The sequence below is a fragment of the Serratia rhizosphaerae genome, assembly GCF_009817885.1.
GTDB lineage: Bacteria > Pseudomonadota > Gammaproteobacteria > Enterobacterales > Enterobacteriaceae > Serratia_B > Serratia_B rhizosphaerae.
In genome coordinates, this window is the sequence record NZ_CP041764.1 from 1,547,525 (window position 1) to 1,605,195 (window position 57,671).

General features: G+C 52.0%; 50 protein-coding genes, 1 tRNA gene and 2 pseudogenes (1 of these 53 cut by a window edge). 24 read left to right on the top strand and 29 right to left on the bottom strand.

The window, feature by feature from the left end:
* Positions 1–182: 182 nt before the first annotated feature.
* Complete coding sequence (locus FO014_RS07280; protein ID WP_160031374.1) at positions 183–1,529, bottom strand: OprD family outer membrane porin; 1,347 nt, start codon at positions 1,527–1,529, stop codon at positions 183–185.
* Between the two features lie 90 nt (positions 1,530–1,619).
* Complete coding sequence (locus tag FO014_RS07285; protein WP_160028619.1) at positions 1,620–2,411, bottom strand: histidine phosphatase family protein; 792 nt, start codon at positions 2,409–2,411, stop codon at positions 1,620–1,622.
* A gap of 570 nt (positions 2,412–2,981) precedes the next feature.
* Between FO014_RS07285 and surE the strand changes: the two genes are divergently transcribed.
* From surE to FO014_RS07300, 3 genes are all read left to right on the top strand, one after another.
* Positions 2,982–3,857: a 5'/3'-nucleotidase SurE gene (gene surE, locus FO014_RS07290; RefSeq protein WP_160028621.1), complete on the top strand. Its 876-nt coding sequence runs from the start codon at positions 2,982–2,984 to the stop codon at positions 3,855–3,857.
* A gap of 145 nt (positions 3,858–4,002) precedes the next feature.
* A complete protein-coding gene (gene bglF / locus FO014_RS07295) occupies positions 4,003–5,892 on the top strand; it encodes a PTS beta-glucoside transporter subunit IIABC (RefSeq protein ID WP_160028623.1) in 1,890 nt (629 codons plus the stop codon).
* Entirely contained in the window at positions 5,885–7,282 is a 1,398-nt protein-coding gene (locus FO014_RS07300) for a glycoside hydrolase family 1 protein (RefSeq protein ID WP_160028625.1), read from the top strand. The genes bglF and FO014_RS07300 overlap by 8 nt, the downstream gene beginning before the upstream one ends.
* Positions 7,283–7,459: 177 nt before the next feature.
* Here the strand turns inward: FO014_RS07300 and FO014_RS07305 are convergent, their stop codons facing one another.
* The 6 genes from FO014_RS07305 to FO014_RS07330 all read right to left on the bottom strand — a co-directional run bounded on the left by FO014_RS07305 (position 7,460) and on the right by FO014_RS07330 (position 12,409).
* Positions 7,460–8,482, bottom strand: coding sequence for a hypothetical protein (locus FO014_RS07305; RefSeq protein WP_160028627.1), 1,023 nt, complete (start codon positions 8,480–8,482; stop codon positions 7,460–7,462).
* A gap of 45 nt (positions 8,483–8,527) precedes the next feature.
* Positions 8,528–8,944: a putative T6SS immunity periplasmic lipoprotein gene (locus FO014_RS07310; protein ID WP_160028629.1), complete on the bottom strand. Its 417-nt coding sequence runs from the start codon at positions 8,942–8,944 to the stop codon at positions 8,528–8,530.
* A 66-nt stretch (positions 8,945–9,010) separates the two neighbouring features.
* Complete coding sequence (locus tag FO014_RS07315) at positions 9,011–9,400, bottom strand: putative T6SS immunity periplasmic lipoprotein (RefSeq protein WP_246168093.1); 390 nt, start codon at positions 9,398–9,400, stop codon at positions 9,011–9,013.
* A 5-nt stretch (positions 9,401–9,405) separates the two neighbouring features.
* Positions 9,406–9,951 carry a type IV secretion protein Rhs gene (locus FO014_RS07320; protein ID WP_160028631.1) on the bottom strand — a complete coding sequence of 182 codons (546 nt, stop codon included), beginning with the start codon at positions 9,949–9,951 and terminating at the stop codon, positions 9,406–9,408.
* A 252-nt stretch (positions 9,952–10,203) separates the two neighbouring features.
* Positions 10,204–11,262 (bottom strand): AraC-like transcriptional regulator QhpR, encoded by a 1,059-nt coding sequence (qhpR, locus tag FO014_RS07325; protein ID WP_160028633.1) that lies wholly within the window; start codon positions 11,260–11,262, stop codon positions 10,204–10,206.
* 142 nt (positions 11,263–11,404) lie between these two features.
* On the bottom strand, positions 11,405–12,409 hold the full coding sequence (locus FO014_RS07330) for a phosphotransferase enzyme family protein (protein WP_160028635.1): 1,005 nt from the start codon (positions 12,407–12,409) through the stop codon (positions 11,405–11,407).
* A 242-nt stretch (positions 12,410–12,651) separates the two neighbouring features.
* Here FO014_RS07330 and eat point away from each other — a divergent pair, with 242 nt between their 5' ends.
* Both eat and FO014_RS07340 read left to right on the top strand, forming a co-directional pair.
* Complete coding sequence (gene eat / locus FO014_RS07335; protein WP_160028637.1) at positions 12,652–14,016, top strand: ethanolamine permease; 1,365 nt, start codon at positions 12,652–12,654, stop codon at positions 14,014–14,016.
* A 32-nt stretch (positions 14,017–14,048) separates the two neighbouring features.
* Positions 14,049–15,389, top strand: coding sequence for an aspartate aminotransferase family protein (locus tag FO014_RS07340; RefSeq protein WP_160028639.1), 1,341 nt, complete (start codon positions 14,049–14,051; stop codon positions 15,387–15,389).
* Between the two features lie 126 nt (positions 15,390–15,515).
* Here FO014_RS07340 and FO014_RS07345 read toward each other — a convergent pair whose 3' ends face one another.
* A complete protein-coding gene (locus tag FO014_RS07345; protein ID WP_246168094.1) occupies positions 15,516–15,860 on the bottom strand; it encodes a putative T6SS immunity periplasmic lipoprotein in 345 nt (114 codons plus the stop codon).
* A gap of 300 nt (positions 15,861–16,160) precedes the next feature.
* On the opposite strand from FO014_RS07345, the gene FO014_RS07350 reads away from it, so the two are divergent.
* A complete protein-coding gene (locus FO014_RS07350) occupies positions 16,161–17,033 on the top strand; it encodes a phosphorothioated DNA-binding restriction endonuclease (protein WP_160028643.1) in 873 nt (290 codons plus the stop codon).
* Positions 17,034–17,073: 40 nt separating this feature from the next.
* On the opposite strand, the gene FO014_RS07355 is transcribed toward FO014_RS07350, so the two are convergent.
* The gene (locus tag FO014_RS07355; RefSeq protein ID WP_160028645.1) at positions 17,074–17,382 is read right to left on the bottom strand and encodes a contact-dependent growth inhibition system immunity protein; all 309 of its coding nucleotides are present in this window, start codon (positions 17,380–17,382) and stop codon (positions 17,074–17,076) included.
* 167 nt (positions 17,383–17,549) lie between these two features.
* Positions 17,550–17,690 (bottom strand): annotated as a pseudogene (locus tag FO014_RS24255) (hypothetical protein); the annotation flags it as partial.
* A gap of 324 nt (positions 17,691–18,014) precedes the next feature.
* Here FO014_RS24255 and FO014_RS07360 point away from each other — a divergent pair.
* From FO014_RS07360 to FO014_RS07370, 3 genes are read left to right on the top strand one after another with little or no spacing between them, the layout of a single operon-like run.
* Positions 18,015–18,503, top strand: a complete 489-nt coding sequence (locus tag FO014_RS07360) for an SLATT domain-containing protein (RefSeq protein ID WP_160028647.1) — start codon at positions 18,015–18,017, stop codon at positions 18,501–18,503.
* On the top strand, positions 18,500–19,591 hold the full coding sequence (locus FO014_RS07365) for a nucleoid-associated protein (protein WP_117103306.1): 1,092 nt from the start codon (positions 18,500–18,502) through the stop codon (positions 19,589–19,591). The genes FO014_RS07360 and FO014_RS07365 overlap by 4 nt, the downstream gene beginning before the upstream one ends.
* A gap of 4 nt (positions 19,592–19,595) precedes the next feature.
* Complete coding sequence (locus tag FO014_RS07370) at positions 19,596–20,585, top strand: GTP pyrophosphokinase (protein WP_160028649.1); 990 nt, start codon at positions 19,596–19,598, stop codon at positions 20,583–20,585.
* A gap of 279 nt (positions 20,586–20,864) precedes the next feature.
* Here FO014_RS07370 and FO014_RS24160 read toward each other — a convergent pair whose 3' ends face one another.
* The 9 genes and pseudogenes from FO014_RS24160 to FO014_RS07420 all read right to left on the bottom strand — a co-directional run bounded on the left by FO014_RS24160 (position 20,865) and on the right by FO014_RS07420 (position 36,369).
* Positions 20,865–21,119 carry an HNH endonuclease gene (locus FO014_RS24160; protein ID WP_281354968.1) on the bottom strand — a complete coding sequence of 85 codons (255 nt, stop codon included), beginning with the start codon at positions 21,117–21,119 and terminating at the stop codon, positions 20,865–20,867.
* A 908-nt stretch (positions 21,120–22,027) separates the two neighbouring features.
* Positions 22,028–22,195, bottom strand: coding sequence for a PDDEXK family nuclease (locus FO014_RS24260; RefSeq protein WP_201282921.1), 168 nt, complete (start codon positions 22,193–22,195; stop codon positions 22,028–22,030).
* Between the two features lie 108 nt (positions 22,196–22,303).
* Entirely contained in the window at positions 22,304–28,144 is a 5,841-nt protein-coding gene (locus tag FO014_RS07385; protein WP_160028651.1) for a DEAD/DEAH box helicase, read from the bottom strand.
* A 19-nt stretch (positions 28,145–28,163) separates the two neighbouring features.
* A complete protein-coding gene (locus FO014_RS07390) occupies positions 28,164–30,251 on the bottom strand; it encodes a hypothetical protein (RefSeq protein WP_160028653.1) in 2,088 nt (695 codons plus the stop codon).
* A gap of 14 nt (positions 30,252–30,265) precedes the next feature.
* Positions 30,266–32,824, bottom strand: a complete 2,559-nt coding sequence (locus tag FO014_RS07395) for a hypothetical protein (RefSeq protein WP_160028655.1) — start codon at positions 32,822–32,824, stop codon at positions 30,266–30,268.
* A complete protein-coding gene (locus FO014_RS07400) occupies positions 32,821–34,056 on the bottom strand; it encodes a DNA cytosine methyltransferase (protein WP_160028657.1) in 1,236 nt (411 codons plus the stop codon). Before FO014_RS07400 ends, FO014_RS07395 begins: the two co-directional genes overlap by 4 nt.
* 253 nt (positions 34,057–34,309) lie before the next feature.
* Positions 34,310–35,446, bottom strand: a pseudogene (locus FO014_RS07405) (IS3 family transposase).
* 130 nt (positions 35,447–35,576) lie between these two features.
* Positions 35,577–36,002 (bottom strand): hypothetical protein, encoded by a 426-nt coding sequence (locus FO014_RS07415; protein WP_160028689.1) that lies wholly within the window; start codon positions 36,000–36,002, stop codon positions 35,577–35,579.
* Entirely contained in the window at positions 35,980–36,369 is a 390-nt protein-coding gene (locus FO014_RS07420) for a polymorphic toxin type 44 domain-containing protein (RefSeq protein WP_201282922.1), read from the bottom strand. Before FO014_RS07420 ends, FO014_RS07415 begins: the two co-directional genes overlap by 23 nt.
* 902 nt (positions 36,370–37,271) lie before the next feature.
* Here FO014_RS07420 and FO014_RS07425 point away from each other — a divergent pair.
* A complete protein-coding gene (locus FO014_RS07425; RefSeq protein ID WP_160028691.1) occupies positions 37,272–37,874 on the top strand; it encodes a uracil-DNA glycosylase in 603 nt (200 codons plus the stop codon).
* A 268-nt stretch (positions 37,875–38,142) separates the two neighbouring features.
* On the opposite strand, the gene FO014_RS07430 is transcribed toward FO014_RS07425, so the two are convergent.
* From FO014_RS07430 to FO014_RS07455, 6 genes are read right to left on the bottom strand one after another with little or no spacing between them, the layout of a single operon-like run.
* Entirely contained in the window at positions 38,143–40,482 is a 2,340-nt protein-coding gene (locus FO014_RS07430) for a primase-helicase zinc-binding domain-containing protein (RefSeq protein WP_160028693.1), read from the bottom strand.
* Between the two features lie 10 nt (positions 40,483–40,492).
* Positions 40,493–40,828, bottom strand: a complete 336-nt coding sequence (locus tag FO014_RS07435) for a DUF5375 family protein (RefSeq protein ID WP_160028695.1) — start codon at positions 40,826–40,828, stop codon at positions 40,493–40,495.
* On the bottom strand, positions 40,825–41,088 hold the full coding sequence (locus FO014_RS07440; protein ID WP_128144152.1) for a hypothetical protein: 264 nt from the start codon (positions 41,086–41,088) through the stop codon (positions 40,825–40,827). The genes FO014_RS07435 and FO014_RS07440 overlap by 4 nt, the downstream gene beginning before the upstream one ends.
* Positions 41,085–41,627, bottom strand: a complete 543-nt coding sequence (locus FO014_RS07445; protein ID WP_160028697.1) for a host cell division inhibitor Icd-like protein — start codon at positions 41,625–41,627, stop codon at positions 41,085–41,087. Before FO014_RS07445 ends, FO014_RS07440 begins: the two co-directional genes overlap by 4 nt.
* A gap of 5 nt (positions 41,628–41,632) precedes the next feature.
* Entirely contained in the window at positions 41,633–41,878 is a 246-nt protein-coding gene (locus FO014_RS07450; protein WP_160028699.1) for a hypothetical protein, read from the bottom strand.
* Positions 41,875–42,138: a helix-turn-helix transcriptional regulator gene (locus FO014_RS07455; RefSeq protein WP_160028701.1), complete on the bottom strand. Its 264-nt coding sequence runs from the start codon at positions 42,136–42,138 to the stop codon at positions 41,875–41,877. Before FO014_RS07455 ends, FO014_RS07450 begins: the two co-directional genes overlap by 4 nt.
* A 531-nt stretch (positions 42,139–42,669) precedes the next feature.
* Here FO014_RS07455 and FO014_RS07460 point away from each other — a divergent pair.
* The 3 genes from FO014_RS07460 to FO014_RS07470 all read left to right on the top strand — a co-directional run bounded on the left by FO014_RS07460 (position 42,670) and on the right by FO014_RS07470 (position 45,030).
* Positions 42,670–43,395: an NAD-dependent aldehyde dehydrogenase gene (locus tag FO014_RS07460; protein ID WP_160028703.1), complete on the top strand. Its 726-nt coding sequence runs from the start codon at positions 42,670–42,672 to the stop codon at positions 43,393–43,395.
* A complete protein-coding gene (locus FO014_RS07465; RefSeq protein WP_160028705.1) occupies positions 43,392–43,634 on the top strand; it encodes an ogr/Delta-like zinc finger family protein in 243 nt (80 codons plus the stop codon). The genes FO014_RS07460 and FO014_RS07465 overlap by 4 nt, the downstream gene beginning before the upstream one ends.
* 532 nt (positions 43,635–44,166) lie before the next feature.
* Complete coding sequence (locus FO014_RS07470) at positions 44,167–45,030, top strand: HNH endonuclease (RefSeq protein WP_160028707.1); 864 nt, start codon at positions 44,167–44,169, stop codon at positions 45,028–45,030.
* 12 nt (positions 45,031–45,042) lie between these two features.
* Here FO014_RS07470 and FO014_RS07475 read toward each other — a convergent pair whose 3' ends face one another.
* From FO014_RS07475 to FO014_RS07485, 3 genes are all read right to left on the bottom strand, one after another.
* Entirely contained in the window at positions 45,043–46,506 is a 1,464-nt protein-coding gene (locus tag FO014_RS07475; RefSeq protein ID WP_160028709.1) for a hypothetical protein, read from the bottom strand.
* 150 nt (positions 46,507–46,656) lie between these two features.
* Positions 46,657–47,913: a tyrosine-type recombinase/integrase gene (locus FO014_RS07480; protein WP_160028711.1), complete on the bottom strand. Its 1,257-nt coding sequence runs from the start codon at positions 47,911–47,913 to the stop codon at positions 46,657–46,659.
* Between the two features lie 164 nt (positions 47,914–48,077).
* Positions 48,078–48,162: transfer RNA gene (locus FO014_RS07485), tRNA-Leu, on the bottom strand.
* A gap of 399 nt (positions 48,163–48,561) precedes the next feature.
* Here FO014_RS07485 and FO014_RS07490 point away from each other — a divergent pair.
* The 11 genes from FO014_RS07490 to FO014_RS07540 all read left to right on the top strand — a co-directional run.
* The gene (locus FO014_RS07490) at positions 48,562–49,329 is read left to right on the top strand and encodes a DeoR/GlpR family DNA-binding transcription regulator (protein WP_160028713.1); all 768 of its coding nucleotides are present in this window, start codon (positions 48,562–48,564) and stop codon (positions 49,327–49,329) included.
* Positions 49,330–49,383: 54 nt separating this feature from the next.
* Positions 49,384–50,346 carry a D-erythronate dehydrogenase gene (denD, locus tag FO014_RS07495; protein WP_160028715.1) on the top strand — a complete coding sequence of 321 codons (963 nt, stop codon included), beginning with the start codon at positions 49,384–49,386 and terminating at the stop codon, positions 50,344–50,346.
* A gap of 2 nt (positions 50,347–50,348) precedes the next feature.
* The gene (locus FO014_RS07500) at positions 50,349–51,734 is read left to right on the top strand and encodes a GntP family permease (protein ID WP_160028717.1); all 1,386 of its coding nucleotides are present in this window, start codon (positions 50,349–50,351) and stop codon (positions 51,732–51,734) included.
* A 289-nt stretch (positions 51,735–52,023) separates the two neighbouring features.
* Positions 52,024–52,818, top strand: coding sequence for a winged helix-turn-helix domain-containing protein (locus tag FO014_RS07505; RefSeq protein ID WP_160028719.1), 795 nt, complete (start codon positions 52,024–52,026; stop codon positions 52,816–52,818).
* Positions 52,815–53,333 (top strand): FidL-like protein, encoded by a 519-nt coding sequence (locus tag FO014_RS07510; protein ID WP_160028721.1) that lies wholly within the window; start codon positions 52,815–52,817, stop codon positions 53,331–53,333. Before FO014_RS07505 ends, FO014_RS07510 begins: the two co-directional genes overlap by 4 nt.
* 502 nt (positions 53,334–53,835) lie before the next feature.
* Positions 53,836–54,114 (top strand): BMC domain-containing protein, encoded by a 279-nt coding sequence (locus FO014_RS07515; protein WP_015670698.1) that lies wholly within the window; start codon positions 53,836–53,838, stop codon positions 54,112–54,114.
* A gap of 23 nt (positions 54,115–54,137) precedes the next feature.
* Complete coding sequence (locus FO014_RS07520; protein WP_015670697.1) at positions 54,138–54,422, top strand: BMC domain-containing protein; 285 nt, start codon at positions 54,138–54,140, stop codon at positions 54,420–54,422.
* 13 nt (positions 54,423–54,435) lie between these two features.
* Positions 54,436–54,714, top strand: a complete 279-nt coding sequence (locus tag FO014_RS07525) for a BMC domain-containing protein (RefSeq protein ID WP_160028723.1) — start codon at positions 54,436–54,438, stop codon at positions 54,712–54,714.
* Positions 54,715–54,804: 90 nt separating this feature from the next.
* Positions 54,805–56,394, top strand: a complete 1,590-nt coding sequence (locus FO014_RS07530; protein WP_160028725.1) for an acetaldehyde dehydrogenase (acetylating) — start codon at positions 54,805–54,807, stop codon at positions 56,392–56,394.
* A 23-nt stretch (positions 56,395–56,417) separates the two neighbouring features.
* Positions 56,418–56,675: a EutN/CcmL family microcompartment protein gene (locus tag FO014_RS07535; RefSeq protein WP_105229588.1), complete on the top strand. Its 258-nt coding sequence runs from the start codon at positions 56,418–56,420 to the stop codon at positions 56,673–56,675.
* Between the two features lie 12 nt (positions 56,676–56,687).
* Positions 56,688–57,671, top strand: partial view of a 1-propanol dehydrogenase PduQ gene (locus FO014_RS07540; protein WP_160028727.1) — the 5' portion only. It continues 228 nt past the right edge of the window; the window shows 984 of its 1,212 coding nt (coding positions 1–984); it begins with the start codon at positions 56,688–56,690; the stop codon falls past the right edge of the window.

The following is a 57,671-nucleotide window of genomic DNA, read 5'->3' on the forward strand; positions in this document are numbered from 1 at the left end:
ACCCCGGAAACAAAAAAACCTGACCCCGACGAAGGCCGGGAAATCAGGTTTTGCCTGCGTTTAGCAGTAACAATCCACGTCTGCAATCTACCATTTTCCCCCGCCCGGGGGCGTTTGCAGCGGGAGAAACGTGAGCGGGATCGCGAATAAAAACGACGCGGGACGGCGTCGCCATATCGGGATCAGAACAGTTTAAATTTGTATTCGATAATCACCTCGGAAGAGAGGGTGTGGGAGCGCATATAGCGGCCGTCATCATTCAGCACCGGCGTTTTACCACTGGCTTTATACGACCAGCCCGGCCCGAACATGGTCCAGACGGTCAGGTTCTTCAGCGGCATCTGAGAAGGCGTCCAGCGGGTAAAGGCGTTGATTTCCCCGGTGCGCACGTGGTTGCCTTTATAATTGAACTGGCCGATATTGCCCGCCAGGCCTACCGCAAAATCTGGCGTCAGCTTATAGTCCGAGATATTCGCCAGCATCACCTCGCCGTCACGCATGTAGTCATCGCCGGCATACGCCATCGAGCTGAAAGTACCGCGGGAGTTTTTACTCATGTGGCGCGGATAAAACCCCACCTGATGCTCTTTTTTGGCGTCGGTATAACCCAGCCCCCATTTGGTGCTCCAATTATCCGCCCGCCAGCCGGCTTCCAGCGTATAATGGCGCGCGTGATTATCAAAATCACGCTTGCCGGCCGGCATCGCTTTATACTCCTCCAGCGCATGGGTGTCATAGATTTGCGCACCGAACTTTAAGCGTTCTGCTGGCATAACATGCGCCTGCAGGATGTGGCGCTGCAGATAATTTTCGCTTTCACCGTAGCCGTATTTCAGATCCCACCGTTTGCTTTTCCATGACAGGTCGCCGCTGGCGATATGGTTAATGTATTTACCGGTGTTGGTCTGAAAGCGTTTTTTATCCGGCGAATTGCGGTCCATTGAGCTTTCGATATACGCGCCGCGCAGGGTTAACCCGTCATAGTCGACGGCCCCCAGCCAGCCTGAATAGGTGGTCGGCGACAGACGCGTGGAGGTAGAGATCACGCCGACATTTTTCATCACCTGCCAGCCCCAGCGGGCATGTAACCCTACGTCGCCGAGCGCGTACTTGAATTTGAGGTTGCGCTGGCCAAATTTGCTATACCCTTCGGCGTTGCCTTTATTATTACCACTGCCGTTGTTATACAGCACGCCGCGCGTATTAAAATAGTCGCTGGCGCCCAGTTTCACCGCACCGTAATACACCACATCCACGCCAATCACGTCGGCAAAATAGCCGGACTGATAGTCCACAGCCACGCCCTGCCCCCAGGCGTTATGCACTTTTTTCGGTTCGGTGTTGTCTTCCTTCAGATATTTCCAGTAATTTTTCAGCGACAGCGTCATCTGCGACTGAGTAAAAAAGGGGTCTGCCAGCACCTGGTCAATGACATCTTTTTCCTGAATACGCGTATCAGCTGAAGATGACCAGGCGCAGGCGGGAATAACCCACGTCGCTAACGCGATGGTTAATAAATTAATTTTCATCATCAATCCCCAAAGTATGATCGTAGCGATCCCGGCCAGGGTTATTTCCCCTGGCCTATTCGTCCTTGTAATGTTTAAGGGTTTTTATAATTATTTATTTTTATCGAGCGCCTGCTTGCCGGCTTCAACATATTTCATCGAGCCAATTTCCGGCACCGTATATTTGCCGTTCTGATAAACCACTTTGACCACCGCGGCGTTCGACAACGGTTTATTCTTAGCCGGATCCTCGGTCAAATCAGAAATCATAATCTGCATCGAGGTGCCGGAGGAAATCGCCAGTACATTTTTATCACCGTGCGCTTTGGCATTATCGACAATAGTGCGCAGCGCCGCCTGCGTTCTCTGTTTCACCTGCTGATAATTTTCCGCCATCCCTTTCGGGTCCGCCGCCGCCAGCGCGTTCTGACTCTTATCCTGCGTCAGCTCGCCTGCCTTCATTTTGCTGAACAGCTCGCCGCCGTCTTTCATCCCCAGCTGCCGCGCGCCGGCGTCCGCCATATCTTTATTCCAGCCGCCCTCAAAGCCCCCGAAGAAGGCCTCGCGCAGGCCGGGCAGCTCGGTTAGCTGGTAATCTTTTACCCCTGCCTGGCGTAAAATAACCGCCATGGTTTCACGCTGACGGCCGGCGTCGCTGGAGTAATAACTGTCGAATTTGATGCCTTTCAGCCCTTCGCCCAGATAGCGCGCCACGCGGATGCCGTCCTCGGTCAGCGGCGAGTCCGCCCATCCCTGTACGCGATCGAAGGTGTTAAACAGCGTTTTGCCATGGCGCGCAAAATAAATATTTATCGCCTCTTCTGACGGCGGCGGTGTAATATTCTCTGCTGCGCCTGCCGCCGTACTGGTACATAATATCAGTGCCGCTAACCATTTTTTCATTTTTAAGTTATCCTCTGTGCAAAACTTTCCCTGGTGGAGCAAGAAACAAAAAAACCTACGCCGGGTAACGAAACGCATTACGTCAATGACAGTCGCGTTGCGTGATACCCAGCGTAGGTTTTGCCTGTAATAAACAGTAACAATCCAACGTCCGAAAACGTTAACACCGCCCCAAATAAATCACACGATATTTTTATTTTATCCATGCTGAAATGTGATCTTTCTCATATCAAACGAGCGGATAAAATAATGTACATTCGCCGAGTTAAATAAAGGCGTTAATGGCCTGCGTTAAGGTAAACACGTCTCTCATTCCGGCTCAATATGGCTGATAAAATGCGGCGCCGCATTACATGGCACATTGCACCATATTTATTGATCCCCATCACAAAATAAAGCCACATGCTCTGGACTCCTGATGCCATGAGGGTTATTTTCCTGTCCACTCTATCGGGATTGTTACTGATTCAGGCAAAACCTAAGAGACCTGTCGCGGCCGTTGCGATCAGGTTTCTTAGGTTTTTTTTTGCTTTTTATTCAACCTAGGCCTCGGCTCATCAAGGAAACGTTATGAAAACAAAAATACTGACTGCCGTAATGCTGGGAGCACTGGCGACAACCGCACATGCCATTGAGAAGCCAATGAAAATTCTGCTGGTTAATGACGATGGCTGCGAATCCATCGGCACCACAACCCTGCAGGATAAGCTGACCGCCAAGGGATACGATGTCTGGCTGGTTGCGCCGGCCACCAACCAGAGCGGCATTGGTTCCGCCATCACCTTTAAGCCCGGCAAAATTTTCAACGTCAAAAAAATGGGCGATAAGCGCTACTGCTTCCCGGGCACCCCGGCTGACGCGCTGGACTTCGGCCTGTGGGGCGTACTGCAAAACGCAGCGCCCGATCTGGTGATCTCCGGCGTTAACGACGGCCCGAATACCGGTATGGCCCAGGTGAACTCCGGCACCGTCAGCGCCGCAGCGCGGGCTGTACGTTACGGTTTTCCGGCCATCGCCGCCAGTATCGGCTACCGCTTTACGCAACAGGAAATGGACAACAACTGGCCGAGCACACATCAATACTGGCCAGACGCCGTGGACTACGTGGTCGACATGGTGGACAAACTCAACAGCGCCCGTCAGGCCGGCGCCGCCGTACTGCCAAAAGGCTCCGGCCTGAGCATCAACTACCCGCCGCTGCCGGAGTCAGAAATAAAAGGGGTGCACTACATCGGCAACGAACAATACCCGACGCCGCAGATCGGTTACCAGCTACGGCCAGACGGCACGGCGCAGCAAACCATGAACCCTGCCGCGCTGGAACCGACAACCGCCGATAACGACAGCGGCTGGCTGAATAAGGGGTATATCACCTACACCCTCTTTAGCGGTTCCTGGAACGCACCGCAGTTCCAGCCGCAGTATGAGGCCTTGCTGGGCAAATAACGTGCGTCTATCGGTCAGCCGAAGCGTTAACTCTCTTTCTGGATAATGGATTGTCACTGCATGTGCAGGCAAAACCTGATGCGCCGCGCGCGATGCCGACGCCGCCAGCAGATTTTTGTGACTCAGTTAAGTAATGGGAATAACGATGAAATATCAGGAGTTGGCCGGCGACATTCTGCAAGGTGTCGGCGGGCGCGAAAATATTATCAGCCTCGTCCACTGTGCAACCCGGCTGCGGTTTAAACTTAATGACTCAACCCTGGCGGACGCCGCCGGGCTGAAGAACAACCCCGGCGTGATTATGGTGGTCGAAAGCGGCGGGCAATTTCAGGTGGTGATCGGCAACCATGTGCACGAGGTGTATCAGGCGGTCTGCCGCGCCGCGGGGCTGAACGACGAGTCGCCGGCAGCCGCGCCGCAGCAGGGGGAGAAATCCAGCCTGCTGGCGCGCTTTATCGATGTGGTTTCCGGCATTTTCACCCCGTTCCTCGGCGTGATGGCGGCATCGGGTATCTTAAAAGGCTTTCTTGCCCTCAGCCTGGTCGGCGGCTTGCTGAGCGAGAGCAGCGGCGCCTACCGCATGCTGTTTGCCGCCAGCGACGCGCTGTTCTACTTCCTGCCGATCGTGCTGGGCTACACCGCCGGTAAAAAATTCGGCGGCAACCCGTTCCTGACCATGGTGATCGGCGGCGCGCTGGTGCACCCGCTGATGCTGGAGGCGTTCCATGCCAGCAGCGCGGGCGAAACCATCACTTTTTTCGGCATCCCCGTGGTGCTGATTAATTACGTCTCCTCGGTGATCCCGATTATCGCCTCCGCCTGGTTCTGCTGCTGGCTGGAGCGTCAGAGCAACAAAGTGATGCCGTCGGCGGTGAAAAACTTCTTCACGCCGCTGCTTTGCCTGCTGGTCACCGTACCGCTGACTTTTCTGGTCATCGGGCCGCTGGCGACCGGACTGGGCGAACTGCTGGCCGCCGGTTTCCAGGTGGTTTATCAATTCGCGCCGTGGCTGGCGGGCGGCATTCTCGGCGCGCTGTGGCAGGTTTGCGTGATCTTCGGCCTGCACTGGGGGCTGGTGCCGCTGATGATGAACAACATGGCGGTGTTGGGTCATGACCCGATGATCCCGCTGCTGCTGCCGGCGGTATTTGGCCAGGTGGGCGCCGCGCTCGGCGTATTCCTGAAGACCCGTGACCCGCGTCTGAAAACGCTGGCCGGCTCCGGCGCCGTCGCCGGCGTGTTCGGCATTACCGAACCCGTGGTGTACGGCGTCACGCTGCCTAACCGCCGCCCGTTTATTTTTGGCTGCGTCGGCGGCGCGGTTGGCGGCGCAATCATCGCCCTTGCCCAAAGCAAAGTTTATTCCTTTGGTCTGGCCAGCATCTTTACACTGGCGCAGCTCATCCCCGCCAACGGCTTCGACACCACGGTATGGGGCGCAATTATCGGCGTCGTGGTGGCGTTGGTGCTGGCCGCGCTGCTGACTCTGATCGCCGGGCTGCCGAAACAGCCGGCAACGGCTGAAGACGCCGCCGCAGCGCCGGCCGCCGCCGGCGACGACGATATTCTGGCGCCGCTGACCGGCGTGGCCGTCGCGCTGGATGCGGTGCCGGACCCGACCTTCGCCAGCGGCCTAATGGGCCAGGGCGCGGCGATCATTCCCGCCGAAGGACGGGTGGTGGCGCCGTTTCACGGCGAGGTGGCGTCGCTGTTTTCCACCAAGCACGCCCTCGGCCTGCTGAGCGACAGCGGCATCGAGGTGCTGATCCACGTCGGCATCGATACGGTAAAACTGAACGGTGAGCACTTTACCGCCCATATCAAAGAGGGCGACAAAATCGCCCCCGGCGACCTGCTGGTGGAGTTCGATCGCGAGGCGATTCTGCGCGCCGGCTACGACCTCAGCACCCCGGTGATCATCAGCAACAGCGAGGATTACGCCGGCGTGGAGAACATCTATCCGACCCCTGATGTGCATGCAGGCGCGTCGTTCCTGCAGGTTAAGCGCAACAACAAAGGAGATAACCATGAATAAGACATTCCCGGACGGTTTTTTATGGGGCGGCGCGCTGGCGGCCAACCAGGTTGAAGGCGCCTATCTGACGGACGGCAAAGGGCTGTCGACCTCGGACGTGATGCCGGACGGCGTGTTCGGCCAGGTGCGTGAGCGCACGCCCGGCGACTTCAGCATTAAAGACGTCGCCATCGACTTTTACCACCGCTACCCGGAGGATATCGCCCTGTTCGCCGAAATGGGCTTCAGCTGCCTGCGGGTGTCCATCGCCTGGACGCGTATTTTCCCGCAGGGCGACGAGCAGGAGCCGAACGAAGCCGGGCTGGCCTGGTACGACAGGCTGTTCGATGAGCTGGCGCGCCACAATATTCAGCCGCTGGTGACGCTGTCGCACTACGAGATGCCCTGGGCGCTGGTGGAGAACTACGGCGGCTGGGGCAACCGTAAAGTCATCGCCTTCTTTGAGCGTTATGCCCGCACGGTGTTCAACCGCTACCGCGACAAGGTAAAACTGTGGCTGACCTTTAATGAGATTAATATGTCGCTGCACGCGCCGATGACCGGCGTCGGCCTGCCGGAGGGCAGCAGCCGCACGGCGGTGTATCAGGCAATACACCACCAGCTGGTGGCCAGCGGCCTGGCGGTGAAGGCCTGCCACGAACTGATCCCGGACGCGCGCATCGGCAATATGCTGTTGGGCGGCCTGACCTATCCGCTCTCCAGCAAGCCGGAGGACGTGTTCGCCACGCTGCAGGACAACCGCAGCTGGCAGTTCTTTGGCGATGTGCAGTGCCGCGGCGCCTATCCCGGCTATATGCAGCGTTACTTCCGCGAGCATGACATCAGCCTGCAGATTCTGCCGGAAGACCTGGCGACGCTGCGCCACACCGTCGATTTTATCTCCTTCAGCTACTATATGACCGGCTGCGTCACCGCCGACCCGGCGCTGGTGGAGAAGCTGCGCGGCAATATTCTGGATATGGTGCCCAACCCGCATCTGGCCAGCTCGGAGTGGGGCTGGCAGATTGACCCGCTCGGCCTGCGTACGCTGCTTAATACGCTGTGGGATCGCTACCAGAAGCCGCTGTTTATCGTGGAGAACGGCCTGGGCGCCAATGACCAGCCGGACGCCGACGGCCAGATTCACGATGACTACCGCATCAGCTACCTGAACGACCATCTGGTGCAGGTGCGCGAGGCGATCGACGACGGCGTGGAGCTGATGGGCTATACCTCATGGGGGCCGATAGATTTGATCAGCGCCTCCAAGGCGGAGGTCAGCAAGCGCTACGGCTTTATCTATGTCGACCTGAACCAGGACGGTTCCGGCACGCTGAACCGCAGCCGCAAGGACAGCTTCTGGTGGTATCAGCAGGTGATTAAAACCCACGGCGGAACGCTGAAGGGGTAACCTCATCATGATAAGCGCAGCCTGCGGGCTGCGCCTGATCGGCCTGCCAGGGCAGTGTGCTGTCAGAAGACACAGAAAACCCGGCGATGATCACATGCGATGCCGACTGATTTAAGACCGCTGCATAAAAGAACTCGCCCACGACAAACATATTGCTTCACGTGCTGAAGCCACCGCCTAATCGTCAACCCGGTTAAGAATATTATCCAGACAGGCGCCAAGTTGATGACGCCGCAGATAGGCGCTGACCTCCTGCTCCCATCGCTCACCATTACCGAGAACGGCGCGGCTGTGGGTGGCGGCATACAGATAACGGGTATCGTACAGATTGATTAATGAGTGGTTGACGCTGTCTATGCTGCATTTGGGATTTTTACGCAGTTGCTGCTCCAGCGCACCGGCAACCCGCGCCCGATGTTCCGGATCGGGGGTCAATGTCTGTTCCTTCAGCTCGCTGAGCACCAAAAACTGCGGCGGTATTCCCTCTTCTATCGCCGCCTGCAGGCGGTAGTGACCGTCCAGAACCACAAACGACGCCAGACCGGCGATGTACCAAACCAGTATCGGCGGCAACGTACCTTCACGGCACTTTTTGCGCCACCATTTCAGCCGCCCGGCCTCTGCCTGCACCGGATAACGCCCAAGCAGTAAATTACCGCCCCACCACCAATCGACCAGACGCACCTTCACCGGTTCAGCCAGATCGGGGAAATCTTCACCATACAGGCACCAGTCACACCCCATATCCATGCTGCTGGCCGGCGCATCAAAACGCCAGCTTGCCAAAGGCGTGCCCTGCTCCCGGGATGAGCTCATCGGCCTTAGCAGCCAACGGCCCGGGGCCAACAGCGGCGTGGACGCATCCAGCAGCTGGCGGGCAAAATAGCGGCACCATTCGCCCGTCCATTGCGCCTGCCCCTTGTTTTTGGCCGACTCCACGTCGTGCGAGGTTACCGGCGGCAAGAGTCCTTGCTGCCCAGGATGCTCAACGTTCATGACCAGCCAGACGCCGGAGTGATCTTTCAGCATCGAAGCCCAGAACAGGTTATCTCCCCGCACCTGCAGCGCCATGCGCCCATGGTGGCCGCTGAGCATCTCCATCGCCTGCCCGGCGCCCTCTGCGCTCCGGACCATCAGCTCCAGCCCTTGCCAGGTATTGTTACGATCCAGAAGATCTTTCCACCAGTATGTCGCCGCCATCTTCCCCTTTCCTGCACTCGACGTAATCGGTTTGCCCCGTGCCCGCTATTGCAGCACATTTGCCTCCAGCTTGCCGTTGTTTTCCCACAGGCTAAAGCTGACGCCGTAGATGCGCGCAGCGGGCTGAATGCCCCGTTTTCTTTTCGCCTGCGACTCAAGAATCACCGAGAAAGCATAGGCTTTCCCAGCCTTAAACGGGTAACCAAAAGTGGGCACGCACGCATCAGCCGGGATGGTCATCGCATCGTCATAGTAAACCTTGCTGAGCGGGTTTTTATCATTGCCGACCTCATTAATCGTTAGGCTAATCAGCTTTTCATCCCCTTGCGGCTGCACCATCATGCAAACCTGATTAGCAACGGTGGTGACAGATGCCCGGAAATGTTTTGGTCTGGGATCGTTCAGGTGCATACAACCGGTCAGGAAGATGCTGCATGTGCTAACAACCAGTAATTTTTTCATTATCGCAGCCATGATTTAAAAGTGGTTGCGCCCCATCAAGCACGTGATGACGATAATCATATGCAATCAATCGCCAACGCTAATCTTGCCGTTGAGATCGGAGGAAACAGAAAATTCAGCGACAATCAAATGCGACTCCGCCTGATTCAAGGCCGCCACGTCATAGGCGACGACGTAATTTTTCCCGGGAAGAAATGCATAGCCAAATAGTGGCAGACAGCCGTCTTGTGGGGCATAGACAGGGGCATCATCCAGCAGCTTAATCAACTTATCACCCGCATCGCTGTAGATTTGCAGCGCGGTTATCTGCTCGCCAGCCCGCATGGGCGACAGTGGGCAAATGCTGTTGTCCTTCACAACGACGGAAGCGGGGATACGGGGTACAGCTCTGTCCGCAGGGCCGGGACAGCCTGTAAGCAGAAAAACTAGAACCGCTAGCGCACAGTATTTCATCATTATTATTATCCTTTACCTGTAACAATTTTCTTATAAAGGGAAGGAATTTCCCGCAAATGATCTGTTCCCCTGTATTTAACAATTGGCTTTGTTTTCTGATAGTAACGCCATCTATCAATACCATAGACCAACAATAACCAATAATCAGCCAAGATAGAAGCTTGTTGCTCAAGCGGATAATCAGTGAGTTTTTTTCTGTCCAACCGATAATGATACTCTGCAGCCCAACTGAACAAACCTCTCATTCTTACCCATTGACCATGCTGGTGTTGCCATACATGCCCTAGTTCATGAATAAATAAATGTTTATCTTCAATAATGACAGTATTAACAGAAAAATCGTGTCGATATAGATCCTTTCTAAGCCAAAGCTCTCCATTCGGAGCCATTGCTACATTTTTATTCTGTAGTCCAAATGGAAGATAACTTTCACAATGTACCCATACGCGGCTATATATAATAGAATCACCAAATACACGGCGAGCCATCGCTATTTCACCTAAAGTCAAACGTCTCAGTGAACCTTCCTTGTTTACATGTCCATTTTCCATATAAAAATCCCTGTCGTCCTGAACAGGATTTAATAAGATCATTTTTAGCCAAGCCAGTCAATCGGTGAGTTCTTACGCACAACTCGTAATATTTTTAAGCAAAGAACTTTCTTATATAACAAGCTAGCCCTATTTTTAATTGCTCCCACAACGATTAGACTTCCCCGCTTTGCAAATATGAACGCTATAATCCACCACCTCTAACGTTTCTTTCCGGCCTCAGTGCTACACGTGTACACCGCATTAAAACCGCTAACCCGTCCTGGACTGGCGGTAGTAGCGGGGGCTACAGCCAAACCAGCGGCGAAATGCCCGCGAAAAGGCGCTCACCTCGGAATACCCCAGCAACAGCGCCATTTCCGAAACGGAAAGATGCTGCTGCCGCAGGTAGTGGATTGCCATCTCTTTACGCACCTGATCAACCTGCGCGCTGAAGCTGGTATTTTCCTCACGCAGGCGCCGCTGCAAAGACCAGGCGGAAAGCCCCTGCTTTTCAGCAACCGCCTCAAGCGACGGTTCGCCATTGACCAGCTGCAGCTGGATGCCGGTCCGGGTCAGGTGAACGCAGCACTGGCTAACCGGATCCGCGCTCAGACGCCGGATCGCATCCTGCATGACCAGCAGCAGCATCGGATCGTGGTCGGGCATTTTGCGCGCAACGTCGGCTTTATTAATGATCATGGAGTTAAACGGCTGCTCAAAATAAACCGGGGCGTCAAATACCTTACAGTGCTCGTGCCACTGCTCAGGGCGGGGATGTTCAAAATGCACTTCTCTGGGCGCCCAGTGCTTGCCTGCCGCGCGGCGGATAAGGTTCAGAAACATGCCCAGCGTAAGCTCAGCATCTTGGCGCCGGGAGAGGATCGCCCCGTGGCGTACCTGATAGTCCAACTGCCAGCTGTCATGACGTTCGGTCAGTTGAATCAGCGTGTTGTGCTGATGAAACGGAAAGGCGCTGACCAGATTGCGCAGCGCCTGCTCGAGAGTGGCCGAGCACAGGCCAATATAGCCGATAAGCCCTAATGACTGCGGCCGGAACTGCTGGCCGTAATAAAGCCCGAAATTATCACAAACGGCCAGATGGGCCGCCTCCTCCATCACCCGGCAATAGCTCACCAGATCCAGACTCAGGGTTGGGCAGGAGAGGTTCTCGGGATCAATACCGCTGATACCGAAAATTCGGTCAACGTCCCCTCCCTGGGAACCGATGAAATCACTAAGCCCCGTTGCGGCCGCCGACAACACACCGCGGTGCCCACCCACTGCGCCGGAGAGCGCAGACAACGCACTGTCTGATTGCATCATGGTCATGATTAATTCCACTGAAGGCTACGTATAGGCAGTTATCCAGCAAAAAATATACCAACCATAATTTTCTTATAATCAGTCAATTATGAAAGCGCCCACTGATGATTTGCACCATGGTTACCCCGGATGCGCCAGGAGTGTGCGTTCATACGCCGACCGGTAACGCCGCGCCGGCCAGATAGCGTTGACACAAACGCACGGTATGGCTGCTCCAGGCAGCTCCCAGGCTTTGCGCCATTTCCGTTTCCCGGTGTGAGGCAACCCATGCGGTAAGTTGGATACGCCGCTGGATCAACATCGCCGGAACGATCGCCAGTTCCCGATCGCTGATATGCGCAACCTGCTCATATCCGCGTAACCAGTTTTCGATCCACTGCGGCGCGCTGGCATGGTGCTCCACAAAACTGATGGCCGCAGCCAAATCATGCAGATACCAGCCCATACCGCAGTCATCAAAATCAATCACCCGGGTTTCCCCATGATGTAACAGCAGATTGGTTAAGCGCAGATCCGCATGAATCAGGCCATAGTGCTGCGGCGACTGACCAAACTCCGCCATCTGCCGGCCCACGTGCCGGATCGCCTCCTCGATCGGCTGATGTTCCCGTGGATCGAGGCCGGGCGCATCCCGCCAATCTCCCCAGTGGCTGGCCGCCGATACCATGCTCTGGTGATCCCAGATAATGCGGCGAAAACCCGCAGGCTTTTGCCAGCTGCGGCTGTGCTGGTGTAGCCGCGCGGTGATATTTCCCAACTGACGGAAGGCCGCCGGATCGATGCCGGTCGTCGGCATTTCCCCGTCGATCCAGTGAAACAATACGCTGTAGCGCTGGCCGCCGTCGGCCAGGGGTAACCGCTGAATCCGCTCTCCCCGGCCATCTCTGATCGCTTGCGGCACCGCAATACCGGCCTCGCGCAGGGCGTCCAGCCAGAGCAGCTCGCTTTCAATATCCTGGCGATCGTGATAATCGCCGCGATGAATGCGCAGCGCAAACCGGCTGCCGGCATGGGTCACCTGCAGGGTGGCATTTTCCGAACGGCACAGCAGCCGGACCGTGGCACCCGCGTATTGCGGATAATTGGCCAGCGCCTGATGGGCCAGCCGGAGGATCATCTCGTTACTCAGGGTGTCGTACTGTTTCGCGCTCATGTCCAGCTCCGTTGTTTCTGAAGGTGGCTTCAGAATGGCGCTGAACCTTTTGGGCTGGCTTGACGCGGCGACAGAGAAAGTTGACCACAGCCCGCATTTCCCCCGTTCACCTCCTGAATTGACATGAGCCGGCGGCCATCTGTCTTCTGCGGTCAAGTTTTTCCCCGTTCGGCGGGCCATTATCAACAGGCCAGCGTTAATGGCATCACATTTCTTCTATGACACCGACGGGGAATGCAGTGATGAAAAATACACTTAAACCTACTCTCGGCACCCTGCAGCTGTGGGGAATTGCCGTCGGGCTGGTGATTTCCGGTGAGTATTTCGGCTGGAGTTATGGCTGGGGAACGGCAGGCACGCTGGGCTTTCTGGTCACCACCTTATTTATTGCCCTGATGTATACCTGCTTTATTTTTAGCTTTACCGAACTGACCACCGCGATCCCGCAAGCCGGCGGCCCCTTTGCCTATAGCCGCCGTGCATTTGGTGATACCGGCGGCCTGATTGCCGGTATCGCCACGCTGGTTGAGTTTGTCTTCGCCCCGCCGGCCATCGCCATGGCGATTGGCGCTTACCTGAATGTCCAGTACCCGGAGCTGAACCCCAAACTGGTCGCGGTCTGCGCCTACCTGATCTTTATGGGGCTGAATATTGTCGGCGTCAGCATCGCCGCCACCTTCGAACTGCTGGTTACGTTGCTGGCCGTCATCGAACTCTTTGTCTTTATGAGGGTTGTCGCGCCGGGCTTCAGCCTGGCTAACTTTGTCGCCCACGGCTGGGCAGGCAGCGACAGTTTCTCTGCCGCGTCAGTATCCGGTATTTTTGCCGCGATCCCTTACGCTATCTGGTTTTTCCTCGCGATCGAGGGGGCGGCAATGGCCGCCGAAGAGGCCAAGGACCCGCGCCGGACCATCCCCAGAGCCTATATCAGCGGCATCATCACGCTGGTTGTTCTGGCGGTGGGCGTGATGGTGCTGGCCGGCGGCGCCGGCGACTGGCGCACCCTGTCTGATATTAATGACCCGCTGCCGCAGGCGATGAAAATGCTGGTCGGCAACGATTCCCGCTGGATGCACATGCTGGTGTGGATCGGCCTGTTTGGCCTGATCGCCAGCTTCCACGGCATTATCATGGGCTATTCCCGCCAGTTCTATGCGCTGGCCCGCTCCGGTTATCTGCCCCCTGCGCTGGCTAAACTGTCGCGCTTTCAGACCCCTCACCGGGCGATACTTGCCGGCGGCGTCATTGGCATTGCGGCCATCTTCTCCGATGGCATCAGCCTGCAGGGCATGAGCCTGACCGCCGCGATGATCACCATGGCGGTGTTCGGCGCCATCGTGATGTACATCATGAGCATGCTGAGCCTGTTCAAGCTACGCCGCAGTGAACCCGGCTTACTCCGCAGCTACACGGCGCCGGGCTACCCGTTCATCCCCGCTATTGCCCTGTGCTGCGCCGTCGTTTGTCTGGCCGCCATGCTGTGGTTTAACCCGCAGATTGGCGCGCTATTCCTGGCGTTTATGGTCGCGGGTTATCTCTATTTTCTGACCACGCATGCCCGGAGAAACGCGCTTGCCCGCACTCCGGCTGCCGCAACCAACGAATAAGTCCGCCTCTGCGCCTGAATCAAGGAGTCATTATGACCGTACAATCCACCATCATGGACACCAACAGCTTTCGTGCCGAGCATTCCGACAGTCTGGCCCCGGAGATCCGCCGCTTAACCGATAAACGCAGCAAAATCCTCGGCGAGTCCTACCGGCTGTTTTACCGTAATCCGGTGCATCTGGTGCGCGGCCAAGGCCAGTATCTGTGGGATAAACAGGGGAATAAATACCTGGATGTTTACAACAACGTCGCCAGTATCGGCCACTGCCATCCGGCGGTGATCGACGCCGTTCACCAGCAGATGATGCAATTAAATACCCATACCCGCTATCTGCATGAACATATTCTTGATTACAGCGAGTCGCTGCTTGCCACCCTGCCCGCAGAAATCAACCGGGCGATGTATATGTGCACCGGCTCGGAGGCCAATGACCTGGCGATTCGCATTGCCCACGCCTGGAGCGGCGGCACCGGGATTATTGTCTCCCGCGAGGCCTACCACGGCACCAGTTCGCTCACCTCCGGCGTATCACCGGCGCTGGGCAGCGGCCAGCCTCTGGCCGCCGCAACCCGCTTAGTGGCCGCGCCGGATTTTTACCGCAACCAGAACGCCGACCCCGGAGCCTGGTTTGCGGCGGAGATACAAAAGCAGATTGATGATATGGCGGCCCACGGCATTAAGTTTGCCGGCTTCCTGGCCGACTCGATTTTCTCTTCCGACGGCGTATTGCCCGGCCCGCGCGGCTTTCTGCAGCCGGCGATCGACGTGGTCCATAAAAACGGCGGGATTTTTATTGCCGATGAAGTCCAGCCCGGCTTTGCCCGCACCGGCGAAGCATTCTGGGGATTTGCCCGCCACGATGTGGTGCCGGATGTCGTGACCACCGGCAAGCCAATGGGCAACGGTTTCCCGGTCTCGGGACTGATGGCTAAGGCGGAGGTGCTGGCGTCGTTCAGCGATGCGCTTCCCTATTTTAATACCTTTGGCGGCAACCCCGTTGCCATGGCGGCGGCTCAGGCGGTATTGAACGTGATTCAGCAGGAAGAGCTGCAGGCCCACAGCCTGCATACCGGCCAGCGGCTGCTGGCGGCGCTGCGCACCTTGCAGGATAAGCATGAATGCGTCGGCGACGTGCGCGGCGCAGGGCTGTTTATTGGCTTCGAGCTGGTCACCGATCGGGAAAGTAAGCAGCCGGATAAAGCTTTGGCGCTGAATCTGATCGAAGCGCTGCGCGAGGAGTTTGTGCTGACCTCCGTCGCCGGGCCTTACGGCAACGTCCTTAAGCTGCGCCCGCCGTTATGCTTCCAAGAGGCAGATATCGACTGGCTGGTGAGCGCGCTTGACCGCTGCCTGACCCGCTTACGTGGGTAAGATCAACGCGGCTGAGGGCGGCATAACGCCAGCTTCAGGAAGCAGCATGAACTGAGTCAGGGAGAGAGCCTGGCTCAGTTGGTGTTGGGGGTAAGATGTGGTAGCGGTGCCGAGCATCGCTAACATTCATCTCTGGTACTGCACTATTTGCAGCCTGCCGTTGTTATCTTGCGTCAGGGAGAAGCGTGCCGCAAACAGCCGCCCTTTTTCCGTGGGGTTCTTTTCCAGACGGTAGTAAACGGCATAGGTATTATCAGGCTGGAACGCAAAACCAAAGGTGGGCAGGCATGCGCCCTTTACCGCTTTGAGCTGCGTATCCGCATCACCAAAGGTTTTATACATCTCCTGCCCCGCATCGCTGCCAAACTGGGCGGAGAACACCTTCTCCCCCTCTTCGGCCGGAACGGTGATGCAGACCCGGTTATCCACCACCGCAGCCTGCGCCGGCAGCGTAAGCGTTACCGGATCCATCAGGCCGGGGCATCCCGTTAGCAGGAGTATTGCCCCTGATAATATCCATTTGTTCATGACTTGCCCTGTTCATTTTCCATATAAGAATCCTGCCATCCTGAGCCAGATGAGATAAGAGCACTTTCTCAGCCGAACCGTCAATCGGTGGGGTCTTACACGCATCCTGTAAACAGGTTACGTAACACGGGCCACCTTATTGCGCATCCTGCCCGGTATTATTACCGCTGCAGTAGCGATTGAACTTCCCCGTATTTGCGAGCATGATCGCAATAACATCAGTCCGTTAAGCGGTTCATCCCTATGACAACATTTGCAGCATTACAATCGGCCATCTCTAACGTTTCGGTATGGCGTCAGGGCGACGTGTGCGCGCCACATAAGCCCTTACTGCTGCTGTATGTGCTGTCGCAGTACAAAGCCGGTCATTCACGCCTGTTTAACTACGGCCGGGAGATCCATGAGCCGCTGACCCGGCTGCTGAAAGAGTTCGGCCCCAAGCGCTGTACCGACTACCCCAATATGCCCTTCTGGCGCCTGAGGACCGACGGGTTCTGGGAGATCGCCAACGCGGAGAGCTGTAAACCGCGCAAGGGGAACACTCAGCCCACCAAAAAGGAGCTGATTGATAACCAGGTTGCCGGCGGCTTTGATGAGGCGCACTACCGGCGGCTGCAGGAACATCCGCAGGAGATCGATAAGCTGGCGCAACAGATCCTGACCGATCGCTTCCCTGAAAGCGTCCAGCGCATTCTGGCCAATCAGCTGGGCTTTGATTTTATCGACCGTTCCAACAACCGCGATCCGCGCTTTCGGGAGATCGTACTGCGCGCCTACCACTCCCGCTGCGCCTTCTGTGGTTACGATCTGCGCCTGGACGGCGCACTGGTCGGCATCGAGGCCGCGCATATTCACTGGAAGGTGTACGGCGGTCCGTGCGTGGTCAGCAACGGGATAGCGCTGTGCTCGCTGCATCACTCCGCCTTTGATATGGGCGCGTTTGGGCTGGATGAAGATATGACGATCCGCATCTCCGGCGGCGTAAGCCGCAGCCCGGTGGTGGATCAGCTGTTCTGGCAGAAGAACCAACAGCGGCTGTTATTGCCTCACGACAAAGCGCTATGGCCTGCGGAGCAGTACGTCGGCTGGCACCGAAAGCAGATTTTTAAGGCTTGAGATGAAGCCGCGCGATAGATGGCGGCTGGCTTGCTGTTGCTTAGTGCATTGCTGTTTGGCCAAGGGCCATGGTGCGCACCGTTAGCAGAAAATCGTGCGCCGTTGTCTCCCACAGCTGCGGCGAAAAATCAAAACCATAGCGCTGCGTAAACGCTTCCTCGAGTCGATCCTGATGGCTATTCAGGAAAGCATCAACCTCATCCGCCAACTCTTTCAGCACTTCGTCAGACGCCGTCTGCTTGAACAGGGCGATAATCCCTTCGATAGAGTCTTCATCCTCGTTGATGAGGTCGGCGTCTTGGTTGAAGTAGCCCTGGATCAGCTGGTCAAGGTGATAAAAGTTTTGCATACGTTGCCTACGGGGTTGGGAATGCGGTGAGGATATAATATGGCTTGCCAACCAATCGGGCACAATCCTTAAAAGCAATACCGGCACAGCGATCGTGCCGGTATTCTCCAAATACTCAAAAAATGACTTCAGAGCCTTGTAATATATCTCAACGCAACTATCTCTATCTACAATTGGCGCTGTTCCAAACTGGTATAACTCGTTTTTTTATCACCTTCTAAGCTGTCGCCACGGTACACCATCGACGTATCGTACCGCTGATACTTTTCTTCTCGTGCAGCGCTAAACCAGTTAAATGAACCAACACAGTGGACTGCCCCTATGCCGGTAGACGATCCTGCCGTATATTTGGACTGCCCCGATGCTGGTTTCAAAAGCGAGCATTTCTAATTTCTTGATCTATACGATTTTATTCTCTTATATTTGAGAATATGCTTTGATATGAATGCTCGATTTTCCGCCATTTATGATTTATAGTTTTTAAAAAATCCACGATTCGCTGAGCTGGGCAACTCAATGCATGAGTACAAGTGTATTGAGTGCGGTAGCCATGCCACACACCACCTGGTATGAGCTCTTACCAGCTGGTGTGTTAAAATGATATTATTTATGAACTATTTTAGGTGAAATAATTGCCAAAAGAAACTTCTTTGCGATTTTTATTAGAGGAAATAGATAAAAGTATTGAAATAATAAAAATCAAGGCTAAGAGTAATAAAAGAAAATTGAAGTTCTTTTTCTTTATATCTCTACTTTTCAGTACGACAACAACATTGATATTGGCCTTTGACTTTGTCGGATATGAGAAAACGCAAAAAAACATCGCGCTTATTTTTAGCGCTGCGCTTACATTGGCAAGTGGCTGGACTGCAAGATTTGATTATCAAAAATTATGGTTTAGACAAAAAGCCACATTATTATCGATGTATCAACTAAAAAACAAAGTTAATTATTTAAAAATAAAATTAGATATAAATCAACTTGAGGTAGATGAACTTTTTAATGAATATAAAGCTATTTGGGAAAAAGATAGTCATGAATGGAGTAATATCAATAGGGAATATATTGAAAGTAAAACCAATCTTTCAGTCTATAAAAATGATGGAACTACACCACAATGAATATTAGTAAGTTGAGCATCGATAAAATAATTATACATCAAGTTCACCAGCGAGATGAAGAAGGTTTAAAAGTTGAGCCTACACGTGGTTCGTCTTTTATTAAGTTTGATGAAGAGGCCTTGCAGGGCTTTAAATCTCGGGTAATAGACGCTCTAGGTGATGGATCAAAAGCCGTCAAGATGAAAATCATAGAACACGGCGAAGGATATGTGCCTTTTATAGCAACCAATTTATTTGGTAAAGAAGGTGATGAATACATCGATGAAACTTATAATATTGCAAAAAAGTTAGCTGATGCCCAAACAAGAAGAGCCATACCCGGAGGCATTGTTGTTATATTTACAGGTGACTATGGTGTAAATAAAAGAAAATTCATCGGAATAATTAAAGCTGACATATATAGTGCCTACGAGAAAATTATTGATTCAAATACTGGTAATATTTCTTTAAAATTTGTTGAGGAGATACTTCTTACGCCTTCAACAAAACTCTATAAGACAGCAGGCTTTTTTCAATCAACTAATATTACTGAAAAAGATGATTTGAACAAATCATGGGATATTATGATCTCTGATTATCAAATAAGCAAAGCTGATGGTAAAGCTGCGGCTCAGTATTTTTATCAACATTTTTTAGGCTGTGGATATCCTGAAACAAGTGCACGCACAACAAAAAATTTCTATGAGAAAACCAGTGATTTTCTAAATGAACTTGATATAAGTTCAGAAAAAAGAAATGACTTGAAAAATGCCTTGGTTACTTATTTAAAGCATGAAAAATCTGATGTTATTTCAGCAAGAGAATATGCAGATAGATTTTTCGACGATGAGGTTAAAGACATTTATCTTGAATATGCAAGCGAATGTGGAATTCCGCAGACATCATTTACAAGGGATAATGAACATATCGAAAGTAAATTAAAAACAAGAAAGCTAAATTTTAGCAAAAACATAAAAATCACGGCTCCAGCAGAAGTTTTTAAGAATCATGTAGTTATTGAATCTGCCACGGGTGATCTAGATAAGGATGGAAAACCTGCAGAATGGACAACTATTCTTATTAAAGATAAAATAATACTTCAAGAATAACATTATGAATGAATCAGAGTTTTTGCAACGCTGGAACCAAGAGGAGCCTATGTATAGAGCATGGGGGGATTTTGTCGTTTCCAGCATATGTACGGAACTCGTAGATAACAAATGTCGCAATCTTAAAAGCTTTTTGAAACAGCCAACAACTCCAAGAGTTAAAGAAAAAGAATCTCTAATCGATAAAGCCTTTCATAGACGTGAAAAGTCATATGAAGACCCTTATAAGGAAATTGAGGATAAAGTTGGTGTTAGATTTGTTGTATTGCTTACATCAGATATAGATGATGTATGCGATGTAATAAAAAGAAGTGATAAATGGATTTATAAGACATCAAGGCATTACGACGAAGAACGGCTAAATACGCCGTTAATCTTTACATATCAATCTGTCCATTTTATCGTGACAGCAAAACGATCATTTGATCATAATGGAGTATTCATTGAGGAAGGCATTCCTTGTGAAATACAGGTGAGAACTCTATTGCAGCATGCTTATGCAGAATTGACGCATGACGCTATTTATAAAGCTAAAACTATCGTTGAACCTGATATACATAGAACGGTAGCAAGAAGTATGGCATTAATTGAAACAACTGATGATTTTTTTTGTTCGGTTGCTAAAGCCCTAAATAATTCACCTGATGCCTATACAGGAGCCCAGAAAACTCTCGATCAACTTTACATGACCTTGATAAAAGAAAAGCCTAACAATCAGAAATCAGCTATATTAATATTGGATACATTCAAAAAAGTCCTTGACGATGACATTATAAGAAATTTATATAAATTTGTTGAAGATATGCCAGAGCTGGAATCATTGATCCGTGATGGTAAAACTAAAAGCAGTTTCTATGAACAGAGTATTACCATTTTAGTATATTGGCTGATTAAAAGACGTAAAAATATTTTACAGAAGGAATGGCCGTTAGAATGGAAAATCATACAAGAAATGGCTTCAGATATTGGTGTTTCTCTTGAAAGGCAAGCGTGATTTTATTAATGAAATATATTTCATAAATCTTATTTTACAACTTCCTGTTTATCTATAAAGTTATACTTGGCTTAAGTCTTTCTGTACTCAAGATATATTTTTTATCAAGTGACATTTCCATTTGTATCTAACCAAAGCATATTTTCCTCTGATGAGTTTACTCATTATGATAGTGAGCTAATTATTCATCATTAAATGACATGCTCCAGCTGTATTTTTCCTAAATATCCAGAAAGATGTAGATCTATGATTTAGTACTGTATTAGGTTAAGGACTCTGTCACTTCTGTAACCTATCGATATTAATGTAAAGTGCCTCAATTAGTTCTTTTGCATTGTGACTGTAATGTAAGGCTCTATGGCAATTAGGACAAAGGGCAACACTGTTGCTTATGGTATCAGCACCTGCTGAAGATAGAGGTATCACGTGATGTACTTCAAGATACGGACTACCATCATTTAAATAAAATGGTGCCTTTGAACCACAGTTTTCACAAATACCTTTACTCTGCTGCAAGATCCAAGCTTTCACCATAGGATCTCTAATATAGGCCTTTTGAAGTCGCTCTACCGCCTCTGGTGCTTTACATCCTTTGGGCTCGTTCAAATTTTTTTTATTAATCTACTAACTCTTGTATTCAGAACACTATCGTCAACTGTTGGTTGAAATAGTTCTGATGATTCTCCATGTATTATAGGTTCCCAAAATTTGTCATTGTTGACTTTGGGAACAATTATTATTATTCGTTTAGTCCTGTTACCGGAAGGAACTTCTTTTCTACCTGTACGACTGAAATGAGCCTGATAACTACACATTACTTTGCGAAGATCCTGAGTACTACTACCCACTAAAGGGAAGTACTCATCAGGATGGATTTTTCTTTCAGCTATGGACGGCATATGTTTTCTGGCTATCGATGAGGCAAGGTACACAACGACATTTTCAATATCAGAATCAATCAGTCGCTCAATGATACAATCTAGGGCAATATTGTAGTCTTTGTTTCTGTGCGCTGGTCCCCAAGATTCAAGGATTAGTCCATAAACTCCATCCTCTTCATCGACTGGAGCACTCTGCGTTCAGTTCGGTGCCGTTATTATCAAAAAATATGCATCAGATTGATCTTATGTGAAGGTTTCTACAAAAATACCATTTATCTATATTAATGCGCAACGTTTTAGTAGAATTAGTTCTGTCGATCATTTATTTAAGAAAATTTTCAATTTTTCCAGAAGGGTATCTGTTTCTTTAATCCCGCTCTCTCAAACCATCAACACCTTCCAGTCCATTTCATGTAGTTTTGATGAATGCAAAACATCTCTGACCTCGTTTTTCCACAACTTAACAAACCAGTATTCCTAGTTTGACTTTGGCATATGATTTCGCCGACATTCCTCATGACCATGCCAAAAACAACCATGCACAAAGATAACTTTACATTTTCACCAAAGTACTAAATCTCGTTTACCCGTTGATCTCGGATCGCATAAACGATAACGAAATCCGGCATGAGTGATGAGACTCCTGATAATTCGTTCCGCACAGGCATCTCTTCCTTTTATCCCGGATATCACATAGCCTCGTTGAACTTGAGTAACCGCAGCTATCATAAAACCTTGCTATGTCATGTCATTGCGTAAATGCGCTTTCGTATCGAAAGCCGAAAGCGCATTCAGCAAAAAACATCAGCCAGTAATTATCAGCATTATTGCGACACATTAATTCCGTTTAAGATTGGCAAGCGCGCGCAATGGCCGCCTTTCCAGCTCAAATGTATCGATGAATCGCAGCGAAGATCTTCCATCAGCTAATCCCAGGGTGTCAATCAGAGCGTTTCGCTCAGGTTCTCTCCATTGCCAAAGGGGATGCGTAACGGCTGCGCGCCAGAGCTCTTTTCCATCCTGAATTTCAGTAAGAACCGGTAATGAGTACTCTTTTGATAATTTGATTGTTCCTGGCCTTAAAGCCGCGACGTCTTCCGCCAGCTCAAATGCTCTGTCTCGCCACCCTACCATTTCAGGATAACTCCAGTCATCATCGTTCAAACCGCAGGCAAATTCAGGCATAACCATTGATCGTAAATATGCCATTCCTAAACGCCAGTCAAGTAAACCGTGATATCGGCGGTTACCATAGCGCTGTATGCACTTGTAACAGGCTGTTTGACACTGAGCTGGATGATCCTTCTCAAGAAAATCAACCATTGGCCAGGCGCGCTTATCCTCCAGAATCTCATGTAATAATGTGACTATCAAAGGCGGGGCCCCTACGACGGTTGGCTCGGCAAGCCGTCTGCATAACCCTGAACCGTTGATCAACGCATCTGCGATTTGCAATATAGGTTTCTCATGATGTAGTCGGGGCTCAAGCGTTTCGAATTCATCTGGCGAAACATCCAGATAGAGCGCGGCCTTATGCGTCAATATCTGTGTTGCACTAACAGCCGCCGCGCGTGTAGGCAAATTCATATATTCGCCGTATCTGGCGATCATATTCAGATTAAGGCGAGCATCGAAATGCATTAATTCTAGGTGAAGCGACTCAGTCTCTTTGCTTGATACAAGTCCAAACTTTTGTTTTTCGCCAGAACACCGCCATCTAAAGTTATTGCGTAATCCGGCCCAGTTTGAATCAATCGCTTGATTCCCTTTGATGGGCGAGTAGTAGGTCGCTAATGGAATCGGTGCCTTTTGGTCCGTCGCTAAATCAACAGTAAAACGTTCGCCTTCCTTCTCTCCGTTAATCGGCCCATTATTAAGACGCAAAATAGTAACGCCGCCGCGCCGTACTTTAAAAGGACCACAATTTTCCGGGATACCCTTATGCAATACGGTTGCCGTAGTTTTTAACGACATACGAGTGAAGCTGTCCATGTCATCTTTTGGCTCGAAATCCGTACGGAAAGCGGCAGGAGTAATATAAAGCTCGAATTCATCTGAACTTATAGGTGTATCGCAATCCTCGCAATTAATCATTTTAACAGGTTTATTTTGTTCAAGTTTTGCGGAGCCGCATGACTGGCAAGTTGCAATGTAGTGGCTCGATTCATCCCATGAACATGCAGTTGAGAGTTCAGAAACTCGATTGTCGCGAAGTTGAGGTTCTCGGTAATTACCTGTGAAACCGATCACCTGATGCTTTTTTTTATCCTTAATTAATACCGAACCAGGAGCATACTCAAAAACCGCAAGATCAAGATCGCGGTCCATTGTTGACCATTCGTATTCAGTCTGACCATTTAGCCCTTTTGTTTTGCGCAGCCCCAGATAAAGGTTACGTACCCGAGTCGGCATTCCATACATCGGCAACAGACCTCGCTCGGCCAGAAAGCGAGCAAGTCCCGTGTTGTCATCAGGCGCAGAAGGTCCTAGTTTTCCAATTTCTTCAATTATTTTTTCGGCGTTAATTTCGGAATAAAGGCGTCGGCGCTGATCGGGATCAAAGGTTGCTGCATCAATAAAGCGTTCCCGTATGTCCTGATTTGCTTTTAGCGCGCGATACAATAGTTTGGCCCAGTTCGCTTTATCATCATGGTAGTAATCATGCGTTGAAACATATTCTCCATGAATATCAGGCGGAACGAGCTTATCGCCAGGGAAAGTCATTTTGTTTTTGTGACATTCTTCGCGCAAATAGTTAAAGGCGCTCTTAAGCCAGATTTTCCGCAAAAGTCTTTTGGGAATAGCGTCGTGATCGACCGCTAGGAAAGGCGGAGGGGGCGGATCGCCAGTGATCGCATGAGGATGGGCAAAATAATAAGCATCGTGAGTACGTCCACGACAGAATGTGATCACAAAAGAAAATGCCTGGCCGCGCCGTCCGGCACGACCGACACGTTGCTGATAATTAAATCGTTGGGGCGGCATGTTGGCCTGATAAACTGACTGAAGCGAACCAATGTCAATACCGACCTCCATCGTCGTGGTGACGGCGAGCATATCGATTTCCGCATCAAGTTTTTCAAGCTCGCTCATCTCATCGACGAAGATCCCCTTGAATTTGCGTAGTCGATCGGAGAAATCATCTGTCTGTCCCGTCAACTCCTCGACGTTCAACCGGAAGCGTTTAACGCCATCTCGTTCGCCTCGCACTATACGTTTGCCAAGAAAATTATCTTCCCATAGCGTTTCAACGATACCCCTGGGCTTGATATCAAGCAGTTCCGTGCAACGGGTACAACGTTTAAACCCTAAATGTAAGTGGATCCGTTCACAGTTGCTGCATTGCCAATAAGGATCGCCTGGTTTGGCTACCTTGAGGAATAGTTTACCGATATTAAATAAACCAGTTAAATGCCCTCGGGTTGCGAATTGATTTAATATTTGTGTTAAATTATCCAGATAATTTTTTTCGCCAAATAAAGCTTTAGCAATACGTTTTACTTTTTCTTTGGTAACATCTTTCCCTGTTTTCCATTCGACATAGTTTTCGGGATCAAAATATTTATTTTCTTTGACGCGATAAACGCCAGCGAATACCCTTAGCCAGGCATCGAGCTCGCTCGTATCGTCTCTATCTGAAACGCACGGATATGCTAATCCTGTCTCTTCCAGCGCGAAGAAGGTGTTGGCGAAAATGACATCATCAATTAATTCAGACTGGGTATCAAATATCTTTTTTTTGAGTACCAATCGGTCAGATGAAGAAAGTTTATCATGATATTTAACGATATTCTTGTCTTTTGTAAAATTGGCGTGCCAGACGTCGCTGTCATCCCCATCAGAGCATGGGCGATATTTATAAGGTGATATTCCCAGCCCTGCCAAATCGGACGATATTTTTCCGATGGAATCGCCTTCTGGTTCCAGCAATTTATTAATGTTTACTCGTCTGTATTTACATAAGTCAGCAATATCAGCTTGGTTTTTTTGGAGTTCATATAATTTACCAAACGTATCCATGTCTTTGGCTTGTAGGGCTAAATCCATTTTTTCATTAATACTGTCTTCAGAAATATACTCGCTTTCAGCCTCTCGGAGCATCTCTCTGGCGGCTGCGACCAAAATTTCCCTTCGCAGGTCGCGTAAATGCAATCGTTCGATTTCCAGCGCCATCGATGCCGCATCCTGTCGACTATCGGAAAAAACAATACTCTTGGCTTCCGCGCCGATCGCATGTAGCAATTCAAATAACTCTGTCGCCACCAGCTGGGATGACTTAGTCACACCAGTACGAAATGCCCGAATGGGTGTTCTGGAACGATTGCTGGCTGGTCGACTGGAATAATCGATACCGCAATTAGGGCAACAAAAAGGTTGCGCGGAAGGTTTTTTCACCGGTTCGCCTTTTTTGCTCGGGGCCGGTTTCTGAAAATAGAGATATCCGCGAACCGAATCGGCATTCGCCGCCGATGAGTCTTGTCCTACAGTCACAATTCCGGTAACAGGATTAAGCGTCGCCTTTTCCCATACATCCCAACCTTTTTCGCTGCCTGCTGGATTTTTATCAACTATATCGACAGGCCAGAAAACCGCAAACTCATCCAGTATCATATCATCGTAATATTCTGAGCCGGGGCGTTCCGGAAGATTTTCCAGATTAGTCGCTGAAGGCAATAGCTCTACCGTCGAGCCTTCATTTTGTCCCTTCTGACCACCGAGCAGTAACTCGCCGCACGCTTCGCAGTACAACATTTCGAACAGACGGCGACCGCGTTTTCCGTCTAGAGTTGATGCCGCGTGCGACAAGCCTCGCTCAAGGCAAAAATCGGCGAATTTTGCCTTTCTCTCTCCCGATGATACGGAGGCGAAGAAACCTTCAATATTTCTAACGAAAGTATGCACGCGAAAGGCTGGTGTAACATTGGTTGGCTTATCGCAATCTATCCCGGACTCCGGCAGCGCGCGCGTCAGCATTAATCCGCGTAATGCCAGTTCTGACTCACTCGGTTTACCTGGCTCCTCCGTCAAAAAGACTTTATCGATGATAAGCCCTGGCGGCATCGCCCGTGGCATTTCGCCGTCATTTTCAATACAGGCGTTTGTCAATAATGCAGCAGCGATTTCCGCTGCCTGTTTTATGCCCTGTTTGATATTTTGCTCTTTTACGCCAAGAGCTTGGAAGACATCAAGTAACGCCTGATTTAGAGCTTCCGTCATATCCAGATTGCGGACGACATTGCCCTGGTCTGCAAGGGCGGCGCGCATTAATGCGGCAAAAGGCCGCACGGGGATTTTCCCTGACGGCTTCAAAGGTATGAAGGGTTTTCCCTGAATGACGCAGTTATGCCAGAAATCCGGCTTATCGCTGCCGGGATCCAGTGCATGGCAGCAAGTGCCGAAGGGCGCAAAGAGATCACGCAGGTATTTCCGGGATTGCTCTCCACCCGCGCCATCCATCGGCAGCGATGCTGAAGATGCCAGTAAACGCAATTTGTAGCGGTGTTTCGGATCATCCAGCCCGAGCCGAATAATCAAGGACTTAATCAGCATAGCGGTTTCTGTGCCAGCGGAACCTCGCATTAAATGCAATTCGTCGAATACCAGATAGAAGTATGCGTCATCATTGTTCATGAGCCAGTCATGCGTAGCGCTAAAAATCTTGTCTTCGACTTCACGCGAAAGCATTGCTCCCAGCATTGAGGCGTTAGTAACGAGAACATCAGGCGGGGCGGACTGCATATCCCAGCGAGAAACCATCTCTCCGCCGTCCGCTGAAGGGAATATATATCGGGTCTTTTCCGAAGGATTTTCTTTTTCGTCGAATGCGCGTGCTGCTTGTTGATCACTATCAATTCTGTTCAACGCCTTACGTAATTTCTCAAGATTACGAACGCGACGGCTTTTTTCTGAACTGGTTTTGGAGAGACGGGGATGGCTGGCGTAGCCGGTAACCGGAGTGGCGCTAGTATATTGCCCGAAGAAGATCCTGTTTCCGGCGAAACGATCCTCCATAACCTGTCGTGCGTCAGCAGAATCCAGCGTTTTACGCAAACGCGCCATTTGATCTTCAACCAAAGCGTTCATCGGATAAAGCACCAGTGCCCTGACCGCAGCTGGGCGTTCTTCGCCTTCGCGACGAGAAACCCAGTTCGTTTCTGAGCTATTCCACCATCGGTTTTGCAGATAGCCGCCGCCAGGTCGGGCCCAACGGACGGCCTCATTCGATAATGCGGCCAGGATAGGCAACATAAAGCTTTCCGTTTTTCCCGAACCTGTTCCTGATGTCACAATGCTTGGGCAACCGGGACGAATGCCGCGCTCCAGCATTTGAGTCTGGTGACTATACGGCGCATGAACTGACTGACGCGGCCAAGCCGCATCGCCGGGCTTGGAATCGAACAGGCCGGACAACGCTAGTTCAACAAACGCCTTTCGACCTTCAGGAGACAGGCTATTCAGCGGTCCACCATCCATATCAGCCAAATCTTCGAGGGTTTTATTTGAAGATTCATACCGTAAGACAGGTTCAATATAAGGCTCTGCGGCAAACTCCCCACTACTGTTAAGCAACTCGCGTCTCGCTGTCGCGACAGAAGGATCGGCGATGCGGAAGTTAGTTTCTATATATGAAACGAAGAAGTCCTGAATGCGGCGAAAACCACCAATGGGATCTAACATGATTTCCCTCTCCTGTAATCTATTGGGTGCATAGCTCGTTATTCTGTAAATCGGCGTATAAGTCGATTAACCGCTTCTGATGTGTCGCTTTGTTTTCATCGTCGAACGGCGCGACTTCATGTGCCGTTCGCATCGCCCGTAGAGTATTTGCCAGATCCAAACGTCCGGCTGACATTTTATCCGAGATAGCGAGTTGATCCGGTAGCGAACCTTGCGATGCTACGCCAGGATCCAGTTCACTATGATTTTCTGAGGAAAGATGCAAAGGGGACAGCGCAATCGCATTCTGAATGACGACGTTTTCCATCCGCAGGCGAAGATGTTGTTCCTTCATTTTCTCCGCTTCTTCACAATCTTCGTTTTCAATGGTGCCGCAAATCAGAAATCGTCTGGGCAAATCGCCGCCGTGTAATCTGCCTTTCAGCGCTGGCAGCCAGAAACGTGCAGCGGAACATTCGACACGTTCAATGATGGCGAGAATCGTTCGTGGACAAGAGGCCTCGCTCAACAATAACCCCTGATAAAGCGGCGTCGCCATATTATTTCCTGCACGAACCCAAAGATCTTCGCAGGAAATCATCGTTGGATCGGCGATCTGTCGGATGGAGCGGCCCGAGGAAATTAGCGATTCGGCAATAGCAAGGAAGTCCGGCGTTTCAGGGCCAGATAACAATGGACATTCTCCTGCCAACATCAACGCCAGAAATTGCGTCATGAGTATCTTTCCGTCAGGCGTCAGCAACTTGTTCTCTCTGACGATATGACCTAATTCTTCGCAGGATACAACTCTCGCTTGCGCCGGGAGACGAACTTCGGGGAACGCTGAATAAGTCATACGACGAGTCTTCTCAGCAATGGCGATATTTATTTTTTCGAGTTCAATTTGTGCTTGGGCGGTACGTTCTTCGACATCTGTTAAAGATGCCAAACACACTTCACGCTCGCAGGTCAGGGAAGCCAGTATTTGACGCTGGCTTTCGTTCTGAGCGCATAAATCAGAGTTAGCGTCTTTCAGACGACTAATTTCACTTTCAAGATCCGCTTTTTCCTGTTTAAGTGTTCGTTCTATGTTTGCTTGCTTTTCTGTAAAATCAATGTGCAATTTTTCTTGTTCGAGCTGCCGTAATTGCGCGATCTCCTCTTCGAACTCGTTTTTCCTTGTTTTCTCAAAAGCGGCTATTTCCGTTTCAACAGCTTCACGACGTCGCTGGCGTTCAGCAGAAAACTCGTTATCGAGCACCTTATGGTGTTCGGCGCGTAATGCTACTCGCTCTTCTTCCGCGATATTTTGTATCTGTCGTTCGAGCAGGTCGGCGATATTATGGTCCTTCAATGCCGCTTCAGCGAACTGACGGGCTAGAGAATCCTCCTCCTCCAACGTCTTCGCCAACTCTCCTGCCCGGAGTGTTTGAGCGGCGGTCAGCATGTCGTTGATGCCGGAGGTTAATTTTCCGGTTTGTTCGTCGGCATATTTCCGAAGCCATTCAGCGACCATTGCTGTTGAGTTAGCGCAGGAAAGATGCTGAATGACGTTTTCAATGTACTGCTTATCTGGCGTCCAGTCATGGATCTGAGCAGGCGAAGCACCGACATCAGGCATATAAAACGCTTTTCCATTCTCAGACATGTCGGATACGATAATTACGCCGTTTTCGTTGAAATCATATTCGTAAACGTTCTGGTTTCTGGACAGGATAAGGCTCCCGGATTGCGATTCTGCCAGATTAACCAGAATAAGCGCATCCGACCCGAAGCGGATAGCCCATAGCCCTGGTTCGCCGCCTACCGTTATGCCCTCGAAACTCAATAGGCGACGTGCTTCCAATAGAGACTGCCCGAAAGATAAATCGTAATAGGGATAAATACGACGGGAGCGTTTCGCCTGCACCTTTCTGCGGGGGCCAGGACCCACCTGAAAAGCGGCCCATTCGCCTTTACGAAGCCGTAATTCGTCAGCATCGTTAAATTCAACTTCTCCCGTTCGAGGAAATAACTTCTTAGAATCGATCCTACGCCAGCCATTCGGGGTTTCCTGCGCGACGGCTTTAAGGTAGGACTGATAATTTCTGCGGTCATATTGACCAAGATACCAGGGGATTTCGCTCATTATTATTTTCCTTATTATCTCGGACCCAGTATGAGTTGCCCGTCTCGCCATGCCAGACGTATTTTCCCGCCGGAATGGCGAGCGGAGGAAACCAGATTGCTTACATCCCTCTCACCGTCCGGCACGAGGGAAGAAATACACCCCGGAAGCAGCGATTTCAGCCAGAGGAAAGAGGCGTCATTGACAGGATAAACATAACCAGAATCCGTTGGGCCTCCGTTTCTGAGCGTGTGGCGCCGTATTCCCGCGGCCAGCGCGTCAGGTAGGCCGCAATCAGTGATAAGACATAACAAATGATTGTTGGCGACGAGTTCAAATATGGGGGTACGGTTTTTCGCGCTAGCGGCGATAATAGCGGCAGTTCGGGAAAGATAATGTGTCGTTTTTCGCCCAGAAACGACCCGATAGATATCATGATCTCGACCACCTGGATGAATATGAAGTGACAGCGACGCAGATTTTTTATCTAGGGTATCATGTCGCTGAAATCTTCCTGAATACCAATTCCAGACTGCCTTTGACTCGTGTAGTTCAGCGGCGTGTTCTGTCGTGGTTAGTGCAAGCGGCGTTGTATCAGATGACGATGGGGCTTCGATAAGTGGCCATCCTAGTCGCAGGGATAACGCAACAGGGTTGGCGAGTAAGGCCCCAAATACAGGTGGCGACCAGAGGCTTACGCCGCGACGACGGAAACTTTCTCCACCCAGCCCGGCGACCACTTTTCGAAAATCATCCATCAGACAGGCGCAGACTGAGCCTTCCACAACGACCAGAGAATTTTCTCCGTAGCGAATATGAAGTAATGAAGGTTTAATCAGCGTCCATGCCCGACCTTTCCACCCAGGGCGCAGGCGTGGCTCGATTAGACCCGCATGATGTAAACAACGAATCAAATGCCATACGTTGATATCGCCGTTCATACGCCTGAGAAGCTCGATTAACTCGGCCTCTTCCCAGCCGCTAGCACCACTCGCGTAAATCGCTTCAAGAAGATGATCGCAACACGCTTCACTATCTTCCCACTCAAACAGTCCTTCGAAATTAAACGTCGGTGCCTTTAGTGAAGGCGTCAACCAATCGCAAAGCGGCTCAAACTGGTATCTTGCGCTTTCGCCTAAAGTTGGGTGCGGTATGGCGTGGGTGAAAAAACGCGCGCGACGCCGCCACGGCGGCATTTTTTCACCCGCCTCGAGGGCTGGCTCGATGAAAAATTCACCGTTAAGCGGCACAGAAGAATTCAGCCGACCATCTATTACAGAAATATTGGTTCCAGCTTCATCATTCCCGAATGAATATATTTTGTAGCGTCGCGTATCTGACTCAACAGAAGGCAAAAATGCCGGTAATCCCAGCCATCCTCCGGGAACGCGTATTCCATCGTATAGTTGAGGGCGCGTAACGTCATCATCCTGAATACCCGAAGAGGATCTTACTGAGCGGAATATATCGACCGCTGAAACCCTGTTCATCGGTTGCGCCGTTAAAATCCACTCGTCCTCTGCGATATATTCGTTAAGGCGCTTGCTCATCTGTACAGAGTGTTTACTGGATAAAGCGATATGAAACCGTTGCGAGTCTACATCGGGTGATGGCTTAGTTCTCCAGCGTCCGTGTCCGATCTCATAAAAAAAGAGTAAGCCGATCTGCATCGCCTTCCCCAGATTTTCGCTGCTCCCTGCGTCGCTGGCCCTAAGGGCTTCAGATAATGTAGGATGAAAGACGCTTTCGTCACTCTCGCCAGCGACACTGAAATAGCATCGCGAGCCATCGAAATCGACGTACATATCAATGATGGTCTGATGTGGTGTTACACATGACGATATCTGGATCGCTCGTTGGCGCAAGCGCCAAAAAGGCATATCGAACAGCGCGCGACGTCCCAACAACCACGCGTCTCTGAATTCGGCAAAAGCCTCCTTCAGCGGATGAGAAACGCCGTGTCTCTGAATAACGATTTGAAAGTATTCAATTAACTGGCGTGGGTTCGAGGCGGCTTGTGGATAGCTTTCAAGACATTCGCTCATCAGGCGTAGATCGGCTTTATTCGGGAATGCCAATCGCAGCGTGTGACCGATCTGGACCCAGCCATCCCGCGGCGGCAAGATAAGACGCCTGTAGGGTTCGCCTTCGTGGATGCGTTGTTTAAGCCATTCGGCTAATGCCTCCCACATCTTGTTGACGCCGGATAAGTTCTGAAAACTATGCGTGGTCTGCAACCAGCTCTGTAGTTTCAGTCGAAAGTCATTGCGTTCTTCCTGTACGTCGAATTGACTGCTAATAAGCAACGTCATGACCAGATACGTAAAATATCCAGGCGATCGACGAGTCGACTTTTCCATCATCCCGCCTTCAAGGCGCTGCGGCAGGTCCGGTATTTTCGACATGTAGGTTCGAAATGCCTCTTCAACTTCATCCCCGCTAACGCCGCTGTCAGCGAATGCCTCAGCGAGCGTCACCGGCGTAACTTCAAACCAGCGAATATCCTGCGCGTCGCCGTTGGCACCGAATCGGAGAAAATAATCAATCAGTTTCTTTTCCCAGCAGTCGGGCGTAACAAGCAACGTCCAGTTCATTCGCGCATATCCCCCGTCCTGTGGGTATTGTTTTGGGCGATCATCGCAAGTGGCTCCAGAATACGTTCGGCCAGAAAACGAACGGAAGGAACTGCAAGTCCGTCGCCAATCACTTTAAATGCCGATTGATACGCTGTCGGGAGGATAAAATCATCCGGCAACCCCATTAACGCCGCCGCTTCTTTGACCGACAACAAACGCGTTTTCACCTGGTTGCCCTTGACGACGATAATGCGAGGACGAGAAGCGCCACCTTTCGGTGTTCTCAGACAACCAAGAACTGCGGAGAACGTAATTTCGGTCCGTTGCCTGTTGATGCCTTTTTCCTTACGCATACGTAAATAAAGGCTGCCTGTTATTGTCTCGCCGGATGCCTGCGCGTTCACCAGACGCGCTAGGTTCGCCGGTGCCATCATACTGATGAGACGTCGTGTTTCATCGGCAGAATTCCATAACGCGTTTTCGTCTTCAAAATCGATTAAGTCGTCCAGCTCCTTCGTTCTGGCGTCTGGCATATTGCCTGGCGACCACCAGATCCAGTCATTACGGGCATCTTTCGCCAGCGCATCGCAGGCGCGAAGAAGTGACGACGAATGCCATTGCGACAAAGGTTCTTCTGAAACTAAACATGCAGGAATGGAAACATGACGACTAATCGCCACAAGAAATACGCGGGGCCTAGATTGTGGAAGAAAGTGCTTTGCATCAATGATTATTGCGCCATAGCGGTAACCTGTTTTACTTAACTGATGGCATATCGCGGCGAAATGGCTCCCTTGATCCAACGTCAGCAACCCAAGAACATTTTCAAGAACAAGAATCGGCGGCTTACGGTTTTCCTCGCCGAGCCTGCTTATTAAATCGAGGAACGGCCATACCGCGCCGGAACGCGTGGTTTTATCTACACTGGAATCTTTTTCGCCGATCCCCAGGCCATTACCGGCCAGCGATAAATCCTGACAGGGGAACGATGCCCAACTTAAATCAGCATGGTGCGGCAGATCACTGGGGGCAATTTCGCGTACATCGCGTGTGTCGAAATGTTCATCTCCCCAGTTGTCGATATAGGTCGATACTTTTATCGGGTCCATGTCGTTGGCAAACAGGCATTGCCACTGTTTTCCCAGCCCGACCCTGGCCATACCGCCACCCGCGAAAAACTCATAGAAACAAAATCCCTCCTCGTGAGGTTCCGTTAAATGATTGTCACTCGTGGTGGTTTTAGTGCTCATGACCTGACCATAAAATAGCGTTACTGAAACGAGACATCGTTCAATTTCCTGAAAGGGATATTCTTAATTAGATAGTTTATAAAATCATGAAGATAACATCTATATGGATAAATGTACTGATTGTGAAGAAAAACATAGGAAACGACTGAAAACAAGATAATCTTTCCTTAAGTAAATGTGGGCAGACATCACAATCGTAGACAATACCGCATTCATCGTGGACTGACCCCACGACCGTAGACAAATTCTGTCCTCACGACGAGGCCTGTTCGAAGGCCTCCGGACTGACGCCGCCGAGGTGACTGTGGCGCCGGGCCCGGTTGTAGAACACTTCAATGTAATCGAAGATATCCGCCCGGGCCAGATCCCGGGTTTTGTATATTCTCTTCCTGATGCGTTCTTTTTTCAGTGAACTGAAGAACGATTCGGCCACCGCATTATCCCAGCAGTTGCCACGCCGGCTCATGCTCGGTGCCAGGTGATTGGCCCGGCAGAAGCGCTGCCAGTCGTCACTGCCGTACTGACTACCTTGATCGCTATGTACGATGACCTCGCCGTCCGGTTTTCGGCACCAGACCGCCATCATCAGCGCGTCGAGCGCCAGTTCGCGCGAGAGAGTGGGTTTCATCGACCAGCCGACCACATTACGGGCAAAGAGATCGATAACCACCGCCAGATACAACCATCCCTGCCAGGTGCGGATGTAAGTAATATCGGTGACCCAGACCTGATTGGCCCGGACAACGGTAAACTGCCGTTGCACGCGATTAGGGGCAACCACTGAAGGTCTGCCAACGATACGACGTGGCGCTTTATAGCCGCGCACGGCTTTGATCCGGTTCAGTTGCATAATGCGACTTACACGATTTTTACCGCAGGTTTCACCGATTTCTCTCAGGTCGCCATGCACCCGACGATAACCATACACGCCACCGCTCAACGCATACGAATCGCGAATGAGCGTCAACAGACGCTGGTTGTCTTTCTCGTGTTCGGAGACAGGATTATGCAACCACGCATAAAACCCGGCCCGGGCGACGTTGAGTACCCGACACATTCTCATCACCGGCCAGATGGTGCGGTGCTCATTGATAAAGCGGTACTTTAGTCGGGCTCCCTTGCAAAGTACCGCGCGGCCTTTTTCAGGATATCCCGTTCTTCTTCGGTGCGTTTTAGCTGCGCCCGTAGTTTCAGGATCTCGCTTTTGGCTTCCAGTAAATCCCGGGCATGCTGTTCGCTGTTATCAGGCTTGATAGCCCGTAGCCACTTATATGAGGCTGTGCGCAGAAACGCCCAGACGGTCAGATACTTCAGCAACGGAATAACCGCGCTCCGTTATCTGACGGAGAGCTTCTTCCTTAAATTCAGGTGTAAATCGTGGTGTGCCCATATGCCCCCCTATGCTCAAACTATAGGGCAGGATCGTCTACCGGGGCTGGGTCAGTCCACTTATCATCATAAAAACACGGCAGAATCGCGTACAACGCATTGATTAAAAAATTAAACTTTACACCCTGAAATTAATTACTCACCTCAAACCGAAGATGTGGCATCTGTGCTTCCCCATTCCCCTCATAAACCACAGAATTACTAAAAGAGAACACCCTGCCACTGTACTTGATATTGATAGTATCGCCATCGGCACTGACATTTGCTGCACTACCCGCTGCAACCAGAAATGGAACCTGCTTTGCCAGGCTGGCGCTCACATTCCCCTCCAACTTCCCGGATAAATAGTAGCGGTAAGAGTTTGCTACGGTGGCTCCGCCGCCTGAATATTCCGTGACATAGAGCCAGGTGCTGTCGCTAAGCTGTTGCGTACTCACCAACCGGGTGCCTGCCAGCTCATCCCCATCAGCATTGAGCATCACAAAGCCAATAACAACGATCAGCAAGACGGCAGTCAGGGAATAATGAAACCACTTAATAACCGTTTTCAACGGCATATTTGACTCCTTCCTTTATCCAATACTGATCGGTGGGATCATCACCATAGGGAGGATCTTTATACCATTTTCCCCATTCCGAGCGTGATGTTTTAGCTCGGGTTTGCGCCCATCCGGCCCCCATTAAGAGAATATTAACCGGGATACCCGCAGCAAAACCCGTTGCACCAAAATTAAAGTTACCAAAATCAGCCCAATATGGGTCAAATTGCTTATAGTCCCACGGGCCTTTATTGCGAACTTTCTGATAGAACCAGTAATAAGTTAAAGGAAGCGCCATACCTCGTGGTTCACCGCGTTTCCTCGCCTCTTTCATGTTGTTGCGCACAATGCCAATCCCCGGCCCTGCAACAGGTATTGAAGACATCACTTATCCCTCAGTGAAAAAATCCTCACAGAGTATATGCATATAGCAACGGTATGATTAATAGGCAAATGCCTGGAGTGTGATGCTCAGCACCAACATGTTAAAACTCTCAGGGTAGCAAATAGCACTGTGGCCAGATGTACACAACTATCAGTTGGGGCCAGAAAGGAACTAACACCGCAGAAAAACAGCAACAACACCAAATTCCAGGCACAAAAAAACCACCTCTCGGTGGCTTCTTGTTTCACAACTACTTGCTAAATGGTGCGAAGGCCGGACTCAAATAACAACATATATCTATGATATATATAGATTTATTAAAAACAACCAAAGGTTGTGCCCCCTTTTGTGCCCCCAGTATAAATTCCGTGAAACGCTAGAAATTTGGCCTATCACTATCACACCAGACTAACATTCAACCATCCAAAGAAACCGGTTAGGTTCCGAGTCACGAACCCAAACCAAAAATATACTACGCATAAATTGTCGTAGTCTTTCTCTGATCACAGCACTTGTACCTTAGACTCTCAGATAAAAAAGATTTACCGAGAAACTGTTCACCCTATACACCCAACACACTTTATTATTTAATTTCAATGCATTGGGTGGTTAACAGTTACTTTCACACTGTGCACCGCTGTTCACCTACTGGTGAACAGCCTAAACCGAGAGCACCGAAAACTGACCTGGGCCGATTTGGGGAACACTTGCCAATATGACGTTCTAGTACTGCATATACATACTTGTTCACTGTCACTATTAGGCGGAATGATGATGCAGCCCGCAATGGGTTGGGCAAACCGGCAAGGGCTGGTAAAATCACTTAGTGGAATAATTTTCTATTTTTCATACAGAAGCAAATATAATATTTCAATGTAAAATGATAACTCGATAGGTGCTCTATGCAATCTGATAACTTTTCGCGCCCAAGATCCCTGCGTTCAGCCGATGCTATAAACGCAAAGAACGCCTTATTGAATGAACCACACGTTGAGCAGCTTACTAAGTATGTTGAAGAGCTAAAGATCAGACACCCTGGGTGGGAGTTCCCCTATTTTGATCCACATGATGGTGGGCAAGATGCTGATATCCTTTTTCTACTTGAAAAACCCGGCCCGAAAACATCTCCGGGGCGTGGCGGCTCAGGTTTTATCTCAAGGGATAATAATGATGCCACTGCCGAAGCTATTTTTAATTTCATGAACGTAGCAGGTATCCCACGAAAACGCACTGTGCTATGGAATACTATCCCCGGCTGGAATGGAACGATTAAGCTGACATCGGCTGAAAAAAAGGAAGGACTATCAGAACTTGTCAATTTATTAGCTCTTCTTCCAAATCTTTCCACCATTGTGCTAGTAGGCCGTAAGGCAGAGAAAGCTATACCGATGATCGAAATGAAACCAGTGAAAATAATTGTGTCCGCACACCCATCACCTAAAGTAAGGGCAATCAATAGAGCAGTGTGGGATAGCATTCCAGGGCACTGGTTAGAGGCATTGTAATCGGATAACTATCATCCATTAGAACGATATTTATAGCAAATTACTCGCCTACGGGTGAACAGCCTGAACCACAAGCACAAAAAAACCGGCCGAAGCCGGTTTGGAGAGCGCTTGTCGTTATAATATTGGCCGCGCTGCGGCCAATATGATGCCCTGGTGTTGCTGTGTGTATTTTGTTCACAGCCACTATAGACGGCATGGTGATTAAGCGTCCAATGGGTTCGGCAGATCAATCATGGCGTATTGATCGGCATGACCGATCGTTCTGTTAGCTCCCACGCGCACTGCACTTCGGCAACCAGTCCGCCTCGCAGTCATCACTCAATATCAGGTTGGTTTGTATCCCCTGCTTGGTGCGGCGCTTAAGTAACGTATGCTCATACTCTTTCAGCGTCTGCGGCACCGCCTGGCCGAACGCCGTCAAGTTCATGGCGTTCTGATAGCCACGCGCCGCCATAAACGACAGGTAGGCGTGGTACAGATAGCGCCGCGGGTTGGCCGGGGTAATATTGGCGTTACCGATCATCATCCCTTCCGGGGTGCCGAGCACCGTCAGGTAACCGCAAAAATCGACCAGCGGATCGGCATGCCGTTTGATCTCCAGGGCTTCCGTCGAACTCTGCTGCGCCTGGAGCAGTGTGCGGGCGTCATTCGGGTTGGCAAACCGCTGCATCAGATGGCGCACAATCACTGCCAGCTCTTTGGTTATCTTCTTCAACAGCAGCGGATCGCGCTCTTCGGGGGCAACGGCCTCCGGGAACGGCAGGATAACCCGGCGACGGGAGATACCCCCGCTGCGGTCACTGAACTGCATTGGGTTGTTATTCACCGCCAATATCACCGCCGGGATGTGTGCCGCGTAGGCGTCGCGGTATTTGGGGTCGATAGCCACCGCATCGCCGCCGGTGATGGCCTTGATGCCCGCGCCGTCACCGCTCCATTTCTCCTGGTCGGGCAGGATAATCAGCGAAAAACCGACCACCGAGGCACGTTCACGCGCCGATTCCAGGTTATCAATGGTAGCGGAAGTGGTGTTGTCCGCCCCGGCCAGCAGTCGGGCAATGGCTGCCATCACGCTCTTGCCGCTGCCACCGGGGCCGGTCACTTCAAGGAACAGTTGCCAGTCGTAGCGGTTGGCCAGCACCATAAATAACGCCGCGAGAATGCGCTCCTGCTTGTCGGGGTTACGTCCGGCGGCCCGCGTCAACCACTGCCAGAAGTGCGGCGCATGGTCGGCCAGATTTTCCCCGGTGCGCGGCGGCGTATAGTCCACGCTGTTGACGGTGCGCAGCCAGTGCTCCTTACGGTGAGCGCTGAACTGGCCGCTGACCGTATCAAATACCCCGTTACGAAAGCCTATCAACCGACGGGCCGGTTCGCCCATCTGCGGCACCATCAGCTTGAGAGTATCTAAAATGCTGTTGATACCGGCGGCAGAAAACGGCGCTCGCACCTTCTGGAACAGCGCGGCAATCTCCCGGCTCAGTTGCCGGTGCGGCAGCACCTGCCAGGCGCCGCGCGTGTAGCGGCACAGCTCTTCCCCCACCGGCGGCACCGCCAGGGTATTGCCGTAGTGCTCGGCGAGCAATTCAGCTTTCTCACTGGCGCTCATGGCTTTCAAGTCGGCATCACTCAACGTATCAAACGGGCTGGGCTGCGGCGGCTGACTGAATGCCTGGAGCTGGGCGCACGTAGCCTCAGCCCCCCCCTGACAATAGACGTCATTCCAATCGCCCACCGTCGGCGGCAGTGCCGGGGTGCCGCCGGTCAATGCAGCCGCCTCGACGGCGCGGGCCTGTCCGGTGCCGTTCTCGTCGTTATCAGCGGCCAGCAATAAACGTGCATCCGGGTAATGGCTGCGCATCTGCTGCGCCACGGCGGCCAGGTTGTTGGCATTCAGCGCGATGCAGACCGTTTCACCGGTCAGCCGGTGCACGGTGAGGCCGGTGGCGTAACCTTCGGTAAGCCAGATAACCGCGTTATCCTGGCCGCTCAGAGTGTGGCAAGCGGCTTTCACCTGTCCACCGACCAACATACGTTTATCACCATTGGCATTAATCAGCTGTACGTTAACCACTTCCCCCCCGGCATTGTGCAAGGGTAGCAGCAAGTCGCCGGGATGGTAGCCAATACCGCCGACGCGCAGCGGCTGACCGTGCAGGGTCAGCGTCTCCACCTCCGGCCAGCCCTTGGCGCTCAGGTAGGCATTGCCGGACTGGAGCCACGCGGCAGCCACCAGAGCCTGTGCCTGTTGGGCGGCTTTTCGCTGCGACTCGGCCTTATCCTGCTGCGTGTTATGGACGCCAACGGGCGCAGACGACGCGCTGGGGTTATCCCCCATCACGGCGGCCACCTGTTCGGCGGCGGCCTTGGCGGTCAGTGACAAGGCTTTTTCCACCAGATTGAGGCCGTCACCGGCCCCGCACTGGTTACAGAACCAGGTGCCGCGTCCATCCTGATTATCAAAACGGAAACGGTCTTTGCCGCCGCAGGCCGGGCACGGCTGCGGCTTGCCGTTTGGCTGCAAGGCAATGCCAAGAGCCGGGAGTATCACCGGCCAGTGGCCGGTGGCGGTGCGTACGGTCTGGGAAACGAAATGGGCGCTCATCTTCTTCTCCTCAGTGTACGGTGGCATTCGGTGCCGCCGACAGATGGTCGCTGCACAGTTCATCCATCAGCTTTTTCCCCAGCGCGGTCAGGCGCGGTGCGGCCACCAGAATGTCCGATTGCACCATGTCACTCAACATGGTGCACGCCATGTCCATACCGTCATCCACGCCGTACTGGCGCACAAAATGCCCCTCCAGGTTCATGGCTATCGCCATCTGCAACTCGTCCAGCGTGTAACCCAGTCTCACCCGGTAAAAGGCGCAGGTGTCCAGATAGGCTTGCGCCACGGCGCGACGAAAAACGGCGGTGCGGACTTCAATCGGTAAACAGGATGCAGTATTCATGCGGCGGTAGCCTCCATGCTGGCAATAAGTTGGGCTTCACAGGTGCTGACGACGTGGCCGAGCTGGTCGGTCAATAAGGCAATGACCGAGGCAAACGATGCCTGCTGTACGGCATCGGGACGTTGCCCGCTCAGGTCGAGGGTATCCAGCAGGTCAAGAAACAGCACGCCGGTGGCGTGCGCATGCTGGAGACGCAAAAAATCGGCGTGCGGAATGGGGTAATGGGTATCCCGGTAGTAACGGTCGGCTAAGGTGTTCATGCCACCGCCTTAACCGGCAGGCGACCGGCAAAGGACAACACGTAATCACGGGCCAACAGACGGCGGGCATTGCGTTCGGTATCTGCCACGGTGCGCACCATGCGCGGCGCTGCGGTCAGCGTATTACGGCAAATGGCCGCAAACAGGAAACAGAATTCAGGACGAGTCGGAGTGAGGGTCGTAGCCATGATGGCAGCCTCCAATAAGTATTGGTTATTGCTACCACCGAAGTTCTCACGCAAGGGTGGTAGCCCAGACGGGGGTGAGAAACCGGCCTTATTGGAAACCGGCCAGCCCGAAGGCTGCCCCGCCTGAGCCACCATTGATTGACTGCTGCGATAGCATAACATCCACCGCGCAAAAAATGAGCGCACTAAGGCCACGACATAAAAAAACACGCCTGGCGCGTGTTGTGTCGCCAATAAGTAACTCGGGTTCTCACGCCCGGCTGCCGATTTTGCGACAGCGGGAGGACTATAGCGCAGGGCCGGACACGGGGGCAAGCCGTAAGACGCCCCCGGATGTTCAATCGATCGCATAGTGATCAACAGTCGGTCAGCTGGTCGTTGCGAGAATCGGCGGCGGCGCTGGTTAGCGGCACCAACCCGGCGCGGAACAGACGCGGTTCGGCCTGGCGACTCGCCAAACGGATCACGCCGTGCTTTTCGCTGCGATGCTCAGGCAAGACAATATCCGGTTGCTTGCGTTGCAACAGGATGGACTCAGCCACAAACAGCGCGTCGTTGTCGTTCAGGGTAAAACTGTGCTGGCCCAGCGTTAACTGCATCATACGGCAGCCCCCTGGTGACGGTTGACGATACGTTCTTGCATCCATTGCTCAACCTCAGAAGCCAGCCAGGCGACATTTTTACCACCGAGGGAAACCTGGGCCGGGAACTGCTGGCGGCGCATCAGCTCGTACACGGTAGAGCGGGACAGACTGGTGGTGTAGAGCACTTCCGGCAGACGAATAAAACGTTCGCGCGGGGTGTAGCCACTGTGATGAACCGGCGACGGTGCACTATCGGAAAGGGTGGAAACAGCCATCATAAAACGCTACCTCTTGGTGTCCGGCCAACGCTGGCCGGAGATGAGTGAACTTAGGTAGCGCCCTATTATGTGAATATTTTACGGGGTGGCAACAAGCCATGTGTGGCTACAGGAACACAATAATCGTTGTAAAAACAGTCAGATTGATGACAAATACTGAATATTGGTGAGGATTGCTGAGATACCGTTATCATTTAAAAAAATATGGAAAGATAAGCCATTATCAATAGGTAAAAACAGACAACACCCGGCTAGCCAGGGAAAAGGTCATTTTGGGATGGGTGAACAGTGGTGAACACCGGGTGAAGAGTTTAAAGAGAACTGTTCATCCTGTTATTTACTGATTTAACTATATTTTTTTACCTTGGTGAACAGTGGTGAATAGTTTTAATTAAAACTAAAAACGCATTGATGGTTTTAGCATCAGTTTTTGACGCTGTTGTTCTACGGACAGTCCAACCGGGATGAATGGCGATGTTGTGTGGCCGTCAGCAGAATAACCCCACATTGACTGACACCGGAGAGACCACCATGAACACCACCGCTTTACCGCAAGACATCACCGACAAACTGCAAGCCCTGCGTGACGCCCACACCGCCCACGATAAAAACTATCAGGCGCTGACCGACGTTGTAGCGGGCATTGCCCGCTGTCACCAACAGAAGAAAGACACCGAAGTCGACAGCCATGAGGCGGAAAGCCAATGGCGCACCCTGTTCCGTAAACTGCGCGGGGAAATGACCCCGGAGCTGCAAGCGCAGCACCACAACCGGATTGCCAAGCGGGAGTTGGCGAAGGAATTCGACGGCCTGATTGAAGAGATGGAGCTGGATAAAATGCAGCTTCACCTCAATTGCGGCGGCACAGCCCCGAAGGTCGTCGCAGCCCATGAGGCAGCCCTCACGGCCTTTGCAAATCATGCGATGCGCCAGGCAGTAGACGCGCTGAGCACGACACTTATCAACCCTGACGTTATCAAGGTTTGCACATTGGCTGTACAGGCTTACGGCGTCTACGGGGATAACCCGATGAAAACCATTGAACAACACCTGCTGAAAACGTTACAAGGCCATATCCTGGCTGCTATCGCACAGCAAAATATCGACCACCCGGTGCTCAATGATATTGGCCTGACGATACCAGAAGAAACCGGCGTATTGCCGGAACTGCAAGAAAGCCCAGCGCGACGTATGAGCCTGGCAACAGAATTAAAGGAAAAACGCCACCGTATGCAGCAGAAAGGGGCCAAATCATGATGCGCTGCCCGCTGTGCACTCATGCGTCCTATACCCGCACCAGCCGCTATATCAACCGGACGAAAGAGGCGTATTACCAGTGCCAAAACCTGAGCTGTTCATGCACGTTCAAGACGGTAGAGCGCGTCAATAAAATCCTGAGCCAACCGCGACAGGCGCAGACGACCGACGGAAACGACTTGCCACCGCCGGAGAAACAGACGTTAAATCGCTACAGCCATCATCACACCCAACACTAACCCCATGCAGCCCCGCCGCTCTCAACAGCATCGCGGGGCGTAGCCCTTACGCCTCATCCCAAACAACCTTTTTCCTGGCTAGCCAGCCTCAAATTGCGCGTGCATGCATAGGGTGCATGATTTTGCATGCAAGAAAATGCACTTTTCATCCCCTGCCGCACCAGTACTGGCACGGCCTGCCGCTTTTCATGCAACTGCATGAAAAGCGGCACATGAAGCGCGCAGGCGAGGCGGGGATAGCATTGCGCGCGGGAGTATTAATTATCTATTTTCTCGATCTATGTTTGCCGTTGCGGCGCGCACATTCGTGGGAATACTGGATAGGGATGGTGTTATTTGAGTCGGTTAGCGGGCTTCTAAGAAGTTCAGGCCAAATGGGAGAAAATACTGCCCGGTGATGACCGAAACCCATCATTTTTGATATCATATAACTACTTCACATTCAATATATATGTATGTAGACAAATATCTATCTAGAAGTATATCCTTATAAATAATCCAAACTGAGTATCCAAAAAAAAAGGATGTATTAATGCAATTTTACTTCCATGAAGTTGGTATAAAAGGAGCGGAGAGTGCGTTCCCCAGAACGGTTTATAAAAAAATAAAGACGGAGATAATTTCTAATTTCACTAGCAATCCAGAAAGCACACAGAAAATCTTAAACAAGGAGTTCAGTGATGGATTTTGCAACGCATGGGGTGTACCCAAAGGAGCTGCAAGCATAATAAAAAAAATTAAAATTGGCGATATTGTTTTGCTTGTCAGGACAAGGGCTAAGGAGGGAGATATACCTATATTATGCAAGATAAAATTCATATTAAATGAATCATCACCTGAGTTATCAAAATCATTATGGGGTGACGAGCGTTTCCCTCTAATTTTTTTATTTGAGTCTGAAGTAATTAGCTACACATGGAAAGAGCTAGTGAATGATTTAGGATACAGCCATAAATTTCGCCCAAACGGTAGCATTTATAGAGTTGTGGAAGAAAGACTAAATGTCCATGACGGCGCAGATGGATATCTGCGTAAAATAAGAAAATCAATGTATGGTAATAATTTAAAAAATGAATATTCATTTACAGAAGGGCTACGACAAAGAAAGGAAACCTCTTTCTTCTCTAGGAATCCACGGCTTGTATCAATAGCAAAAGAAATACATGGATATCGCTGTCATGTTTGTAACTTTGATTTTGAAGAGTATTACGGCGATATAGGCAAAGAATTCATAGAATGTCACCACTTAAATCCACTATCTGAAAGAAACTCAGAAGAAATAATTCAAACTCATCTAAAAGATGTGATTACCATTTGTTCAAATTGTCATAAAATGATCCATAAAAGAAGCCCTCCCTTCAGCATTGAAGAGTTAAAGTGTAAAATTAAAAAATAACCCCGAAAGGGGTTATTTTACATTGGAAGCAGATACTTTATTAGGTCTAGCATCAATTAAAACCAACTCCTTACTTTCCTTAACCCCTAGTTCTTTAAATACCTTAGTCAGCTTAGACAGTTCTGTATCATTAAAATACAAAATCACCTTTATAGATTTTTTAGTTTCATTTGCTGATTCATAGACTTTAACCTGATTTGCTAGATTCTGCTTTAGCTTAGAGTTACTAGCTAATTTAAATTCGACCAACGTTTTGTCCTTCGAACCTCGTGATATTTTGTAATCCACGGGCCCTCTACCATTATCAACTTCGCTGTTTACATCTGAAATACTAGCAAACCATGTCAATCGAAACATTAATTGCAAATCTGCTTCTCGTTTAACAGGGACACCATTCAAGTAGAATACTTTGTATCCATTGTTATTTTCGATTACTTGTTTAAGATAGCTAACGCGTTTATAAGCTTCTTCGAACGTATCATCCTTTGCATAAAAGAAGTCCTCATTCCTTTCAAAAATCATATTAACTAAAAGCTGCACAGCCTCAACATATCTACGTTCAGTTTCACTGACCTTTGCATCACTCTCGCGATTAGCCCCATTTGGATTCTTTTCTTTATAACGGATATAATAATCTATGAAGCTAGGATAATTCTTTATTGTTAAATCCGCGGCTAGCTCTCTTTCTTTTTTCTTTGCCTCATCAGGCAAACACCTATTAAAGTAATCTGATAACTGGCCACGTAATTGATCATTAGGGATACTATCACATATATCTCTGAAATCTTCTATCATTTCATTTCTATTAATCCAAGTTTCGTCTTTTGTAAGTATATCTCTTGGCGTTAAAAGAACATAATCGCCATCATATGTTGGCAGGGTGAATTTCTTTGATGACCAACTCCGAGTTTCATAATTAAATTCAACCTTCGCCACCGTGTGCTCTGAGAGATATTTTTTATCAATATTTTTTTTAGCAAAACCTTCAGTGTACTTTAATAAAAAAGATTTAATTAAGTTAGTAGTAAAATCACTTACACTATCCTTCCCAACGCCTTCCTTAATTAAGCACAACTTCTCAAGGTGACTACCTTCCGTTATTTCTTCTTTGCCAAAATTCTTCAGTATACTAGAGAATGAGTTATTTAATGATTTCGCGAAATCAATACCTAGGCCACTACCACCATTACCAACAATGCTATAGCCTAACCAATTCTGCTTTACCTCAGGAAATAAAAACCAACTTTTAATCAAGCCACTATTCAACTCACCGTGTTGCGACCGGTCTCGTAAAAAAGAAACATACTTTATTATTTCTTGATGCAAGTCTTTGTATTTTTCATTATTAAACAACAAAAATGGATCTATAAACAAAGGAAGATCATTAATTAAAGAGATATTAAAAGCACCATAGTCTTTTATTATTTTTGGTGTAACATTAAAAAAATCCGAGAAGTATATTCTTAATTTAGGCATGGTAATTTCCTTAAAAAATCATTCTATCCAGTAAAAAAGTCCCATAACTACCTTACGCTTCATTCCGCTAATATTTCAAGGCGGATATGGTGGCTAACTCAGAGAAACGTGATGGTGGTTACATAAAACCCACATAACTAAGTCTGCAAACTAGTTCGACTTAGCATAATCATAAGGTGTAACATATATTTCTTTGTTTGCATTTAAGTAATCAGCCCACCACTGCACCATCAATCTCCGCTCATCTAAATGCTCAGAAGTGTGGATATAGGCCGCTCGTACACTATTACGTTCTGAGTGGCTTAACTGGCGCTCTATCGCGTCATCGCTCCATAACCCTGACTCACCTAAAGCACCACGCGCCATCGTCCTAAAGCCATGACCGCACACCTCTGTTTTAGTGTCGTATCCCATTGCACGCAGTGCATTATTCACCGTGTTTTCGCTCATGACTTTATCGGGATCGTGATCGCCGGGGAACAACCGCTTGTTTTCTCCGCTTAAAGTCCTCAGCTTCTCCAACAAAACCAACGCTTGGCGGCTTAGCGGGACGATATGCTCTTCTTTCATCTTCATGCCACGGTGTGAGTAGCGCACACCTTTGATTTCTTCACGCTGTGCCGGTATACGCCAGCAAGCTTTATCAAAATCGAACTCATCCCAGCGGGCGAAACGCAGCTCACTAGAACGCACAAAAGTGAGTAAAGAAAGCTCTACGGCGATGCGTGTCATGAGACGTCCTCGATAAGCTGCAAGCCGTGCGAGGAACTCGGGGAAACGATGTGGGGGCAATGCTGGATAGTGCCGGGCTTTAGTCGTTGCTAATGCCCCGGCCATGTCGCTAGCAGGATTAGAATCAATATAATCGTTCTGAACAGCATAACGCATGATGGCCGTAACTCTCTGTTGCAGTCGCTGCGCTACGTCGTGCTTACCACTGGCATCAACAGCTTTAATCGGTGCCAAAAGATGGCTGGTTTTAAGTCCACGAATATCAGCGGCACCAATGTGAGGGAAAATATACAGTTCCAAATAGCGAAGCACTCTCGCTCGGTGATCCTCACTCCAGCGCTTATTGTTGGCATGCCATTCTCGGGCAATGGTCTCGAACGTGTATGCGCCCGCAGTTTCAGCCTGGGCTTCCCTTTCCTCTGCTTTTGGATCTAATCCTTGTGCCAACAGCTTTTTGGCTTCATCTCTTTTGCTACGTGCCTCGGCAAGACTGACCGTCGGCCAAACACCAAAAGCAAGCCGATCCTCTTTTTTATCGGTGGGACGGCGGTACTTCATCCGCCAATACTTGGAACCTTTCGTCGTAACCTCGAGATACAAACCGCCACCATCGGCCATTTTGTAGGTTTTCTCTTTGGGCTTTGCGGTCTCGACCTGGCGGGCGTTTAGCTTCATTTTGGGGGCACATTTTCTATCGAAGTGGAGATGCCCCCAATTATGCCCCCAGTGCCCCCTGGATTTCAACGGACGGTCTCGGACAATGGCGGACGCCAGAAAGGCTAAAACTATTGATTTTAAAGGATTTTTTGGACTTCGTCGGACGACTACGGAAGGGGGAATGGTGCCGAAGGCCGGACTCGAACCGGCACGTATCTCTACGGTTGATTTTGAATCAACTGCGTCTACCGATTTCGCCACTTCGGCACTGAAGTAGAATGCGGAAAACGGGTGCATTATACCTGCCAGCTATCGGGGTGCAACAGTTATCACCGATTCAACGCGTTAAGTGCCGAAAAAATCAGCGTAGCCCGGCGGCGCGCCGATCGCGCCCCTCTCCGCCGTCCGTTTCCCCTCCTCAACGCTAACAAAATATGTTAGCCGTCACATTATTTATCACAGCGTTTTGTGCACGCCTCTTTATCAACACACCCCAATTAATATAAATATTTTCAATCAATTAGCCACCCACTCGCCATCCATCCCCTGCGCGTTATTTGTGACAAATATCGCTTACTTGTTAAACCAGATCGTCAATTATCTTCGCAGATAACAAAAAATAACAGCCGCGCGTTCTGCAGGCGTCAGCGGCCAACAGGAGAGTGCATGATCCCATCCGAACGCCGTGATTTTATCTATCGCTACGTGCATGAATATCAGCTGGTGCCCATCGCCGCGCTGACGGAGCTGATGAGCGTGTCCCATATGACGGTGCGGCGCGATATCCGCGTGCTGGAGGAAGAGGGCAAGGTGGTCAGCGTCAGCGGCGGCGTGCGTCTGAGCGACGCGCTGCGCCAAGAGCTGGCCTACAACGAAAAAATGCAGCTGCACCACCGCCATAAGCGCGCCATCGGCAAATACGCCGCCGGCCTGGTGGAGGATGGCCAGGTGGTCTATCTGGACGCCGGCACCACCACCTTTGAAATCGCCCGCAACCTGGCGGAGCGCTTCAACCTGACGGTGGTCACCAACGACTTCTCCATTATCCAACACCTGATGAACCGCCCGCAGCTCAGCCTGTTTCACACCGGCGGGCAGGTGGACCAGCGCAACTACTCCTGCGTCGGCAACAGCGCCGCCATGCTGCTGCGCACGCTGAATATCGACGTGGCGTTTATCAGCACCAGCTCTTGGGATCTGGAGCACGGGCTGTCGACGCCGCATGAAGAAAAAGTGCTGGTGAAACAGGCGCTGCTGGAGGTGGCGCGCCGGCGGGTGCTGGTCTCCGACAGCAGCAAGTTCGGCAAGTACGGCATGTTCCGCGTCTGCCCGCTGGAGGCGCTGGACGACATCCTGTGCGACGCCGCGCTGGCGACAGAAACCCAGCAGCAACTTAACGAGCGCGGACTGCGCCTGCACTGCGTCAGCCTCTGACGCGCCACACAAGACACAACAACCATAACAACACTAGGGAACAGGAGTATCACCATGAATATTATTATTACCGGCGCCGCCGGCTTCCTCGGCCAGCGTCTGGCCGCCGCGCTGCTGCAAAACAACGTCCTGCCGTTCGAACGGCTGATCCTGGCGGATATTAATACCCCGCGCCCGCCGCTAGAAGACGCGCGCGTGCGCTGCGTGGCGCTCGATCTCAGCCAGCCGCAGGCGGCGGAAACGCTGATCGATGCCGACTGCGGCGTGTTGTTCCATCTGGCCGCCATCGTCAGCAGCCACGCCGAAAGCGACTTTGACCTCGGTATGCAGGTCAACTTCGATGCCACGCGCCAGCTGCTGGAGGTCGCACGCCACAAAGCGCCGGCGATGAAGTTTATCTTCACCAGCTCGCTGGCGGTGTTCGGCGGCGAGCTGCCGGCGCTGATCGACGACGGCTGCGCGGTAACGCCGCAGTCCTCCTACGGTACACAAAAGGCGATGTGCGAACTGCTGATCAACGACTACGCGCGCAAAGGCTTTGTCGACGGCCGCGTGCTGCGCCTGCCGACCATCAGCGTGCGGCCGGGCAAGCCGAACAAGGCGGCCTCGTCGTTCGCCAGCGGCATTATCCGCGAACCGCTGCACGGTGAAGCGGCGGTGTGCCCGGTATCGCCGGAGCTGACGCTGTGGCTCTCCAGTCCCGGCCGCGTGGTGCAGAACTTTATCCACGCCGCTACCCTGCCCGCCAGCGCCTTCGGCGTCTCGCGCACCGTCAACCTGCCCGGCATCAGCGTCAGCGTGCGCCAGATGCTGGCGGCGCTGCGCGAGGTCGCCGGCGAACAGGTCAGCAGCCTGGTGCGCTTTGAGCCGGACGAAGCGATCAACCGCATCGTCGCCAGCTGGCCGGGTAACTTCGACGTGCGCCGCGCGCTGGCGATGGGCTTTGGCGCCGATGAAGATTTTCAGCAGGCGATCCGCGCTTTCCTGCGCGATGAGCAGGCGCAGGGCGAGGGCTGAGCATGGAATTGTATATTCCGATTATCGGTCTGGCGGTGGCGGTGTTCGTGCTGGTGTTTCTGGTGCTGCGCACCCGGGTGCACGCGCTGATCGCCATGCTGATCGCCGCCTCCATCGCCGGCATCTCCGGCGGGCTGAGCGCGGTGCAGACGGTGGATACCATCACCAAGGGCTTCGGCTCTACCCTCGGCAGCATCGGTATCGTGATCGGGTTGGGGGTGATGATGGGCCGGGTGTTGGAAGTCTCCGGCGCGGCGGAACAGATCGCCTACAGCTTTATCAAATGGCTGGGTAAAAAGCGCGAAGAGTGGGCACTGGCGATCACCGGCTATATCGTCAGTATTCCCATCTTTGTCGATTCGGCGTTCGTTATCCTCTATCCGCTGGTGAAGGCGCTGGCCAAAAAGGGCCAGCGTAACCTGCTGACGCTGGGCGTCGCTCTGGCCGGCGGGCTGATCATCACCCACCACGCGGTGCCGCCGACGCCGGGGCCGCTGGGGGTGGCCGGCATCTTCGGTGTAGATATCGGCGCGATGATGCTGGCCGGGCTGGTGCTGGCGGTGCCCTGCGTGATCGGCATCGTGCTCTATGCCCGCTGGTTGGGCAAGAAGTACCCGGATTTTCAGCCGAGTATGGATGACGAGGAGCCGCAGGACCTGCGCGTCGCCCACGATAACTACCTGGCGGAAAAAGGCGCCAAGGCGCTGCCGGGGCTGACGCTGTCGCTGCTGCCGATCGTTACGCCGATCGCGCTGATCTTTATCAACGCGGTCAACGGCATGCTGGCGAAGCTCGACGGCTTCAGCGGACTGACGGAAAGCCTGTGGGGGCAGACCTTCGCCTTCCTCGGTTCGCCGGTGATTGCGCTGGCGATCAGCGTACTGCTGGCGGTCAGCACCCTGATGCCGAAGGTCGATAAACAGCAAACGCTGGAGCGGCTGGAGGAAGGGCTGCAGTCGGCAGGGATCATCCTACTGGTGACCGGCGCCGGCGGCGCGCTGGGCGCGGTGCTGCGCGAAAGCGGCACCGGCAACCTGCTGGCGCAGCACGTCGCCAGCCTGCCGCTGTCGCCGGTGCTGATCCCGTTCTTTATCGCCACGCTGGTGCGGCTGATCCAGGGCTCCGGCACCGTGGCGATGATCACCGCCGCGTCCATCTCCGCCCCTATCGTCAGCCAGCTGCCGGGCATCAACATGCTGGCGGCGGCGCAGGCGGCGACCATGGGCGCGCTGTTCTTCAGCTACTTTAACGACAGCATGTTCTGGGTGGTGAACCGCATGATGGGCATCAAGGACGTGAAGCAGCAGATTATGGTGTGGTCAGTGCCCACCACCATCGCCTGGGCGATCAGCCTGGTGGGCGTCGTGCTGCTGGACTGGCTGCTGTAACGCACTGGGGTGGGCGTTACGCTTCGCGCCCGCCCTGGCTTTAGGAAAAATCTTTACTATCAGATTGTTATGCCGAAAATGTGAACTGGCAGGCATAATCGCCGCTTGTCGCTCCCCCGCCGGGAAGGGGCTTGACCTCGATCAAGTTCCCCCCGCCTGCCGCTGGCTATGATTCGCAGCATCATTGTTCACATGTTTAGATAAATCTCCCAAGCCGCGCTGGGCATCATTGCCGGCTACGCCGGCAGCAGCGGGTCGATGGCGAGCTATCAACACCCCGGGGGCGATAATGAAGTACAGAATAAATGCCTTTCTTGATTATGACGCCACCGAAGGCTCACTGCGGCTGAATGACGGCGGTAAGTCCGATACCCAGCTCACCATCACCGCCAACGCCCTGCTGTTCTTTATTATTCAGCATCCCGGCGTTATCAGCCGCGACGACGTCATGAAACGCGTCTGGGACGATAACGGCCTGGTCTCTTCCAACAGCAACCTCAACCAGTATCTGAGCATGCTGCGCAAGGCGTTTCGCCGCTACGGCATCGACAACGTGATCGTCACCGTATCGCGCGGCCGGCTGGAGCTGAACTCCGAGCTGCAGATAGAGGTGATTGACGACGCGCCGCTGCACCCCGCCGTGCTGGCCAGCGAACCCGCGCCGCCTGCCGCAGAGCCGGCAAGCGCACCGCCCGTCGCAGCCAGCGACCATGACCACTACTGGGGCTACAGCGGCGCGGTGCTGGTATTGCTGGCGCTGGCGCTGTTCGGCTGGTCATGGAGCAACGGCCGCAGCCTGACGCCGCTGCGCCTTTCACCGCTGGCGCAGACGCCGGTCGAGGTGTTTTCCACCGACATGATGCTGGATCCGCGCATGCGTAATAATTACCTGCAGAACTTTAACGCAGTGAAGAAAAAGAAGGGCATCAAATACCATAACGGGGAGCAGTTTCTGTTCTTTTACGGCGATAAGCTGCAGTCCAACGGATTAGGCCGCACCTTTCTCGCGCACTGCGTCAAACATCAGGATAATTCGTTCAGCTACTGCGATAACTATTTTTATTATTCATGGAAGCCAGTATGAAAAAATTAGTCTGGGGGAAATGCTTTTTCTTCGGCTCTGTGCTGTTGCTGCTGCTGGCAATATATATCGCCGCCCGGCACGAAGCCATCTGGCGTAACGATATGTTAAACTGCTCCACCAAAGCGATTATGCATTTTGAAGATACCGAGACCGAATCCGTCAACGTTAATATCCATTTCAGCTTTAACGCCGATAATAAAGGTTCGATCGTGGTAGAAGGCTATTCCGACTCCGCCGCCGGCTGGCTCTATTTACAGCGCTACGTGCAGTTTGATTACACCAGCAAGCGCATCTCGCCCGGCACCCGCTATTACCGCATCAACCGCTGGGTCGCCAGCAAGTCCTCCATTGACCAGTCGCCGGACGTGATTTTTGACTACTTTATGCGGGAAATGTCAGACAGCCACGACGGCCTGCTGCTGGCGGTGGAGCAAATCAACCCGCGTACGGTCTTGCTCAGTTCAATCAACTCGCCGCTGTATATCTGCACGCTGAAGCCCGGCGCAGCCCGCTGATTCCCTCTCCTTCACTCTGTCATTTGCGCGGTGTTTGACATCTGCGGCACCGCGCTTTGCGCCTCTTCGCTGCATCCCTTCCAGGTTAACCCGTCCCCTTCTCTGCTGAAACCGCCCGCCGCCAAGCCTCAGGCCGGGGCTGCGGCCGGATAAAAACTTGCGCTGGGCCACACTCTTCGTCCCGCTCGGTTACCGAAAAAATCCGGCTGATAACAACTTTATTAACAAGTTTGAGACGGGGAGAGATGAAACGCCGCAGCCGCCATTTTTCACCAGTAAGCACGGCTATTACCCGCAAGAAAATCAGCATTAACAGATAAATTAACGGGGTTATTAGCGTGAAAATAAGATGTTTAAACTAAATATGTCGAACATATTGAATTTATATTTTGCATTATCACTTAAGAGGTCATAGTGCCAGTGACTGGCCGTATCAGGGGCAAATGGCCCACGGCGCAGTCGGGTGATGACCCCATCAACTGACTTTGTGGAGGAAACAATCATGGGTGATGCATTAGGTCTGATCGAAACCAAAGGGCTGGTGGCCTGTGTGGAAGCAGCGGACGCCATGTGCAAAGCGGCCAATGTCGAACTGATCGGCTATGAAAACGTCGGTTCCGGGCTGGTGACCGCGATGGTGAAAGGCGACGTCGGCGCGGTGAAGGCGGCGGTCGACTCCGGCGTGGAATCGGCGCAGCGCGTCGGTGAAGTGGTGACTTCGCTGGTGATTGCCCGTCCGCACAACGACATCAACAAAATCGTGATTAAACACAAGGCATAACGACCTGAATCGGGAGAACGATCATGGGTGACGCATTAGGATTGATTGAAACCAAAGGGCTGGTGGCCTGCATAGAAGCGGCAGACGCCATGTGTAAAGCGGCCAACGTGGAGCTGATTGGCTACGAGAACGTCGGTTCCGGCCTGGTCACCGCGATGGTGAAAGGCGACGTCGGCGCGGTGAAGGCGGCGGTCGACTCCGGCGTGGAATCGGCGCAGCGCGTCGGTGAAGTGGTGACCTCGCTGGTTATCGCCCGTCCGCACAACGACATTCAGAAAATCGTCGCACAGTACAAAGTTGCCGAATAACCAGGAGCCGTACATGAAAGACGCACTCGGATTGATCGAGACCAAAGGGCTGGTGCCGGCGATTGAAGCCGCCGATGCCATGTGCAAGGCCGCCAATATCGCGCTGATCGGCTATGAGAACGTGGGTTCCGGCCTGGTGACCGTGATGGTAAGAGGCGACGTCGGCGCGGTGAACGCCGCGGTGGAATCAGGCCTTGAGGCCGCCGGACGTATCGGCCACGTGGTCTCTTCGCGGGTGATTGCCCGCCCGCATAACGATATTGAGAAAATCGCCGCTAAACATAAAGCCTGATAACAGCCGGGAAAATAGTGAAAGCACGATAGACATTATTACCCTACCGCCGAGAGCACCCATTAATTTCCTATTCAGGGGAATAGACTAATGACGACATTAGATCCGGATTTACAATCTATTCAGCAGGCGAGAAATTTAATTAATAACGCCAAACAGGCGCAAAAAATATTCTCCGGTTATTCGCAGGAAAAGATCGACGAAATTATTAAACAGATTGCGCAATATGCCGCGCAGCATGCGGAAGAGTTAGCCAAGCTGGCGCATGAAGAAACCGGCTTCGGTAATTGGCAGGATAAAGTATTAAAAAATATCTTCGCCTCCGAGCACGTCTATTCGCATATTAAAGCGATCAAAACCGTCGGCATTCTGCGCGACGATCGGGAAACCAAGGTGATGGACGTCGGCGTACCGCTGGGGGTCATCACGGCGCTGGTGCCTTCCACCAACCCGACCTCAACCATTTTCTACAAAACGCTGATTGCCCTGAAGGCCGGCAACGCGATTATCTTCTCCCCGCACCCGAACGCCCGTCAGTGCAGCCAACGGGCGATTGAAGTCGTCAAACATGCCGCCCTGCAGGCCGGCGCGCCGGCCGGCATCGTCGACGGCCTGACCCAGCTGACGCTGGATGCGACCAAAACCCTGATGTACAGCAAAGACGTGGCGCTGATCCTGGCGACCGGCGGAGAAGGCATGGTGCGCGCCGCCTACAGTTCCGGCACGCCGACCATCAGCGGCGGCCCGGGCAACGGCCCGGCGTTTATCGAACGCAGCGCCGATGTCAAACAGGCGGTCTGCGACATCATTACCAGCAAAACCTTCGATAACGGCGTGATCTGCGCCTCTGAGCAGTCGATCATCGTGGAGAAATGCATCTACCAGGATGTGCACCGCGAATTGCTGGCGCAGGGCGCGTACTTCCTGAATGACGACGAAGCCCGCCGCCTGGCCAATATTCTGCTGCGGCCGAACGGCATGATCAACCCGGAAATCGTCGGCAAAACCGCGATCTACCTCAGCGAGCGCGCCGGCTTCAACGTACCGCCGAACACCCGGGTGCTGATCGCCCTGCAGGACAGCGTGTCGCACAGCAACCCGTACGCCCGTGAAAAGCTCTGTCCGGTACTGGGGCTGTATATCGAAGAAGACTGGATGCACGCCTGCGACCGCGTGGTTGAGCTGCTCACCAATGAAGGCCTGGGGCATACGCTGGTGATCCACACGCAGAACCAGCAGGTAATCCGCGAGTTTGCGCTGCAAAAACCGGTGCACCGCATTCTGATCAACACCCCTGCCGCGCTGGGCGGCATCGGCGCCACCACCAACCTGATACCGGCGCTGACCCTCGGCTGCGGCGCCGTCGGCGGCGGTTCCACCTCCGATAACGTCGGGCCGCTGAACCTGATCAATATCCGCAAGGTCGGCTACGGCGTGCGCAGCATCGACGATCTGCGTCAGCCCGCCCGGCAGAGCAGCAGCCGGCCGGACTACAACACCAGCATTTTCGCTGACTCACGCTTCCAGGCGGGGCCGCAGGCCGCCGCGCAGCCGCCGTGCGCCCAGGCCGACGACCGTTTCGGCGTAGTAAGCCCGTCGGCGGCGCAGGTGGACAACAACATCAACGAAGAGAACGTCGAGCACATTATCAAAGCGGTGCTTGGCCGTATGTCCCGGTAACACGGCAATAAGAGGTAATAACCATGATTCTCGCAAGGGTGACCGGACACGTGGTGGCCACACAGAAAAGCGACGAACTGCGCGGCAGCAACCTGCTGCTGGTGACGGCGCTGGGGGATGACCTGCAGGCCATCAAAGACCGGACCTATGTGGCGGTCGACAGCGTCGGCGCCGGGGAGGATGACCTGGTGCTGGTGGAGGAGTATTTCGCGCTGAACAAGGAGCGCTACAAGGCCATGTCGATCGTCGCCATTGTCGAGAAGGTTCACCGGGAGCGTTAAGAGGAAGCAGGCATGAATGAATTTCTGATTAAGCCAAAAATCCATTTCGGTGCAGACGCACTGAACGCGCTGCGGGATCTGCCCGGCCGTTCGGCGTTTTTGGTGACGGATCAGGCGATGGTGAAACTGGGGATGGCGGAGCAGGTGACGCGTCTGCTCCAACAGCAGCAGGTGCGCTGCCGCCAGTATGACAGCGTCGCCTCCGATCCGGATATCGCCGCCATCGTCAGCGGGATGAAGATGATGGACGACGACTACCCCGAGCTGATTATCGCTCTGGGCGGCGGCTCGGTGATCGATGCGGCCAAAGCGGTGATGTACACGCTGTGGCACTGTCGCCAGGAGCGCCGGCGTCCACGCCCCTGCTTCGTCGCGATACCCACCACCAGCGGCACCGGCTCTGAAGTCACCAGCTTTTCCGTCATCAAAGCGCGCAGTGAAAAGCTGGTGCTGGTGGATGAGTTTATGCTGCCCGACCTCGCCATTCTTGACCCGCGGCTGGTGGCGTCGGTGCCGCCGGTGATTACCGCCGACACCGGCATGGACGTGCTGTGCCATGCGTTGGAGGCCTATGTCTCACGGCTCGCCAGCGATTTCAGCGACGCGCTGGCGGAAAAGGTGGTGCAGCTGGTGTTCCACCATCTGCTGCCCTGCTACCAACAGGGCAGCGATATGCTGGCGCGCGAGAAAATGCATAACGCCTCCTGCATGGCCGGCATGGCGTTCACCAACGCCTCGCTCGGGGTCACCCACAGCATGGCGCACGCCCTCGGCGGCATGTTCGGCGTACCGCACGGGCGGGCCAATGCGCTGCTGATGCATGAGGCCATCGCCTTTAACGCCGATCTGGACGGCGAGTGCGCCACCCCCGCCGCCCATAAATATGCCGCACTGGCGCGCCTGCTGGCGCTGCCGGCCGCCAGCGCGCGCGAAGGGGTTAACAGCCTGCTAGTGGCAATCGCCACGCTGAAACAGGAAATGAACATGCCGGCCAGC

Coding starts and splice junctions, on each gene's coding strand:
- FO014_RS07280 (WP_160031374.1), bottom strand. CDS start 1,529: ATGAAAATTAATTTATTAACCATCGCGTTAGCGACGTGGGTTATTCCC.
- FO014_RS07285 (WP_160028619.1), bottom strand. CDS start 2,411: ATGAAAAAATGGTTAGCGGCACTGATATTATGTACCAGTACGGCGGCA.
- surE (WP_160028621.1), top strand. CDS start 2,982: ATGAAAACAAAAATACTGACTGCCGTAATGCTGGGAGCACTGGCGACA.
- bglF (WP_160028623.1), top strand. CDS start 4,003: ATGAAATATCAGGAGTTGGCCGGCGACATTCTGCAAGGTGTCGGCGGG.
- FO014_RS07300 (WP_160028625.1), top strand. CDS start 5,885: ATGAATAAGACATTCCCGGACGGTTTTTTATGGGGCGGCGCGCTGGCG.
- FO014_RS07305 (WP_160028627.1), bottom strand. CDS start 8,482: ATGGCGGCGACATACTGGTGGAAAGATCTTCTGGATCGTAACAATACC.
- FO014_RS07310 (WP_160028629.1), bottom strand. CDS start 8,944: ATGAAAAAATTACTGGTTGTTAGCACATGCAGCATCTTCCTGACCGGT.
- FO014_RS07315 (WP_246168093.1), bottom strand. CDS start 9,400: ATGATGAAATACTGTGCGCTAGCGGTTCTAGTTTTTCTGCTTACAGGC.
- FO014_RS07320 (WP_160028631.1), bottom strand. CDS start 9,951: ATGGAAAATGGACATGTAAACAAGGAAGGTTCACTGAGACGTTTGACT.
- qhpR (WP_160028633.1), bottom strand. CDS start 11,262: ATGACCATGATGCAATCAGACAGTGCGTTGTCTGCGCTCTCCGGCGCA.
- FO014_RS07330 (WP_160028635.1), bottom strand. CDS start 12,409: ATGAGCGCGAAACAGTACGACACCCTGAGTAACGAGATGATCCTCCGG.
- eat (WP_160028637.1), top strand. CDS start 12,652: ATGAAAAATACACTTAAACCTACTCTCGGCACCCTGCAGCTGTGGGGA.
- FO014_RS07340 (WP_160028639.1), top strand. CDS start 14,049: ATGACCGTACAATCCACCATCATGGACACCAACAGCTTTCGTGCCGAG.
- FO014_RS07345 (WP_246168094.1), bottom strand. CDS start 15,860: ATGGATCCGGTAACGCTTACGCTGCCGGCGCAGGCTGCGGTGGTGGAT.
- FO014_RS07350 (WP_160028643.1), top strand. CDS start 16,161: ATGACAACATTTGCAGCATTACAATCGGCCATCTCTAACGTTTCGGTA.
- FO014_RS07355 (WP_160028645.1), bottom strand. CDS start 17,382: ATGCAAAACTTTTATCACCTTGACCAGCTGATCCAGGGCTACTTCAAC.
- FO014_RS07365 (WP_117103306.1), top strand. CDS start 18,500: ATGAATATTAGTAAGTTGAGCATCGATAAAATAATTATACATCAAGTT.
- FO014_RS07370 (WP_160028649.1), top strand. CDS start 19,596: ATGAATGAATCAGAGTTTTTGCAACGCTGGAACCAAGAGGAGCCTATG.
- FO014_RS24160 (WP_281354968.1), bottom strand. CDS start 21,119: ATGGTGAAAGCTTGGATCTTGCAGCAGAGTAAAGGTATTTGTGAAAAC.
- FO014_RS24260 (WP_201282921.1), bottom strand. CDS start 22,195: ATGATAGCTGCGGTTACTCAAGTTCAACGAGGCTATGTGATATCCGGG.
- FO014_RS07385 (WP_160028651.1), bottom strand. CDS start 28,144: ATGTTAGATCCCATTGGTGGTTTTCGCCGCATTCAGGACTTCTTCGTT.
- FO014_RS07390 (WP_160028653.1), bottom strand. CDS start 30,251: ATGAGCGAAATCCCCTGGTATCTTGGTCAATATGACCGCAGAAATTAT.
- FO014_RS07395 (WP_160028655.1), bottom strand. CDS start 32,824: ATGAACTGGACGTTGCTTGTTACGCCCGACTGCTGGGAAAAGAAACTG.
- FO014_RS07400 (WP_160028657.1), bottom strand. CDS start 34,056: ATGAGCACTAAAACCACCACGAGTGACAATCATTTAACGGAACCTCAC.
- FO014_RS07415 (WP_160028689.1), bottom strand. CDS start 36,002: ATGCCGTTGAAAACGGTTATTAAGTGGTTTCATTATTCCCTGACTGCC.
- FO014_RS07420 (WP_201282922.1), bottom strand. CDS start 36,369: ATGTCTTCAATACCTGTTGCAGGGCCGGGGATTGGCATTGTGCGCAAC.
- FO014_RS07425 (WP_160028691.1), top strand. CDS start 37,272: ATGCAATCTGATAACTTTTCGCGCCCAAGATCCCTGCGTTCAGCCGAT.
- FO014_RS07430 (WP_160028693.1), bottom strand. CDS start 40,482: ATGAGCGCCCATTTCGTTTCCCAGACCGTACGCACCGCCACCGGCCAC.
- FO014_RS07435 (WP_160028695.1), bottom strand. CDS start 40,828: ATGAATACTGCATCCTGTTTACCGATTGAAGTCCGCACCGCCGTTTTT.
- FO014_RS07440 (WP_128144152.1), bottom strand. CDS start 41,088: ATGAACACCTTAGCCGACCGTTACTACCGGGATACCCATTACCCCATT.
- FO014_RS07445 (WP_160028697.1), bottom strand. CDS start 41,627: ATGCGATCGATTGAACATCCGGGGGCGTCTTACGGCTTGCCCCCGTGT.
- FO014_RS07450 (WP_160028699.1), bottom strand. CDS start 41,878: ATGATGCAGTTAACGCTGGGCCAGCACAGTTTTACCCTGAACGACAAC.
- FO014_RS07455 (WP_160028701.1), bottom strand. CDS start 42,138: ATGATGGCTGTTTCCACCCTTTCCGATAGTGCACCGTCGCCGGTTCAT.
- FO014_RS07460 (WP_160028703.1), top strand. CDS start 42,670: ATGAACACCACCGCTTTACCGCAAGACATCACCGACAAACTGCAAGCC.
- FO014_RS07465 (WP_160028705.1), top strand. CDS start 43,392: ATGATGCGCTGCCCGCTGTGCACTCATGCGTCCTATACCCGCACCAGC.
- FO014_RS07470 (WP_160028707.1), top strand. CDS start 44,167: ATGCAATTTTACTTCCATGAAGTTGGTATAAAAGGAGCGGAGAGTGCG.
- FO014_RS07475 (WP_160028709.1), bottom strand. CDS start 46,506: ATGCCTAAATTAAGAATATACTTCTCGGATTTTTTTAATGTTACACCA.
- FO014_RS07480 (WP_160028711.1), bottom strand. CDS start 47,913: ATGAAGCTAAACGCCCGCCAGGTCGAGACCGCAAAGCCCAAAGAGAAA.
- FO014_RS07490 (WP_160028713.1), top strand. CDS start 48,562: ATGATCCCATCCGAACGCCGTGATTTTATCTATCGCTACGTGCATGAA.
- denD (WP_160028715.1), top strand. CDS start 49,384: ATGAATATTATTATTACCGGCGCCGCCGGCTTCCTCGGCCAGCGTCTG.
- FO014_RS07500 (WP_160028717.1), top strand. CDS start 50,349: ATGGAATTGTATATTCCGATTATCGGTCTGGCGGTGGCGGTGTTCGTG.
- FO014_RS07505 (WP_160028719.1), top strand. CDS start 52,024: ATGAAGTACAGAATAAATGCCTTTCTTGATTATGACGCCACCGAAGGC.
- FO014_RS07510 (WP_160028721.1), top strand. CDS start 52,815: ATGAAAAAATTAGTCTGGGGGAAATGCTTTTTCTTCGGCTCTGTGCTG.
- FO014_RS07515 (WP_015670698.1), top strand. CDS start 53,836: ATGGGTGATGCATTAGGTCTGATCGAAACCAAAGGGCTGGTGGCCTGT.
- FO014_RS07520 (WP_015670697.1), top strand. CDS start 54,138: ATGGGTGACGCATTAGGATTGATTGAAACCAAAGGGCTGGTGGCCTGC.
- FO014_RS07525 (WP_160028723.1), top strand. CDS start 54,436: ATGAAAGACGCACTCGGATTGATCGAGACCAAAGGGCTGGTGCCGGCG.
- FO014_RS07530 (WP_160028725.1), top strand. CDS start 54,805: ATGACGACATTAGATCCGGATTTACAATCTATTCAGCAGGCGAGAAAT.
- FO014_RS07535 (WP_105229588.1), top strand. CDS start 56,418: ATGATTCTCGCAAGGGTGACCGGACACGTGGTGGCCACACAGAAAAGC.